Raw genomic sequence first — 56,121 nt, 5'->3', positions numbered from 1 at the left:
CGGCACCACCCCGTCGCGCCCGTGCCGGTGCCGACGAGCACGCCCGAGGATGCCTGCGACTCCGCGTCGCCACCCGGTGCGGACAGCCGGTAGCGGGCGGTCTGGTGGCCGGGCTGCCCGAGGTAGATCTCGTTCAGTGCCAGCAGCCGCTGGGTGTCGTCCGCCACCGCCTCCACCATGGTGCGCAACTCCAAGCGCCGCTCCGCGCCCGGCCCGACGGCCGCCCGCAGCAGCGGCCCGGCCTGCCCCGGACGGTGTCGCACCAGGATGCCCGGATTGCGGCCCGGCTCCGCGTCGATGCCGATCACCGGCTGCCCCGACAGGTACTTGGCGGTGTTGGCGACCAGCCCGTCCTGGCCGACCACCACCACCAGGTCCTCGGGCCCGAACAGGAACCGGTCCAGGTCCGCCCGCTCCACCCGGGTCTGCCGCCAGTCCAGCGGCACCGCCGCCGACACCTCGGCCAGCGCACTCCGGGCCAGGTCGTGCCGCTGCTCCGCCTCGTCGAGCGAGCGCCCGCGGCCGGCGAGGAAGAACTCCGCCTGGCCATGCGTCCCGTGATGGGCGATCAACTCCTGGTACTCGGTGCGCCGGTGGACCAGCACCACGCGCGGAGCGAGGCTCATCGGACCGGTCGATCCGTGTCGCCGGCCGGACCCGTCGGGGTGTGGGGCGTCGTGGCGGGCGTCGGGGTGGAGAGCCGGGTGAGCAGGCCGGTGAGCACGTCCGGGGTGAGGGTGACGCTGTCGATCCGCGGCAGGTGTTCGGCCAGCCGGATCAGGGCCAGCGCCTGCAGGATCTCCGGCCCGACCTGCTGGTGCGCCGTCAGCCACGCCGCCTCGGCGGCCGCCTTCGCCTCGCCCAACGCCCGTACCGCCTCGGCCTGTTGAGCGGCCAGCGTGCCGGCCGCCTCGGCCTCCGCCACCGCCAGCCGGGTGCGTCGGGCGGCCTCGGAGTCGGTGCGCACCGCGTCCGCCGCCGCCTTCTGCTCCGCCTCGCGGCGCGCGTTCGCGCCCTGCTGCGCCACCAACTCCTCTTCGCGGCGCGCCAGTTCGATCTGGCTGGCGAGTTCGTTCTCGGCGATGGCGCGTTCCCGCTCGACCGCGACCGCGCGACGCTCGTAGGTCGCCCGGTCCGCCTCCTGCTGGACCTGCTCCCGGGCCGGGGTGCGCAGCGCCCGCTCCAGCTCGGCCTCGGGCCGGACGGCGGTGACGCGCACCGCGAGCACCGTCAGCCCGATCTCGCCCAGCCGGGGCTCGGTGCCCAGGCCTTCGGCGATCCGCTCGCGGACTGCCGTCACACCGTCAACCAGAGTGTCCGCGAGGGGAGTTCGGGCGATCAGCTGGAGGGCGTGCTGCTGCGCGGTCTCGGTGAGCAGGGTGGCGAGCTGGGCGAGCGGCTCGGCGCGCCAGCTGCCGGTGTCGGGGTCGATGCCGAAGTCAAGGCGGGCGGCGGCGACCGTCGGATCGCTGATCCGGTAGGTGACGGTGGCCTGCACCGCGAGATCCTGGAAGTCGGCCGTGCGGGCGTGGAACATCATCGCCAACTCGCGGTCGTCGACCGGTACTTCGGATATGGCGGCGGTGAGCGGCCGGAACCAGAAGGCGAGTCCGGCGCCTTCGTGGGTGAGCTGTCCGCCCCGGAGGTGGCGGATGTGGCTGGTCGGTGCGGAGCGCAGGTGGCGGAAGCCGAAGCGGCGGGTGATGTCGGCCATGGGAGTCGCGGCGTCCTCTCTTTTCGTCTCCATGACGATAAGCGGGGGTGCCGGTTGTCGTCAATACGACGAAAAGAGGGGGTAGGCTACGTTCGAGGCGGGCTGTGGGTGGCTGTGGGCCTGGTTCTGGAGTGGTTCCGGTGGCCGTGGGCCTCAGATGGCGGCCCGGGTGCGGGAGGTGGCGGAGATCGCGGCGAGGTCGCTCTCGCCGTGGCCATGGGCGACGGCCTGCAGCAGGGAGTCGCGCAGCAGGGAGGCGAGGGGGAGGGGCACGTTGGCGCCGGCGGCGGTGTCCAGGGCGAGGTTGACGTCCTTCAGCCCGAGTGCGAGGCGGAACCCGGCCGGGTCGAAGGACCGCTCGGTGATCATCGCGCCGTAGCCGGCGTAAACCGGGCCGGGGAAAAGGGAGTTGGTGAGGACGTCGAGCAGCGCCGACGGTGCGAGACCGTTCGCCTCGGCGAGTACGGCGGCCTCCGAGAACGCCTCGATCGCCGACACCAGAAGGAAGTTGGCGCTGATCTTCGCCACGTTCGCGGCCGCCGGGTCCTCGCCGAGATGCCAGGTGCGCCGGCCCATCGCGTCGAACAGCGGTGCCACCCAGTCGAGTTCGGCCGCCGGACCCGACGCCAGGATGTTCAGGTTCCCGACCGCCGCGGCCTCCGCCCGGCCCAGCACCGGAGCCGCGATGTAACCCAGCCCGTGCTGCGCGTGCAACTCGGCGGCCCGGCGTGCCAGCCCCGGAGAGACGGTCGCCATGTTGACGTGCACGGCGGCCCGCGCGGCGGACAGCAACTCCTCGTTCAGCAACAGGCGTTCGACCACCTTGTCGTCCGCCAGCATCGAGATCGCCACCTCGGCGCCGAACGCCTCCGCGAGCGTCCCCGCCGCCGACGCCCCGTCCGCGACCAGCTCGGCCACCGGCTCCGCCGACCGGTTCCACACCCGCACCGAGTGCCCCGCATCCAGCAGCCGGCGAGCCATCGCCCGACCCATCGCACCCAGACCGACGAAACCGACGTCCATGCTCACTGCCTCCGGCGGGGTGGGTGCGAACGGTGCACGGTGCTCCGAGGGCGATGCTACGACGCCAATCCGCGAGTCGGCCGGTGCGGCGCGGCCGGGCGGCTGGGGTACGAGGGGTGTTGGCCGAGTTGCGGTGGCCGTTCGCGGGGGATGCGCGAGGCGCTGTGCCGCGAGGCCCTGTGCGGAGGGCGGCCGGGCGGTGATACTGACCGAATGGGGTTCATCGTCTTCATGACGCTGCCGGGCCTGGTGCTGCTGCTCACCGCGCTCGCGGTGGTCGACCAGGTGCTGCTGCGGGCCGGTCGCGCCGGTCTCCTGCCGTGGCGGCCCGGCAGCCGGCAGGGGCAGGTCTCGGCGACCGGATTCGAGCAACTGCACGCCCAGTTCTCGGCGGGCAAGCAGAACGAGCTGAAGGAACGCCAGTCCGCGCTGATGCTTCGCGACGAGGACGAGGACGGCGCCCCGTCGAACCGCAGCCGGATCGACCTCGCGCGCGGCTCGGCCGTGATCCGCCTGCCAAAGCCCAACTGACCGGCGCTTACGGGGCGGTTCGCCGCAAGAGCCGGTCAGTTGGGCTTCGGCAGAGCGCGGATCAGTCCGTCGGCAGGGGCTGGACGAGGGTGAACGTCGCGCCCTGGTCGTCGGACGCCACGGACATCCGGCCGTACGGTGTGTCGAACGGGGCTTGAGTGACGCGACCGCCCAGGCCGGGCACCTTGGCCGCGGTCGAGTCGACGTTCTGCACGGTGAAGATGACCATCCAGTGCGCCGGCACTTCGCGCGGAGTGTCCGCCGGCAGTTCGCCGATCCCGCCGACCGTGCCGTGCGGCAGGTCGAGGGTGGAGTACTTCATCGAACCGTCGGACACCTCGCCGTACTTGTAGCCGAACACCTCGCGGTAGAACCTGCGGTTGCCCTCGTAGTCGCGGCTCATGTTCTCGTTCCAGGCGACCGTGCCGTCCTCGTTGGCGACGCCGAAACCGGTGTGGTCGCCGGACTGCCACACGCCGAACACCGCGCCGCCGGGGTCCGCCGCGATCGCCATCCTGCCGAGGGTCATCACGTCCATCGCGGGCGACAGGACCTTCCCTCCGGCCGCGGTGATCTTCGCGACGGTGTCGTCGACGTTGTCGGTGGCCAGGTAGGTGGTCCAGGCCGTGGGCATCTCGGGCTTCATCTTCGGGCCGATGCCGGCGATGTTCGCGCCGTTCTTCAGGGCCAGGCTGTAGCCGCCGACGTCCTTGCCGCCGCGCTGGACCTGCCAGCCGAGCAGACTGCTGTAGAACGTGACGGCCTTGTCGAGGTCGTCCGCGGACAGATCGACCCAACAGGGCGTTCCAGCAGGCCATGCGGTGCTTCGGGTGACCATGTGTGCCTCCGAGTGGTCCGGGTTGCCGGATTGAGCACTGCACCGTAACCGGGCCACCGAGACTGCGCCGGGGCCCAAGGGCGGCACTTAACCCGTTCCAGGGAGGGGATTCGACTGTTTGCCGCCGCCGAACGTCTCGACCGGACAGCGCTCGGGAGGGGACCGCGCGCTGGCAGGATGAGCGGCATGAACGCCGACGAAAGCCCAGTTCTCGAAGATCTCGTCAACTGGCGTGGTGAACTCGACGACCTGGTGCGAAACGCACGCCGCGCAGGTCAATCGGCCCACGCCGTCGTGGATCGCGCCGTCGTGGATCGCGCCGTCGTGGATCGCGCCGCCCTTGAGGCCGCCCTGGCCAAGGCCACCGACGGCCTTGTGGCATCGGCCGAGCTCACCACGTGGGCCCAGGTGGTGCACCTCCACGATGGCCTGGACCTCGAGGACGGTCATGAGGACTTCGTGGCGCAGTTCCTCTTCGAGGCATCGACCCCAGAACTCTTCGAACCGATCACGCCTGAGTTCTGTCAACGCTGGCTGGACAAGATCCGCGCCTCACTCGCGATTTCGAAAGGTGTCGAACGAGGCACGGAGCGCGACCAGCGGCACTGAACGACCAACCTTGCCGGTCGCGCGGTGACCGGGGTGCCCGCTCCGGGGGGCGTGGCGCGCCGGTGGCCCCGGCAAGTGCGTTGCGCTAGCGGGGCGTTGAGGTTTTCGCGGTGGGCGGGGCCGGCTGGGGCCGGGTGTGGTGAGGCGGGCGATGATGGCGGCGGTGGTTCGGGCCTCCGCGTGGTCGAGGCGACGGGACGAGCCGCGGAGGAGATGGCGGGCCTCGATCGCGGCGAGGGCGAGCAGGCCGGGGAGTAGGTCGGTGGAGCGGGCCGCCAGCCAACGGGTGCCACGGGTGGCCATCCACCACAGGTCGGCGCCGGGGACGGGGACGGGGGTCGGCAGCTCGGCGGGTGGCGGGCCGACCGCGTGGCCGGATTCGGCGAGCAGGGTGTGGAAGCCGCGGGCGATCAACTGGTGCCCGGCGGCGCTGGGGTGGAGCCGGTCCACGCTCAGCAGGCTGCGCCGTTCCGTCCAGGGCAGGTCCGCGAGGTGCAGGTGCACCGCGTGGTGGTGCTCGGACAGTGCGTGGATCACCGCGTTGACGCCGCGCATCCGGCGCGCCAGCGGGCGGGCGAGCGGTGCGGGAAGTCCCAGCAGTCGGCCCGGGTCGGGCAGGCAGGCGGTGAGCGGGACGGTGCCGGATGACGCCAACGAGGATAGGGCAGCGCTGAATTGACGTGCCGTCAGGTCGAGTTCGAAGGAGGCTCGCAGGGTGTCGTTGCCGCCCACCAGCACTGCCGCGTACTGCGGGCGCAGGGCGAGTGCGGTGGGTAGTTGGGAGACCAGCAGGTCGCGGCTGAGGGCGCCGCTGTTGGCGAGGTTGCGGAAGTCTACGGGGCCTGGCGAGAGGCTGGGCGCGAGCAGTGCCGCCCAGCCTCGCCAGCCGCCGGGGACGGGGTCGCCGACGCCCTCGGTGAGGGAGTCGCCGAGCGCAGCGAACCGAACCGTCATCACGTCCCTCCAGTGGGGTTGGGTGGGTGTGGAATGCGGTGGGGGAGTGGGCAGTTGGGGTCTGCGCACTACGGTGCGAGGTGGTGGGCGGCGGGTGCGGGGACGGTGGCGTGGTGGGCGGCGGGTGCGGGGACGGTGGCGTGGTGGGCGGCGAGGAAGGCGGTGACGGCGGCGTCCCAGCTGAACCGTTCGGCCCGGGCGCGGGCGGCGGCCCGGCGTTCGGCCTCGGGGCGGTCCAGCAACTCCCTTATGGCGTCGGCGAATCCGGGGCCGGTGTCGGCGGCCGCGAGGCCGGCCCGGCCGACCACCCGGGGCAGTGCGGAGGAACGGCTCACCGCGACGGGGGTGCCGCAGGCCAGCGTCTCGAGTGCGGCCAGGCCGAAGGTCTCCACCGGGCCCGGCGCGATCGCGGCGTCGGCGGTCGCCAACAGGGCTGCCACGTCGGTGCGTTCGGCAAGGTGGCCGAGGAACGTCACGGGCAGCCGTAGTTCGGTGGCCTGCCGCTCCAGGCGGCGGCGCAGCGGGCCCGTTCCGGCGACGGCCAGCACCGCCGGGACGCGGTGGTGGCGGCGCAGTTCCGCCAGTGCCTGAAGCGCCCGTTCCGGACGCTTCTCGCCCGACAGCCGCGAACACATCACCAGCAGCACCTGGTGCGGATCGGCCAGTCGCGCCCGCAGCGCCGGGTCGTGGCGGGCGGGGTGCATGGTCGTCAGGTCGACACCCAGCGGTGCCTGGGCGAGGTTGTCGGCGCCGATCCGCTCGAACTCCTCGGCCGCCCACGCCGTCGTGCACAGCACCGTGTCGTAGGCCTGCGCGGTGCGGGAGTTGAGCCGGTCCGCGAGGCCGCGTGCCGCGGGCCGGGGCAGGCCCCAGGTGCCGAGGACGCCCGTGGCGCTCTCGTGCGAGACCATCATCGACCGCACTCCGTGCGCTCCGGCCCAGGCGCCCGTCCAGCGCAGCGTGGTGCGGTCCGAGACCTCCAGTCGGTCCGGCGCCAACTCCGCGAGGACGGCCGCGAGTTGACGACGGTCCCGGAGCACCCGGTAGCCGCCGCTGCCCGGCACCCGGGGCCCGGGCAGCGTGATCACCCGGCCCTGCTCGGTCCACTCGTCGCTGCGGCGCGGCCCCGGGACGACCAGCACCGGCTGGTGGCCCGCCGCCAGGTAGCCCGCACCGAGGTGCCGGAGCGCCGTCCGCAGGCCGCCGGACACCGGCGTGACGAAGTTCGCCACCCGGACGATACGCAGTTCGCTGTTCACGCCGGCTGCTCCTCGACCAACTGACCGGCCGTGCGAGCGGTGAGGTCGGAGCCGGGCTGCACGTCGGCGGGGGTGGAAGGGGAGGGCTGCGGAGGTGTCGCTGGCGGCGGGACGGTGGCCGGTGTGTCGGCGTCGGCGTCGGCGTCGGCGGAGGTCGGGGAAAGCGCTTTCCCGTTGGTGTGGGCCTGAACGGGGACCGACGGCCCGTCGTTCGGGGTGGCAGTTGGCCCGGCCGTGCTGGAAAGCGTTTTCCCGTTGGTGTGGGGGAGTGTGCCCGCAGGGCGGGTGCGGTGCTCGGCGAGGATGTCCTCGTAGTGCTGGATGAGCTGGTCGCCGACGGCCTCCCAGGTGCGGTCGGTGACGTCGGTGCGGCCGGCCGCGCCGTAGCGGGTGCGGACGTCGGGGGCGGCGGCGAGGGTGGCGACGGCGCGGGCGACGGCCCCGGGGTCGCGCGGGGCGACCAGCAGGCCGGTGCGGTGGTGGCCGACCAGGTCGAGCGGGCCGCCGACGGCCGGTGCGACCACGGGGACGCCGCTGGCCATCGCCTCCTGGATGGTCTGGCAGAAGGTCTCCAGCGGGCCGGTGTGCACGAACACGTCCAACGTGGCGAAGCAGCGGGCGAGTTCGGCGCCGGTGCGGCGGCCGAGGAACACCGCGCCGGGCATCGCGGCCTTCAATGTAGGGGCGCTCGGTCCGTCGCCGATCACCACGACCCGCACCCCGGGCAGCCGGGAGGCCTCGGCGAGCAGGTCGACCCGCTTCTCCGGGGCGAGCCGCCCGACGTAGCCGACCAGCACCTCGCCGCCGGGGGCGAGAGAGCGGTGCAGGGCCTCGTCCCGGTGGTCGGGGTGAAAGCGCGCGGAGTCGACGCCGCGCGCCCAGATCCGGACGTTGCGCACGCCGTGCGCGGTCAGGTCCTGGGCGGCGGGGGTGGACGGGGCGAGATTGCGCGCGGCGGACCGGTGCACGGATCGGATCCGTGCCCAGGCGAGCGCCGATCCCAGCCCCCGTCCCATCCGGTACGCCTGCGCGTACCCGGCCAGGTCGGTCTGGTAGACGGCCACCGTCGGCAGGTCGAGGCGCTCGGTGATCCGGGCGGCCCGCGCACCGAGCACGAACGGACTGGCGAGGTGCACCACGTCCGGCCGGTGGGCGGTCAGCGCGGCGGCCAGGCGGCGGCTGGGCAGCGCGATGCGTACCTGCGGGTAGCGGGGCAGCGGAACGGACGGAATGCGCACCACCGGCAGCGGTTCCCGGTCCGGGCCGAAGGACTGCGGCGGGCAGTGCGCGCCGCGGGCCGGCGCGGGCGTGATCACCAGTGGCTGGTGACCCCGCCGGACGAGGTGTTCGGCGGCCCGCAGCACGCTGTGGGCCACGCCGTTGACCTCGGGCGGGAAGGACTCGGTGACGATGGCGACTCGCATGCCAACGTTGTGGCCAAACAGGGCGTGCGCCCGGACAAAGGGATCTTTCCCGCAGGCGAACGTCTGCCGCCATTTCCGCACACCCAGGCGGCGCGGCTGCCGGCCCGTCGTGCGTTTCGAGCAAATGCTCTGCGCGCTATGCGCGAAGCTGCGCAGAACGCGGCTTGAACGAACGCTTGACGTCACATCGGGTTGCTGCTGCGATATGTACCGCTCAACTCGCCGGATCGGCCCCACCCCTCAACCGAACGGCCCCACAAGCGACTTGGCGCACCCCCACCCCCCTCATCCGGTTCGGCCCGGCGACGCACTTCCCACCCTCCGCCCCCCCGCGCCCGTACAGGAGGAACCAGCATGCGAACCCCACTGCCAAGGCCGGGTAGCCCGAGCCGTCGGTACACAGCGGCCACGCTCGTGCTGCTGATGCTGGCGACACTGTTCGCCGTCGTCGGCCCGGCCGCCGCCGCACGCGCCACCACCGCCGGCAACGCCACCGGCGTCACCCGCTCGGGCGACACGTTCACCGTCACCACCTCCGGCAAAGCCGCCGCCCGGATCCAGCTGGCCCGCGCCGACATCTTCCGGATCTGGCTCTCGCCGAACGGCGAGTTCACCAACGACCCGGCCGGCAGCGACCTCGCCGTCACCACCTCCTTCGGCAGCGTCGGCGCCACCCTCGCCGACGCCGGAACCTACTGGCGCATCGACACCAGCGCGATCGCCCTGCGGATCAACAAGTCCCCGCTCACCTTCGCGCTCTACCGCGCCGACAACACCACACTGCTCTGGGCCGAATCCCAGCCCACCAGTTGGACCACCAGCCAGACCACCCAGTACCTGAACCGCGGCGCGGACGAGCAGTTCTACGGCACCGGCCTGCACCTGGGGGAGTGGGCGCTGCGCGACAAGACCGTTCCGGTCGCCGTCTCCAACCAGTGGACCGAGAACAGCAACGCCAGCCCCGCCCCGTTCTACATGTCCACCAACGGCTACGGCGTGATGCGCAACACCTGGGCCCCCGGCAGCTACAACTTCGGCACACCCGCCCAACTCACCCACAACGAAAGCCGGTTCGATGCCTGGTACTTCGCCGGGAACTCACTGAAGGACGTGCTGAACGCCTACACCGACGTCACCGGCAAACCCTTCCTCGCCCCCATCTGGGGACTCGAACTCGGCAACGCCGACTGCTTCAACGCCTCCAACCCCGCCTACACGGGCGACCACAACCGGCCGCGCCACCAGACCACGCCCGACGTGGTCGGCTACGCCACCGACGCCCGCGCCGCCGACATGCCCTCCGGCTGGTTCCTGCCCAATGACGGCTACGGCTGCGGCTACACCGACCTGCCCACGGCAACCGCCGGCCTGAACGACCGCGGCTTCCACACCGGCCTGTGGACCTCCACCGGCCTGAGCAACATCAACTGGGAAGTGGGAACGGCCGGTTCGCGCGCCGTCAAGACCGACGTGGCATGGATCGGCGGCGGCTACAAGACCGCGTTCACCGGCGTCAACCAGGCCGTGGCCGGCATCGAGAACAACTCCGACGGCCGCCGCTTCGTCTGGACCGTGGACGGCTGGGCCGGCACCCAGCGCAACGCCGTCGTGTGGACCGGCGACACCCACGGCACCTGGGACGCCATGCGCTGGCACGTCCCGTCCATCGCGGGAGCGGGCCTGTCCGGCCTCAACTACGCCTCCGGGGACGTCGACGGCATCTACGACGGCAGCCCGAAGACCTACGTCCGCGACCTCCAGTGGAAAGCCTTCACCCCCGCCTTCATGACCATGTCCGGTTGGGGCGCGAGCAACCCGTCCACCGGCTACAACGACAAGCAGCCCTGGCGGTTCGCCGACCCGTACCTGTCGATCAACCGCAAGTACCTGCAGCTGAAGATGCGGCTGATGCCTTACATGTACACCATGAGCCGGATCGCCACCGACACCGGCGTGCCCGCCACCCGCGCCATGGTGCTCGAATACCCGGAAGATCCGGTCGCACGAGGGAATCTGACGAGTGGTCAGTTCATGGCGGGTGATTCGTTCCTGGTCGCCCCCGTGGTCAGCGACACCTCCGTGCGCGACGGAATCTACCTTCCCGCAGGCAACTGGACCGACTACTGGACCGGAAAGACCTACACCGGCCCGGGCTGGCTCAACGGCTACAGCGCACCGCTCGACACCCTGCCGCTGTTCGTCAAGTCCGGTGCCATCGTGCCGATGTGGCCGCAGATGAACTACACGGGCGAGAAGCCCGCCTCCACCCTGACCTACGACATCTACCCGCGCGGGAACTCCTCCTTCAGCCTTTACGAGGACGACGGCACCACCCGCGCCTACCGGAGCGGCGCCTACTCCCGCCAGCAGGTCAACGTCACTGCGCCCAGCGGAGGTTCGGGTGACGTCACGCTGGCCGTCGCCGCCGCGAACGGCAGCTACACCGGTCAACTCGCCGCCCGTGACTACGAGTTCACCGTGCACGCGGCTAGCGCGCCGAACGGCGTCACGGCGGGGGCGTCCACGCTGGCCCGGCTGAGCAGCAAGGCCGCGTACGACGCCGCAAGCACCGGTTGGTACTTCGACGACGCCGACCGTTCCGGCACGCTCTGGATCAAGGCCGGCAACCACGCCGTCACCAGCGCCTTCAGCGTCACCGCGACCGGCCTCACGCTGCCCACCGGTACCCCCGTCACCGCCAGCGGCCCCATCCCGCAGGCGAATTGGAAGGTAGTCTCCACCGACAGCCAGGAGACCGCCGCGGAGAACGGCGCCGCGACCAACGCCATCGACGGCAACAGCGGCACCCTCTGGCACACCCAGTGGTCCACCACCGCCACCCCGCTGCCGCACGAGATCCAAATCGACCTGGGCGCCCGCTACAGCGTCGACAGCCTGACCTACCTGCCCCGCCAGGACGGCGGCGTCAACGGCCGGATCGGCAACTACGAGATCTATGTCTCCGACAGCACCAGCAGTTGGGGCGCCCCCGTCGCGGCCGGGACGTTCGCCGACACCTCGGCCGCGAAACCCGTCAACTTCACTGCGAAGAGCGGGCGTTACGTACGTCTACGAGCCCTGAGCGAAGCCGGCAACCGGGGCCCGTGGACCAGCGCCGCAGAGATCACCGCCACCGGAACGCCCGTGCCGTAGCCGGGAGTCCGCCCGCCTCGTGCCTGCCCCGACCCGCCACGCGGGAAGGGGCGGGCACGAGGGCGTTCTGCGCGGGGTGCTCGGGGCGACGGTGCTCAGGGCGGCGGCGCTGAGGACGGCGACGCTCAGGGCGACGGTGCTCAGGGCGGCGGCGCTGAGGACGGCGACGCTCAGGGCGGCGGTGCTCAGGGCTTCGGATGCGGCAGCGGGCGCGCAAGCCGGCGGACCTCGTCCAGTCGGGCCGGGTCGGGCTCCTGGCGGGTGAAGAGATCGTGCCCGACCACCGTCGACTCCCACTCGTCCGGAGCCTCCGCGGAACGCGTCAGCAGCCAGGCGGCCGAGATCCACTCCGCCCCGTTCCGCTGGTACTGGCCGCTCCAGGCCGTCACCGAACCCGCGTCGCCCAGCTCGTTGTGCCAGGCCACCGCCCAGCCCACCGCCGTCCCGTGCCCGGGCTGCGCCGGTGCCACCAGGCGTCCCACCAGCGGATACGCTCCGCTCGCCAGGCCCGTCGCCGAGACGTAGGTGCCGGTCAGTGAACCCTCCGGACCCTCCACCAACCGCATGTGCGAACCCAGTTCGCTGTACCAGTCGCCGGTGATGCCCACGCTGCTCCTCCCGTCGTCGCCCCCGGCCGCACCGTGTCCGGCCCGGACACGGCAGCCACCACTGTGCCGCCCCCGCCCGCCCGGGCAACGGCGACGCGCGGACGTCCCACGACGGATGACCCGAGCTGCGGACGCCCCGGGGCCGCTCAGAACCTGCCGCCCCGGGGCCCGGATGCCCCCGGGGGCGGGTGCACCCCCGCGACCGGGGAGAATGGTGTCCGGACGGAACGATCCGAGCCCGCCGCCCCGCCCCGCAGGAGACCCCGCACCGTGACCGATCAGCAGCACCCCACCCAGACCGGCCGTCGCCTCGACCTGCTCGCCGACTGCTCCTCCTGCTTCGGGCTGTGCTGCGTCGCCCTGCCCTTCGCCAAGTCCGCCGACTTCGCGGCCAACAAGAACGCCGGCACCCCCTGCCGCAACCTCGACGCTGCCTACCGCTGCGGAATCCACGTCAAGCTGCGCGACCGCGGCTACCAGGGCTGCACCGTCTTCGACTGCCTCGGCGCCGGCCAGAAGATCTCCCAGCACACCTTCGAAGGCCGCAGCTGGCGCGAAGACCAGGACACCGCCCGACAGATGTTCGACGCCTTCCCGGTGATGCGGCAACTCCACGAACTGCTCTGGTACTTGACCGAGGCGCTGGAGCTCCCCAAGGCCCGCCCGGTGCACGCCGAACTGCGCCGCGCGAGCGATGCCATCGACGAGCTGACCCGCCGGGACGCCGCCGCCCTGATCTCCGCCGACGTCCCCGCGATCCGCGCCGAGACCAGCGAACTCCTACTGCGGGCCAGCGAGTTGACCCGCAACGCGCTGCCCGGCAAGAAGCGCAACCACCGCGGCGCGGACCTGATCGGAGCCAGGCTCAAGGGTGCCGACCTGCGTGGCGCGAACCTGCGGGGTGCCTACCTGATCGCCGCCGACCTGTCCGGCGCGGACCTGCGCAGTGCCGACCTGATCGGGGCCGACCTGCGCGACGCCGACCTGCGTGGCGCGGACCTGACCGGGGCGCTGTTCCTGACGCAGTCCCAACTGGCCGCCGCCAAGGGCGACTCCACCACCAGCATCGGCTCCGGACTGGTCCGGCCTGCGCACTGGTGACGCGCCGGTTCGCCCGGTAGGTGGGTGGGCGTGGCGCGTCGGAGGGGGCGCGAGGGGCGCGCGGGGAACCCGGAAACGGGATTAATGGACTGCGGCCGGTGCGGTGCGCGCGTATGGTCATGAACTCCCCGACGCGAGAGGAGGATCATCCGCGATGGGACTGTTCAGAGACGCCCCGCCCACTGCACATCCGGAGTTCACCAACCTACGGTTCATGGCCGCCGGTTCGCCCTCGTGGTGGAAACGCAACCGCCACAAGGTCGTTGGCATCGTCGGCCTGCTGATCGGATTCTGGCTGGCCGGACACCACGACACCGCAGCACCCGCAACACCCGCAACACCGGCAACACCGGCGGCACCCGCGGCGCCCACCGCACCCGCCGGGTCCTGCACCCCGACCGGGCACTGACCGCCGGGCACGGACCGCTGGAAAGTGACCACCGGGCGCTGAGTGGCCGACGCCGCCCGTGAGTTGGGGTTCAGCCGTCGACGACCGATGACACACGTAGGCCCTCGGTGCCACCCGTTCGGACAACGGGTGGCACCGAGGGCCGAGTTCACTCACCGCCGCTCGGCCTGGCGTCCGGATCGGACGCGGGGCGCTTCGACGGAGGTGGCTTCAGGCGTTACTTGCCGCCGTGCAGGGCGCTGAGCGTCGCCTCGAACGCGGCACCGGAGTTGCGCGGACGGTTGTACGGCAGCTTGCTCAGCATCGAGCCCATCGCGCAGGTGTTGGTGGCCGCCGAGAACGCCAGACCGAAACCGACCGCGGCCGACACCCAGCGCGCGCCCGGTACGGCCAGGTCGACCACGACGCCGGCCAGCACCAGCGAGCCCGCCACCATCCGGACCTGGCGGTCCAGGCCCCAGCGGACCTTCTCGCCCGGCACCTTGTTCAGCTGGTGGCCGCCGGCCGCCCAGGCGGCGGTCCCGCCGGAGACCAGCAGCGTCGTGATCCCGGCGGCGGACAGCTGCTCGCACGCGTTGACGGCCCGGGCGCCCGAGGCACAGGTGATCGCCAGCTCGCCGCGGGCGGCGGCGGCGCGCAGGGCGGGCAGCGCCTGCGACAGCTGGTCCAGCGGCACGTTGTGGGCGCCGGGAATGTGGCCGCCGGCGAACTCGCCGGGCGACCGCACGTCGATGACGGTCAGCTGCTGAAGCCGGGGCTGGAGCTGGTCGACGGTCAGGGGCGTGGTCATAGGTAGTGGGGCCTTTCGGGCAGGAGTGACCCGGCATGCGGTTGCCGCCGGGCGGGGGAGTGGACCGAAAGCGCAGGTGGGGCTGCGCGGTGGAGGTGGCGCGGTGCCTGGTGCGGGGCTGTGGGCCCGGCGGTCAGAGCACCGCGTCCACCAGCATCAGGGCGGCGACCGCGAGCAGGGCGCCGGCGAAGATGCGCTGCAGGGTGCGGCCGGACAGCTTGGACGCCAGCCGCTTGCCGTCCCACGCGCCGAGGATCGCAGCGGCCGCGAACGGGCCGACCACGGCCCACGGGATGTCGGCGGCACCGCCGAGGCGGGGCAGCAGTGCGGACAGCGAGTTGAGCGTGATCACCAGCAGGCTGGTGCCGATCGCGTCGGCCATCGAGAACGCCAGGAACGACACCAGCGCGGGCACGGCGAGGAACCCGCCGCCGACTCCCAGCACGCCGGTCGCCGCACCCAGCCCCGCCCCCGCCAGCGCGGACCGCCGCGCGGACGCGGGAACGGGTGAGGTGGCGGATGTGTCCGGCTGATCGGTGTGGTCGTGGCTCTCGGAAGGCAACGGGAAAGCGTTTTCCGTGTGCGGGTCCGCGACGCGCAACGTCCCGGACGCGCCGTCGGCCGTCGCCTGCGACACGCCCGTCCCGCCGTCGAGCACCCGGGCCGGTTCCGGCGCCCGGGTCTGGGCCGGAATCGACGCGTGCCCCGCGACCCGGCGGCTGCGCGGCGCGCGTCCGGCGGACAGCATCCGCCAGGCGGCCAGTGCGGCGAGCAGCGCGAACGCGGCGGTCAGCGCCGAGCCGGGCAGATGACGGGAGAGGGCGCCGCCGAGTGCCGCGAACGGGAGTCCGGCGGCACCGAACAGCAGGCCGCTGCGCCAGCGGACGCGTCCGGCCTTGGCGTGCGCGACCAGTCCGGTGAGGGAGGTCACGGCGACGATCAGCAGGCTGGCGGTGGTCGCGGTGCCGGGAGTCAGGCCGAGCAGGTAGATCAGCGCGGGGACGGCCAGCATGCTGCCGCCGCCGCCGAGTCCACCGAGGGCCAGCCCGACCACCGCGCCGGCGATCAGAGCAAGGATGACGGCGGTCATATCGCGGTGCCGCAGGAACACTCGCCCTGGTGCGACGGAAGCCCCGCCTGCAGCCAGGCGCGCATTCCGCCCACCACGTTGACCGTCCGCACGCCGCGCGCGTTCAGCAGGTCGGTGGCCACCTGCGAACGGTTCCCGGAGCGGCACAGCGCCAGCACAAGCGGTCCGTCGGCGCCCGGTACGAGGTGCCCGTCGAGGGCGCCGGGGCTGTTCAGGCTGCCGAGCGGGACGAGGACCGAATCCGGGGCGTGCACCTCGGCGTACTCCGCGGGCTCGCGGACGTCGAGCAGCAGTGCCTCGCCGGCGGCGGCCAGGCGGTGCGCCTCGGCGGCGTCGATCTGCGCGGGAGCGGGCGGCTGGTGGAACAGGGCCACGGGGTCCTCCTGGGCGGTGATGAGGGTGGGACGTGCGGGAGTGGTGCGGGGTCCTCCGGCGGTACTTCGCGGCGCTCGGCCGTCCCGAGGAAGATACCGGAGGGGGTATATCGTTGGGATCGAGCATATACCCCCACCCGTATCGCTCGGGATCCGCTACAGTCGAGAACTGCCTGCAATAATACCCATGGGGGTATCGGCGGGCTCGGGTGTCGGGCATATCGGCCCCGCACCCGTACCCACCCGCGGCTCCGCACCCGTACCGCGCCCGCACCTCCACCCTCCAGCCGTGACCGGCCGACGCAGAGATGAGGACATCCGTGTTCTTCGCCCAGTACTACCTCGAGTGCCTCTCCCAGGCCTCGTACCTGATCGCGGACGAGACCACCGGCCGCGCCGTGGTGATCGATCCGCGCCGGGACGTGGACGAGTACCTGGCGGAGGCCGAAGCGCGCGGCTTCACCGTCGAGGGCGTCATCAACACCCACTTCCACGCCGACTTCCTCTCCGGCCACCTCGAACTCGCCGACCGCACCGGCGCCTGGATCGGCTACGGGCAGCGTGCCGAGACCGAGTACCCGATCCGCAAGCTCGCCGACGGCGAGCGGATCAGCCTCGGCACCGTGGAACTGGAGATCCTCGAGACGCCCGGCCACACCCCCGAGTCGATCAGCGTCCTGGTCCGCGAGAATGCCGACGACACCGTCCCGTACGGTGTGCTCACCGGCGACGCCCTGTTCATCGGCGACGTCGGCCGCCCCGACCTGCTGGCCTCCGCCGGCGTCACCGCCGACGAGCTCGGACGGATGCTGTACGACAGCGTCCAGCGCAAGCTGATGGCGCTGCCCGACGAGGTCCGGGTCTACCCCGCGCACGGCGCCGGCTCCGCCTGCGGCAAGAACCTGTCCACCGAGCTCCAGTCCACCATCGGACAGCAGCGCGCCACCAACTACGCGTGCGCGCCGATGACCGAGGACGAGTTCGTGGCCATCGTCACCGCCGGCCAGCCCGCCGCCCCCGGCTACTTCGGCTACGACGCCGACCTCAACCGGCGCGAGCGCGACCTGCTCGACGCCGCCGCGCTCGACACCCCGCTGGACGCCGAGACCTTCCTCGCCCGCCGCGCCGAGGGCGCCGTCGTCGTCGACGCCCGCGACCCGCTCGACTTCGCCGCCGGACACCTGGCCGGCGCCATCAACGTCCCCGCCGACGGGCGCTTCGCCGAACAGTCCGGCACCGTCCTCGACCCCGCCTGGACGCTGCTGGTGGTCGCCCCCGAAGGCCGCGAACAGGAGACCGTCACCCGCCTCGCCCGGATCGGCTTCGACCGCGTCGCCGGCCACCTCGCCGACCCCGAGACCACGTTCCGCTCCGTGCCCGAGCAGATGCGCCAGGCCGCCCGCCGCACCGTCGCCGACCTGCGCACCGAACTCGCGGGCAGCGAGCCGCCGCTGGTCCTCGACGTGCGAGGCGGCGCGGAGCGCGACGGCGGACTGATCCCCGGCTCGATGCACCTCCCGCTGGCCGAACTCCCCAAGCGCCTGGCCGAGATCCCGCAGGACCGCGCCGTCGTCGTGCACTGCGCCGGGGGCCACCGCTCGTCCATCGCGGCCAGCCTGCTGCGCCACCACGGCCACCCGCAGACCTCCGACCTGCTCGGCGGCTACGGCGCGTGGGAGTCCGCAGTCTGACCGCCAACCACCGCACCACCCCGACCGGTGGGCGGGAATGCCCCGCCCACCGTCCCGGTTGATACCGGCGGGGGTATTACCGGCCCCACCCGGCACCCGCCGGGGAAGGCCCAGCACGAGGAGGAGACCCGATGCAGGTGGACGAGGCGGCCGTCGGCGCCGTACTGAACCGGCTGCGCCGCGCCCAGGGCCAACTGGCCGGCGTCATCGCCATGATCGAAGCCGGCCGCGACTGCAAGGACGTCGTCACCCAGCTCGCCGCCGTCTCCCGCGCCCTCGACCGGGCCGGCTTCAAGATCGTCGCCAGCGGCATGCGCCAGTGCATGGCCGAGGCCGAGGAAGGCGGCGCCCCCATGAGCGAGGCGGAACTCGAGAAGCTCTTCCTCACCCTTGCCTGAGCGGCGTCCCGCGCTTCTGGTGCTTTCGGTGCCTTCGGTGCCTTCGGTGCCTTCGGTGCCTTCGGTGCCTTCGGCCTTCGGTGCCTTCGGTACCTTCGGTGCCTTTGGCCGGGGCACGCCGCTTGTGAACGAACCCCGGGTGCGCTGTGGTCGCGCCCGGGGTTTCGTGCGTGTGCGGGGCGGGGCTGCCCGGATTCGATCGGATCGGTTCGGTTTGGTTCGAATCGGTTCGGATCGGTCTGAACTGGTTCGGATCTCGACCGGTTTTGCGGTGTCGGCTATGCCAGGGTGAGGAAGAGCTTCTCCAGCTCGGCCTCGGTCATCGGGGGTGTGTTCTCGTCGGCGGAGGCGAGGCATTGACGCATGCCGCTGGCGAGAATTTTGAAGCCGGCCCGGTCGAGGGCGCGCGAGACTGCGGCGAGTTGGGTCACCACGTCCTTGCAGTCGCGGCCGGCCTCGATCATCGCGATCACGCCGGTCAGTTGGCCCTGGGCTCGGCGCAGCCGGTTCAGCACCGCGCCGACGGCCTCCTCGTCCACCTGCATCGAGCACTCCTCGCCTTCTCTGAACTCGCCCGATCATACGGGAGCCGTACGGTCGTACCTGCCGCCATGGTCGTGGGCGGGCTGGTCGGTCAGTGCGCGGCGCCCGCTCGGGGCCGCAGAACGTCCTCGCGGTCGGGTACGAGGACCGGCTGCTCGGACGGGTGGGCGGACGGGTCGGCCGGCTGCTCTGATGGGTGGACCGGCCGCTCTGATGGGTCGGCCGGCCGCTCTGATGGGTGGGCCGGCCGCTCTGATGGATGGGCCGCGGTGGTCGGGGCGGTGCAGGTCGCGCAGTCGGGGACGTCGAGGTGGCGCCGCTGGTCCACCACCCGCTGGGCGGCGGCGGCCAGTTGGCGCCGGCCGGGGAACAGCGCGAGCGGCAGCTGCGGCAGGAACTCGACCTCGGCGGCCAGGCCGCGTACCGAAACCACCCGCCACAACGAAGACAGCAGCCCGTCCTCACCGACGAAGGCCGGCGCGGTACTCGGACCCGCCGCCGTGCGGTAACGCAGCACCAGTGGTTGGACGGGGACGTCGGCGCGCACCGCCGCCTCGAACAGGGCCGGGCGGAACCGTCCGCCGACGCGCCCGCACCAGGTACTGCCCTCCGGGAAGACCACCACCCGCTCGCCGCGGCGCAGCGCCGTCGCGATCTCGTCGACCGTGCCGGGCAGTGCGCGCAGCCGCTCCCGGTCGATGAAGATGGTGCCGCCCCAGGAAGTCAGCGGGCCGAGCACCGGCCAGTGGCCGACCTCGGTCTTGGCCAGCATCCGGCCCGGACGGGCGGCAGCGACCAGCAGAATGTCCAGCCACGAGATGTGGTTCGCCACCACCAGCGAACCGCCAACCTGCTTGCCCGGCACGCTGATTGGCCGCACTCGCACCCCCAGCGCGGCCAGCAGCAGCCGCGCCCAGCAGCGCACCAGGCGCTCGGTCGGCAGCCACCGCAGTGCCCGCACCGCGGGCGTTGCCACGACACCCGCGAGCAGGACCGTCACGCAGCCGGCCAGTCGCAGCACTCGGTGCGCGACCCCTGCGCGCGGTTCGGGGACCGTCACACAGGCGCCGGGCGTGCATGGCGCGGTCGGCAGCCAGGCGCTCATGCCGCGGTCGCCGTTCTGGCCGAAGTGGCGTTCGTGCTACGGGAGTTGTCGGCTTTGCTGGTGCCACTGGTGATGGTTGAGATCGGCAGGTCCGTCGCTGCGGACAGGAAGTGCCGGAGGTAGCGCGGGTCGGTGCGCTCCAGCGACAGCAGGACGTACAGGTCCGCCACGTTGAAGTCGGGGTCGAACGCGGGCTCGCCGCACACCCACGCGCCGAGGCGCAGGTAGCCGCGCAGCAGTGCCGGGATCGGGGTCCGCCCCTGCCGGGCCACCCCGTCCGCCGACCACGGACGCAGGGGGGTGACTCGATACTCCTGCGGCGCAAGGTACTTGGCGGACACCGCGTCCCACACTCCGGCGGCGGCGGTGCCACCGTCGGACAGCGGGACCGAGCAGCAGCCAGCCAGCCACGCGTTGCCGGTGGCTGTCATGTAGCGGGCGATGCCGCCCCACATCAGGTTGATGACCGCGCCGTTGCCGCGGTGCGCCTCGGCGATGCAGGACCGGCCGACCTCTACCAGGCCGTCCCGCAGACCGCCGAGCCGGCCCAGGTCGAACTCGGTGTCCGAGTACAACCTGCCCGCGCAGCGTGCCTGTTCGGGACGCAGCAGTCGGTACGTGCCGACCACCTCGCCGCTCGACTGCTCGCGCACCAGCAGGTGGTCGCAGAACTCGTCGAACGGGTCCGCGTCCAGGCCCGGCAGCGGCGACTCCAGCACCGCCCCCATCTCCTGCGCGAACACCTGGTACCGCAGCCGCTGCGCGGCACGCACGTCCTCCTCGGTCCGGGCGAATACCAGTTGGTACGACGGCTGTTGGCCCGCCACGGCGTGGGTGTTGGTCGAGGGTGACTGGGCAGGGCGGGCGGAGGTGGTGGCCATGGCTGACTCTCCGGGGTCTCGGGGCGCGATGCGGTGGCGGCGAACAGCACGGGACGACACGCGACGACACGACGCCCGCTGCCGGTCCGCCGGTCCGCCGGTCCGCCGACCCGCCGGTCGGGCGGTCGGGCGGCGCCGGTCAGAAGCGGCATGGGTATGTCTCCCCGACCCGACTGGCCCTCAGGTGGACGTCCGACGGAGATCAGATGTGCACATGCTGAATGGCCGGTTCGGCGAACGGAGTTCGCCGATTTGGGGTGCGGCGGGGCGGTGGCGGGGCGGGCCGGGGGTGGGGTGGTTCGGGGGTGGGGTGGGTCGGTGCGTGGCCGGCTCTCTCCGGACGCCCCGTGGTCATCCGCCGGACGCGGGCCGGTCGTCCGGTCGCCACACCGTTCTGTCAGCCTTCCCGGCATGCCGAACACGGGCGTGAACGCCTACCCGAGCCGGTGCCGGTGGCTCGGGCTCCTGGGTTCGCTCGCTCTGGCCGTCGGGGCCCTCAGCGCAGGCGCTCGGTCCGCCGCTGACACCGGCCCTGCGCTGCGTGCTTCTGGCGGTGCGGGTACCGTGCTGGTCTTCGCGGGGCTCGCCGTTCTTGTCGCCGCCTGGATGTTGATGGGGCGACCCGCCGACGGTCAACCGCCGCCCGATGAGCGCTGGTTGAATGTCACGCTGACCTGGTGGGTCGCCCCGCTGCTGCTCGTGCCTCCGCTGTTCAGCCGTGATGTCTACAGTTACCTTGCCCAAGGTGCCATGCTCGCCCACGGTTTGGACGTCTACACGCACGGGCCGGCCGACCTCGGCGGGCCAACAGCCGTACAGATACCGCAGGTTTGGCAGCACACTCCCGCTCCCTACGGTCCTGCCTTCCTGCTGGTGGCCCGGGCCGTCGCTCCGCTCGCCGAACACCCGTGGGTCGGAACGGTGGTGCTACGGCTGGCTGCTGTTCTCGCCGTTGCCGCGATTGCCGCCCTGCTGCCCGCGCTCGCCCGCGCGCTCGGCGTCGATCCGGCCGCCGCGTTGCGTCTGGGGGTGCTCAATCCGCTGGTGTTGGTCCACCTGATCGCCGGTGCGCACAACGATGCGCCGGCGCTCGCCCTGCTGCTCGGCGGTCTGCTTGCCGCCACTCGGCGGCGTGCTGTGCTCGCCGCCGCCCTGGTCGCCCTGGCTGCCCTGGTGAAGGCCCCGGCCGCGCTCGCTCTGCCCGTGGTGTGCCTGGTCGCTGCTGCGGATCGTACTTGGCGGGCCCAACTGTGGACGAGCGCACGGGCTTTGGGGGCGGCCGCCGGCACGGTGCTTGCCTTCACCGCCGTTGCGGGCACCGGTTACGGATGGATCTCAGCCCTCACCACTCCGGCCACCAGCTCCAGTTGGTCGCTCACCAGCAGTCTGGGCCGACTGGCCGCCGATATCGCAGGCACCGCTCCGGAGGGTGCGGTCAATGTCGCCCGGTTGCTCGGGATTGTCCTCGCGGCAGCTGCTATTGCCGTGTTGGGGTGGAGAGTTGTCGGGCGGGGGAGCGAGCCGGTGGCTGCCCTGGCGTTCGCGTTTGCCGTCCTGGTTGCCCTCGGGCCGGCCTTTCGGCCGTGGTACGCGTTGTGGGCAGTGCTTCCCGCGGCCTTCGCCGTTCGTGCACCGGGTGTCCGGAGGGTCGTCGAACTTGCCTGCGTGGTCCTGGTGTTCGTGGTGATGCCGGACGGGTTCAGCCCGGACGGTGCGGAACTGGTGCTCGCGGTCGGCGGATTGGGGATCGGGGTCGGAGTTGTGGCGGCTGCGGAGCGCGGGATCTCGTTCCGTGAACGGCAGTTGGCGTGCTGACGCGGGGAACGACCGTCGCCAGGGTCGTGGTCCTGGGGGTCGCCGTGGTCGTTACCGCCCTGGTCCTGGCGGTCATTCCTGGGCATCGCGGCTGGTTCGACATCGGGGTGTACTACGGCACGGTGCGGCACTGGTTCGAGACCGGGCAGCTCTATGACTACGTCCGCCCCGGTACGGCCTACGGGTTCACCTACCCGCCGTTCGCCGCGGTCTGCATGCTGCCGATGCGCCTGTTCGGCTGGCATCCGGCGATCGCGGTCGGTGTCGTGCTGTCCGCCGTCGCGACCGCCCTCCTGCTGTACTGGCTGGTCGATCCGATCGCGCGGCGGCGCGGCTGGTGCCGGTGGTACGCGTTCGGGCTGGCGGCCTGCCTGTGCGGTCTCAGCAACCCGGTGCGCGACACTTTCAGTTTCGGTCAGGTCAACCTGCTGCTGGTCGCCCTGGTCTTCGCGGATCGGCAACTTGCCGACAGCCGTTGGAAGTTCATGAGCGGGGTTGGCATCGGACTGGCCGCCGCGATCAAGCTCACCCCCGCACTGTTCATCGTCCACCTGCTGATCACCCGCCAGTGGCGCGCCGCCGGGACCGCCACCGTGACCGCGCTGGGCGCCACCGGGCTGGGGTTTCTGATCGGCCCCGAGGTCTCCCGGCAGTTCTGGACCGCCACCCTCTGGGACACCGACCGGGTCGGCGGCTTCGCCAACATGTCCAACCAGTCGTTGCAGGGCCTCATCGCCCGCCTCGGACCTCAACTCCCGGGCCGGGCACTGTGGGTGGCCGCCTCGCTCGCCGTCCTCGCCATCTGGGCGCACCGCCTGCACCGGGCCACCCGGGCCGGTGACACCCTCGCCGCCTACAGCCTGACCGGCCTCGCCTGCTGCCTGGTCAGCCCGATCACCTGGGTGCACCACCTGGTGTGGGTGCTGCCCGCGCTGGTGGTCCTCGCCGAGGTTGCGCTGCGCGAACGCCGCCGCGGCCTGCTCACCGTCAGCTGGCTGCTCCAACTGGTCATCTCCAGCGGCATGGTGTGGCTCTGGCACCCCGACGGGCGCACCCCCGGCACACTGTTCGGCGGCAGCGCCTACGTCCTGCTGACCTTCACGCTCCTGGTCGCCATGCCGATTCGCGACCGCCCCGACGAGCCGTTCAAGGGGCTTGCGGCCGAGACGGACGTCGCCGATCCGGTCACCGCTTCCGAACCTCGCCCGGGGCGGCCCGACAAACGCCCCGCCGCCGTCGGCTGAACCGCTCGGTCGCGTTGATGTCCTGCCGGCAGGGGCGATATGCGATGGACCACGGCGCTGCTCGCTGCCAAGGTGGGCGGCATGATCACGCCGGAGCCGCCGTTCGTGCCGGGACTCGAACTTGCCGCAGCACTGTACGAGGACGCAGTCCGACCCCTGCTGGAAAGCGCTTACCCGCGGCTGCGTTTCGCCGCTGCGCGAATCGGACCGGGCTCCGAAGTGCTCGGCTTCGACACCGCCCGCTCCGCCGACCACGACTGGGGGCCGCGCCTTCAGCTCTTCCTCACCCCCGAGGACGCCGAGCGGCACGGCCCGGCCATCACCGCACTGCTCGCCGAACGCCTGCCCCCGCAGATCCGCGGCTGGTCCACCCACTTCCGTGCCACCGGCGACCCGCGCAACCCCGTCAGCCACCTCGAACCCGCCACCGCCGGCGCCGTGGACCACCGCGTCACGGTCCACCACCTGCCCGGCTGGCTCACCACCCAGCTCGGCCCCCGGGCCACCGCCTGGGTCGACACCGATCCCACCGCCACCGACTGGCTCGCGCTCCCGCAGCAGAAACTCGCCGAACTCACCGCCGGCATCGTCCTGCGCGACGACCACGGCACCGTCACCGCTGTCCGTCGACGCTTCCGGTGGTACCCCGACCAGCTGTGGCGATACCTGATGGCCTGCCAGTGGCAGCGCATCGCGCAGGAGGAAGCGTTCGTCGGCCGCTGCGCCGAGGCCGGCGACGAACTCGGCGCCGCCGTCGTCGCCGCCCGCCTGGTCCGCGACCTGATGCGGCTCACCCTGCTGCAGCATCGTTCCTTCGCGCCGTACAGCAAGTGGTTGGGGCAGGCGTTCGCGCGCCTGCCCGCCGACCCCGTCCTCGGGCCGGCTCTGCGCGCCGTCCTCGCCGCCATCGATCACGGCACTCGCGAGGGTCATCTGTGTGACGCGTGCGAGTCCGCCGCCCGCGCCCACAACGCGCTGGCGCTCACCGAACCGTTGGACCCGACGCGGCGCCCGTACCACAGCCGCCCGTACCTGGTCCTGCACGCCGACCGCTTCGCCCGCGCCCTCCAACGCACCGTCACCGAACCGGAGTTGCGCGACCTCCCGCTGACCGGCGCCGTTGATCAGTGGGCCGACAGTACCGACCTGCTCGCCCACCCGGCGGCCGTTCATGCGGCTGTTGATGCCCTGGCCGGAGAGGTGCGCTGACCGCTCGGGCGACGGCCTCCGTCCGAGTGACCGCAGCGTCGGGACGGCCCGGCGGATTCGGTGGGCCGTTCGGGTTTCTTTCGGCGCTGGACTCAGGTTCGTCGCCCGGCGGTGGGGCTTCAGGACGGGCGGGAGGCGCGCAGTGAGTAGACCAGCGGGAGGCGGGGGCCGGGCGGCAGGAAGAAATGGCCGTGCGCGTGTTCGTGCAGGAACTCCAGGTGCAGGCCGGCCGCTGCCAGGGCGCTGACCACGTCGCCGATTCCGTGCCGCCACTGCACCGTGCGGGTCGCGGTCATCGTCGCGTCCCGGTCGGCGTAGCTGCCGGGCTCGTCCACGACGGCCGGCGCGCGGTCGAAGTAGTCCTCCACCACAGTGCGGCCGTCCTCCGCGACGAGTTCGGCGACCGGGTGGAACTCCGACAGGTACACGAAGCCGCCCGGGCTGGTCAGTGCCGCCACCGTGCGTGCCCAACGTGCAAGGTCCGGAAGCCAGTTCAGCGCTCCCATGCCCGTGTACACGATGTCGAAGGTTTCGCCGCCGAGGGCCTCCACCGCCCCGTACACATCGGAGGTGACGAAGCGCGCCGAGTCCGTCCCGATCCGCTTCGCGAGCTGTGCGGCCTCCACGAGCGCCGGCTCGGAGAAGTCCAGCCCCGTCACCAGCGCGCCGCGACGCGCCCACGAAAGGGTGTCCAGGCCGATGTGGCACTGCAGGTGCAGCAAGCGCTTTCCAGTGACGTCCCCGAGCTCCGCGAGCTCGAAGTCTCGCAGCACTTCAGCGCCGGCCACGAACGCCGGGACGTCGTAGAACGCACCGCCGACATGGACCGGCACCCGCTCGTCCCAGTTCGCGCGATTGGCCGTTGCCCAGTCCGTCCAGTCCGCGGCGGGCGTGGTCGGGGCGGGCGTGGTTGGGGCGGGCGTGGCAGGGGTGGCCGGTGCGGACTGTGGGTCGTCATGGAAAGTAGACATGACGACTTATCATTCCGGGCCGCCGACAGCAGGTCAACGGAATATCGGGCAGGTGGGAGGAGGGTTCACCCGGCCGGTCGGCGGGGCGGAACGGGTGGTCGGGGACGGTGGATCAGGACTGCGAGGCTGTCCACCGGTCCGCGAGCGTCGCCCCGGCGCGGTGCAGCCAGTGGGCCGGCTCGGCCCGGGCGGCGGATGCGGAACCGGCCAGCGAGGAGAGGGTGAGCACCTCGGCGGCAGTAGACTCGCCCGCCACCACGTTGGACGGAACGCCCGCTGCCTCGGCCAGGCGCACCACCTCGCCGACGGCCTTGCCCTGAAGACTTGTCGCGTCGTACCGGCCCTCGCCGGTGATCAGCAGATCTGCTGACGCCAACATGTCGGGCAGCCCGAGGAGTTGGGCAACCGCTGGTGCGCCCGGTTCGACCACCGCGCCCCAGCCTGCAAGCAGCCCGTAGCCCGTGCCGCCTGCCGCACCTGCACCGGGGTGTGAGGGGTCGGTGCCCATCAGCTCCGCCAGTCTCGTCAACCTGCGCTCCAGCAGCGGGAGTTCGTCCTCGCCGGCGCCCTTCTGCGGCCCGTACACCGCCGCCGCGCCGCGTTCGCCGAGCAGCGGATTGGTCACATCCGTGAGCAGCACCACCCCGCCGGGCGGGGCGAAGCGGATCCGTGAACGGTCGAAGGTGGCGGCAACCTCGAGTGCGGCATCGAGATTTGACGTTGCGTCACTCACCTCTCCGCCTTCGTCGTCCAGCAGGCGGGCGCCGAGAGCGGACAGCAGTCCGAAGCCGCCGTCGGTGGACGCCGAACCGCCGAGGCCGATCAGCAGCCGGGTCGCACCGGCGTCCAGAGCCGCGGCAATCGTCTCGCCGGTGCCCCGCGTGGTCGCGGTCAGTGGGCGCAACTCGTTTCCCAGCAACGGGAGTCCACTGGCCACCGCCAGCTCGACCACCGCCGTGCCGTTCGGCAGCAGTGCGAACTGCCCGCACACCGGCCGACCGTCCGGGCCGGTCACGTCCGGGACGTCGATCAGCCGCGCGCCCGGGCTGGCGGAGACGATGGCCGCGAGCGTCCCCTCCCCGCCGTCGGCCATTGGCGCGCACCGCACTTCGTCCGTCGGCCGGACCGAACGCCAGCCTGCGGCCAGTGCCTCGGCGGCATCCGCCGCGTCGATCGTCCCCTTGAACGAATCCGGCGCCACGACGATTCGCATCCGCCCACCTCCGCCTCTCTCGATCACGATCTCGACCCACTCGCCCGTTTCCAGCCCCCCGCGCCCGGTTTCCAGCCCCGGCGCGGCACCACTCAACCGGACCGGGCCGCGCGCTTACCACTGCGACACGACAGGGGCGGCGGACCGGCCGGTGACCCTCCGGCCCGCTCGCGCCTGCCTTGGTCAGCGGCGCACGATGTGCGTGCGGTGGCGCTCCTTCACGGTGGCGAGGGTCTGTTCGCCCGGAGTGTGCCAGACCGCCTCGTTGAACAACTCGACCTCGATCCAGCCGTCGTAGCCGGCGGCGGCCACCCGGTCGGTCAGCCAGCCGAAGTCGATGTGCCCGTCGCCGACGTGCCCGCGGCCCAGCAACGCGTCCGCGGGCAGCGGCAGCGTCCAGTCGCACACCTGGTAGGAGGCGATCCGGCCACCGGCGCCGGCCCGTGCGATCTGCTGCTCCAACTCCGGGTCCCACCAGACGTGGTAGCTGTCCACCACGACACCGACCTGCTCGGCCGGATGGGCCTCAGCCAGGTCGAGCGCCTGGCCCAGGGTGGAGACCACCGCCCGGTCCGCGCAGAACATCGGGTGCAGCGGCTCGATCGCCAGCCGGACTCCGAAGTCACCGGCGTGCGGCGCGAGTTCGGCGATCATGTCGGCCACCTGGCGGCGGGCTCCGATCAGGTCCCGGCTGCCGGCCGGGAGGCCGCCCACCACCAACACCAGGGTGTCGGTGCCGAGTTCGGCCGCCTCCTCGATCGCCGCCAGGTTGTCCGCGAACGCCGCCCGACGCGCCGCCTCGTCGCCGGCCGTCAGGAACCCGCCCCGGCACAGGCTGCTCACCGCGACACCCGCGTCCCGGGACAGTCGCGCCGCCCGGGCCAGACCCGTCTCGGCGACCTTGTCCCGCCACAGACCGATCGCCGGAACTCCGGCGTCCACGCAGCCCCTTACCGCCTCCTCCAGACTCCAGCCCTTGGTGGTGATCTGGTTCAGCGACAGCCGCTCGCACCCCTGGGCCACCTTCAGCCCCGCTGAGCTCATGCCCGCACCCCCGCCAGCGCCAGGAACTGCCGCATCCGACCGGCCGCCAACTCCGGATCGCCCAACACCCCGGCCACGTCCGCCAGTCGGAACAGCTCCACCAGGTGGCTCACCGAACGGCCGCTCTGCGCACCGGCCACCATGGTGAAGTGGTCCTGGTGCCCGCACAGCCACGCCAGGAGCACGATGCCGGTCTTGTAGTGGAATGTCGGCGCCGCGAACAGGTGTCGTGCCAGCGGCACCGTCGGGCCGAACAGCGCGTCGTAGCGCGCCAGATCATCGGCGTCGAGCGCCTGCAGAGCAGCCGCCGCGACCTCCGCGATCGGGTCGAACACGCCCAGCAGCGCGTCACTGTGCCCGACCTCGTCACCCCGCACCAGCTCCGGGTAGTTGAAGTCGTCGCCCGTGTACATCCGCACCCCGGACGGCAGTTCACGCCGCAGCGCGATCTCCCGGCCCGCATCCAGCAGCGACACCTTGATGCCGTCGATCCGTCCCGGGTGGCTGCGGATCAGTTCGAGCACCGTCTGCGCGGCCGCATCCAGATCCGCCGAGCCCCAGTAGCCGGCCAGCGCCGGATCGAACATCTCGCCCAACCAGTGCAGAATCACCGGCCGTTCGGCCTGCTCGACCAGCTTCCCGTACACCGACAGGTAGTCCTCCGGACCGCGCGCCGACGCCGCCAGCGCCCGGCTCGCCATCAGGATCGGCTGCGCACCCGCCGCCTCGACCACCGCCAGCTGCTCCTCGTACGCCGCCGACACCTCGGCCAACGAGACGTCGACGGACGTCAGTTGGTCGGTGCCCGCGCCGCATGCCAGCCGACCGCCGACGGACTTCGCCTCCGCACCCGATCGGGCGATCAGCTCCTGGGTCGCGGCCCAGTCCAGGCCCATCCCGCGCTGTGCGGTGTCCATCGCATCGGCGACGCCGAGGCCCAGCTCCCAGAGCCGGTGCCGGAACTTGAGTGTTCCCTCCCAGTCCACGGCGGCCGGCGCGCCGGGCGCGTTCCCGCCCAGCGGATCGGCCACCACGTGGGCGGCCGCGAACGCCACCCGGGACGAGGCCGGCCCCGACGGGGCGGCGAGCGCCACGGGCTCGCGCAACTGGTACCGGCCGATGCCGGGCAGATCGAGATGAGTCATGGTGTCAGGCCTTGAGGTCGGGCGATCGCGGCGATCGCGGGGATCGAGGGAGGGGTGGGGTGGGCGGAGAGGGGGGTGTCGGTGGGTGGGTGCGGAGAGCGGCCGGCCGGGTGGAGGAGATCATCTACGCGGAGATGATCCCTGCATAGATCAACTCGACCGCGTGACAGAAAATGACCGTTTGCGGCGCGCGGGCGCCAGGCGCTGGCCCGGGAGGCGCGAGGGAGAGGCGAGGGAGGGGCGGGGGAGGGGCGGGGGGAGTTGGGCGGGGCGGCGAGGGCGGACCGGACCGTGCAGCCCCGTCCGGCCGCATGGCCCCGCCTCCGCCGCCCGCCGCCCGCCGCCCGCCGCCCGGTACCGGGGGCCCGTTCCCAGCGCGCCCAGCGCCCAGCGCCCAGCGCCCGCCACGGGGCGCGAGGCGCGAGGCGCAAGGTGTCAGTGCGTCAGAGGCTGAGCTCCGGCACGTCCAGTCGCCGGCCCTCGCGGGCCGAGCGCAGGCCCAGTTCGGCCAGCTGCACGCCCTTGGCGCCCTCGAGGAGGTCCCACTGGTACGGCGCGCCGGTCACGACGTGCTTGAGGAACAGTTCCCACTGGATCTTGAAGCCGTTGTCGAACTCGGCGTTGTCCGGCACCTGCTGCCACTGCTCGCGGAACTGCTCGGTGGCCGGCAGGTCCGGGTTCCACACCGGCTTCGGGGTCGAACCGCGGTGCTGGATCCGGCAGTTGCGGAGCCCGGCGACCGCGCTGCCCTCGGTGCCGTCGACCTGGAACTCCACCAGTTCGTCCCGGTCCACCCGGACCGCCCACGAGGAGTTGACCTGGGCGACGATCCCGCCCTCCAGCTCGAAGACGCCGTACGCCGCGTCGTCGGCCGTCGCCGGGTACGGGCGGCCCTGCTCGTCGACCCGCTGCGGGATGTGCGTCGCGGCGTGCGCGTACACCGAGCGGACCGGGGCGATGATGCCGTCCAGCACGTAGCGCCAGTGCGGGAACATGTCGAGGATCATGCCGCCGCCGTCCTCGGCGCGGTAGTTCCAGGAGGGACGCTGGGCGTCCTGCCAGTCGCCCTCGAACACCCAGTAGCCGAACTCGCCGCGCACCGACAGGATGCGGCCGAAGAAGCCGCCGTCCACCAGGCGCTTGAGCTTCAGCAGGCCCGGCAGGAACAGCTTGTCCTGGACCGCGCCGTTGCAGACGCCGGCGGCCCGGGCCAGCCGCGCCAGTTCCAGCGCCGCCTCCAGCGACTCGGCGGTCGGCTTCTCGGTGTAGATGTGCTTTCCGGCCGCGATCGCCGTCTTGATCGCGGACTCGCGGGCCTGGGTGACCTGCGCGTCGAAGTAGATCTCCGCCAGCGGGTGGGCCAGTGCTTCGTCCAGCGAGGTGGTCCAGTGCGACAGGCCGTGCCGCTTCGCCAGTTCCTCCAGCTTGGCGGCGCTGCGCCCGACCAGGATCGGCTCCGGCCACAGCACCTGGCCGTCGCCCAGCGGCAGACCGCCCTGTTCGCGGATGGCCAGGATCGAGCGCACCAGGTGCTGGCGGTAACCCATCCGGCCGGTGACGCCGTTCATGACGATGCCGATGACCCTGCGGGACATGGGTGGGGTCCTTTCCGTGGGCGGAGATGGTGGAGGCTCCGGCGATCGGACGGCGGGAGGGCCGGAAAGCGCTTACCGCGATGGCCGCGGCGGGACCACGAGCGGTCGCGGGAAAGCGCTTTCCAACTCCCTGCGGTCGCTCGGCAGGTCGCCTGGTCGAGAGTCGGAGCGGGGTGGTGCAGAAGCGTTGTGCGGGCTACTGGAAAGCGCTTTCCACGCCGGCCGTCGAAGACCCTTGGAAAGCGCTTTCCATGCGCCGAGGCTAAGCGGCCCGCCCGCCCCGGTCAAGGCGTTGTGGTCGGCTCGGTCAACCGAGCGGGGCTGGGCGGTAACCTGTCCCTCGATCATCGGCGAGCAGGGCGCGGGGAAAGCGGGGAGTATCGGGTGGCTGTCACTCTCGGGGATGTGGCGCGGCACGCTGGTGTCTCGCTGGCCACCGCCTCCCGGGCCCTGAACGGCTCGGCGCGGTCGGTGACGGAGGAGCTGTCGGCGAAGGTCCGGGCGAGTGCCGAGGCGCTCGGCTACCTCCCCAACGCGCCGGCGCAGGCACTGGCCAGGTCGTCCGGCGCGACGATCGGGGTGCTGCTGCACGACGTGGCCGACCCGTACTTCGGCGGGATCGCCCGCGGGGTCGGCGACGCCGCCGCCCGGGCGGGCCTGCTGTCGCTGGTGACCAGCACGGACGGCGACCCCCGGCGCGAGCTGGAGGCGATCCGGATGCTGCACGCGCACCGGGTCCGGGCGATCATTCTGGCCGGGTCGGCGTACAACGACACCGCGGTGATCCAGCAGCTGGACGAGGCGCTGGCCGCGTACCAGGAGCAGGGCGGCCGGGTGGCGGCGATCACCGACCACGGTCCGCTGTACGACACCGTCGAGGTGGACAACAAGGCGGGCGCCGCCGCGCTCACCCGCGCACTGGCCCAACTCGGCCACCGCCGCTTCGCGGTGATCACCGGCCCCGAGCGGATGCGGGTCGCCGAGGACCGCCTCGACGGCGTCCTGGACGCGCTGCACGAGCTCGGGCTGGAGGCGGGCGAAGGGATGGTCCGGCGCGCGGAGTTCACCCGGGAGGGCGGTCGGGCCGCGATGGCGCGGATCCTGGACGTCGCCCAGGAGAGTGGAACTCCGCTGCCCACCGCCGTGATTGCCCTCTCCGACATCTGCGCCGCGGGCGTCCTCGCCGAACTGCGCGACCGCGGCATCTCCGTCCCCGGCGACGTATCCGTGGCCGGCTTCGACGACATCCCGTTGGCGACCGACCTGGCTCCGGCCCTGAGCACCGTTCGCCTGCCGCTCGCCACGATGGGCGAGTTCGCGGTCCGGCTGGCCCTTCGCGAGGGTCGCGAGACCGACACCAGCACGGCCTCCGCGGAGGTGGTGCTGCGGGACAGCACGGCCGCGCCGAGGGCCGACTGACGGTGGATCTGGTGGCCGGCTGACGTCCGGGTCCACGTCCGGAGGTCCGTTGAGCGGTGAGGCCGGAAGGATCAGCGGCGGTCAAGGCGCTTTCGCGGTAACGGAATTGGCGTTGCCGCCGGGTTGGGCGCGCGCGAGGCCGGGAGTGACGCCTTCGTCGACAACCGCGCGTCCAACAAGGTGTCCCGGGCGCTGGGTTACGAACCGAACGGCACCACGTGGGACGCCCGCCGCGGCGAGGCCGCGCCGATCCAGCGCCGGCGGCTGACGCGCGAGATGTGGGAGCGAACCCGCCGCGAGGACATCGAACTGGTCGGCGTGAAGGAGTGCCTCCCGGCGCTGGGGCTCGGCTGACAGTCTCCGAGCGATCCTGATGAATTCGCCTGTGAGGCTGGATGGTTGGGGTGGTTAGGGGCGGCGGGCGGTCAGGCGAGGAGGTCGGCCGCTGCCCGGTGGATCTTGGTGAGGGCGCTCAGCAGGTGTTCGCGTTCGGCGGGGGTGAGGTCGGCCATGACCTGTTCCTCCATGGCGCGGCGTTCGGCCTCGATCGGTTCCTGAAGGGCGCGGCCCGCGTCCGTGAGCCGGAGGCGGACCAGGCGGTTGTCGTGGTCGTCGCGGTGGCGGGTGAGGAGTCCGGCGGTGGCCATCCGGGTGGCCATCTTGACCACGGTGGGCGTGGTGACGTTGAGCGCGGCGGCGATCTCGCCGGGGGTGCGGCCGTCGCGTTCCCACAGGGCGGCGAGCAGGTGGTTCTGTCCGAGGTGGAGGCCGTGGCGTCGCATGGCGCCGTCGGCGAGGGCCCGGAGCGCCTTCGAGGTCTTGCCGTGCAGGTCCAGGAACTCGGGCATCGCGGCCTCCGGTGGGGTGTCGGTACGCGCAACAGGGCGATGCGACAGATCGATTGACGGCTAATCAGTTCCTGGCTAACGTTTTCGCCGGATCGCTAGACGGCTAACGTCTCCAGGGGGATTGATGATACTGATCACCGGCGCGACCGGAAACATCGGACGGGAGCTGGTCCACGCCCTCGACGCGGCGGGCGCCGAGCTGCGCCTGCTGGTCCGCGACCCGGACCGGGCCGCCGCGCTGCCCGCGCGCGCCGAGCGTTTCGTCGGGGACCTGGGCGAACCGTCCGCGCTGGCGGCCGCGTTGAGAGGTGTTGAGGGGATGTTCCTGCTCACACCGGGCATCGGTACCGCGCACACCGCGTACGCCGTTGCCGCTGCCGAGGCGGCGGGGGTGCGTCGCCTGGTGCACCTCTCGTCCGCGAACGTGCTGGGTGATCCGATGCCCGCCATGGGCCGCTGGCACCACGAGCGGGAGGAGATCGTGCGCGGCAGCGGCATACCGGCGACGATCCTGCGGCCCGGCGGATTCATGACCAACGCCCTGGAGTGGGTGGAGACGATCCGCGCGGAGGGTTACGTGCTGGACCCGGTCGGCCCGGGCCGCTTCGCGCCGGTCGATCCCGCTGACATCGCCGCCGTCGCCGCCCTGGTCCTCACCGAGGACGGCCACGACGGCGCGGAGTACGTGCTGACCGGTGGTGAGTGCCTGACGGTGGCCGAGCAGGTCCGGATTCTTGCCGGGGTGACCGGACGTCGGATCGAGGTCCGGGCGGCGAAGACGCCCGCCGAGGCGGTCCGGGCCCGCTTCCCCGGCGGGGTGCCGCAGGCGCTGGCCGATGCCATCGTGGAGGGGTTCACGCTGATGCGCGCCGACACCGTCGGGCTGCGAACCGACACGGTGGAGCGGCTGCTGGGGCGTGGGCCGGGGAGGTTCGCGGCCTGGTGTGCGCGCAACGCGGACGCGTTCCGCTGAGCGGATCCGGTCGGCGTCGAAGTGCCGCGGCTCCGGTCGGCGTCGAAGTGCCGCGGCGCCGACCGGAGTTGGTTGACGACGGAGTCAGGAATGCCCGGCGGCGAGGTACTGCTCCAGGTGCTGCTGGTTGACGACCAGACGCAGGCACAGGTGCCGGAACTGGGCGAGTTCCTCGGGGGTGAAGCCGCGGAAGACGGCGGACATGGCGCGCTGGGTGGGCAGGCGGAAGGCGTCGAGCCAGTCGCGGCCGGCGGGGGTGATGGTGACGCGGACGGAGCGCCGGTCCTCGGGGTGCTGGACGCGGCGGGCGAGGGTTTCGCGTTCCAGGGTGTCGACCAGGCCGGTGACGTTGCGGGAGCTGACGCCTGCCGCGCGGGCGAGTTCGCCGATGGTGAGGCCGTCCGGGTCGGCGTTGCCGAGCCGGGTGAGCAGGTCGAGGGCCCCGGAGCTGAGGCCGCGGCCGCCGGCGCCGTGGGCGCGCAGGCGGTCGATGGACTGGGAGGCGGAGCGGACGGCGGTGGCGGCCTCCAGCGCGAGGGTGTCGTCGTCCAGGGCGAACGCGCGCATCGAGCTGCGTACGCCGGGGTCGTAGAGGTGGCCGTCGGAGTCCTCGGTGAGGGTGGGCTCGGGGGCGGGTGAGTTATGTACGTCCTTCAACATGAAGCAGTACCTTAATTGCTGTCACCAGTTCGGTCCAGGCCTGGTCGGGCCTGATGTCCGTTCAATCCGGCCGCAGCGAGCGCGCGTTGCCCGCTCGACCGTTCGGCGCAGCGACGCGCCGCCGACGGCGCAGTTGGGCGCGCGGGGTGGTGGAGGCGCTCGTTAGCGTCCGAGGGCAGGAGGGTGTCAGGGGCTGGATGCCGGACGCCCGATCGACCATCGGATCGAGTCGAGCGCTAGGAGAGTGCGCGTGGCCGCGACACCGCCGCCCCCCGAGGGACCGGTCGGGGGAACGGGGGGCAGTTCGGCCGGGGGGACACGGGGCGCGGGGGGAGCCGGCGGTGCAGGCCGTACCGGGGGCGAGCCGCCGCCGTACCGAGGGGGCTCCGCGCGGGCGGACGACGTGCGGCCGGTCGGGCTCGAGCCGGCCGGCCGGGCGTCGATGGTGGCGGGGGCGGCGAGCGTGCTGCTGATCGCGGCGATCCTGCTGGGCAGCCGGGAGTTGCGGGACTTCGACTCGGCGCTGGTGCCGTACGCGGTGGCGTCGGTGTTCCTGACCTTCGGCGTGGTGTACCGGTACATGATGTGGATCTCCGCCCCGGCCGCCCGCCGGCTGTTCCGGGAGGGCTGGAGCGTCGCCCTGTCCTGGGAGAACCTGAAGCGCTCGCCGACCGCGCTGCCGAAGATGGCGGCCACCTACCTGGGCTTCCAGAAGTTCCTCGGCGCCCGCTCGCACGCCCGTTGGGTGGCGCACCAACTCATGTTCTGGGGATGCCTGTTGGCGGCATTCATCACCTTCCCGCTGACCTGGGGCTGGTTCACCTTCACCTCCTCCGGCGCGGCCGGGCCGGGCTACGAGATGCGGCTGTGGGGGGTGAAGCTGTTCGGCTTCGACTCGGGCAGCTTCTTCGGCTGGGTGCTGTACCACGGGCTGGACCTGGCGGCGGTGATGGTGATCAGCGGTGTCGGCTACTTCCTGTGGCGGCGGGTGCGGGACCGGGCGGCGACCACCGGCCAGCGGTTCGGCTACGACTTCGTCCCGCTGCTGGCGCTGCTCACCATCTCGGTGACCGGCCTGCTGCTGACCTTCTCCGAGATGTTCCTGCACGGCGGCGGCTACGAGTTCCTGGCGATCCTGCACATGGCATCGGTGGTGCTCACCCTGGTGTACCTGCCGTTCGGGAAGTTCTTCCACATCGTGCAGCGGCCCGCCGCGGTCGGCATGCAGCTGTTCAAGTACACGGCGCGGCGCAAGGGTTCGGACGCCGAGGAGCTGCGGGCGTGCCGCCGCTGCGGGCAGTCGATCGACACCGTCGCCGCCGTCGACAACCTGCGCGCCACGATGCGCGACCTGCAGCTCGGCTTCGACGAGTGGGCCGAGTACTGCCCGCGCTGCAAGCGGGTGCTGCGCGGCACCGCCTACCTGTCGACCGTCAAGCGAGGCTTCAAGTGAGCGCCGGCATCGAGCGAGGGTTCAAGTGACCGCCGGCATCGAGCGAGGCTTCAAGTGACCGCCGGCATCGAGCGAGGCTTCGAGTGAGCGCCGGCATCGAGCGAGGGTTCAAGTGAGCGCCGACGTCATGGGAGGGTTCAAGTGACCGCCGAGCACGTCCCGTTGGACCCGAGTGTCGCCCCGCTCGGGACGCGCAACTTCCGTGACGCGGGCGGCCTGCCCGCCGCCGCGTGGCGGGCCGACCAGGGTGAGCAGACCCTCGTTCCCACGCACTGCTGCTTCTGCGGCGTGCAGTGCGGGATGTACCTGCGGGTGGACGGGAACGGCAAGGTGTTCGGGGTGGAGCCGCGCAACCACGACATCAACCGAATGCGCCTGTGCCCCAAGGGAATCAACGCCTACCAGCAGGTCAACCACCCGGACCGGCTGACCGCCCCGCTGCTCCGCCGGGACCGCAACCAGCCGCTGCGGGAGGTGAGTTGGGACGAGGCGCTGGACTTCACGGTGGAGCAGATCAACCGGATCCAGCGCGAGCACGGCCGGGACGCCTTCGGGATGCTCGGCGGGGCCAGCCTGTTCTCCGAAAAGACCTACCTGGTGGGCAAGTTCGCGCGGGTCGCGCTGAAGACCCGGCACGTGGACTACAACGGCCGGCTGTGCATGGTGAGCGCCGCGGGCGCCAACAAGCTGGCGTTCGGCATCGACCGGGCGGCCAACCCGTTCGCCGACATCCTGCAGACCGAGTGCCTGCTGCTGGTCGGGGCGAACGTCGGCGAGTGCTTCCCGGTGCTGACCCAGTACGTGTGGGGCGCCCGCGACCGCGGTGCGACGCTGATCGTGGTCGACCCGCGGGAGACCGCCGTCGCCCGCACCGCCGACATTCACGTGGCGCTCAAGTCCGGTACGGACGCGGCCTTTTTCAACGCGGTGCTGCACGTGATCGTCGAGGAGGGGCTGACCGACGAGGCGTTCCTGGCGGCGAACACCACCGGCTGGGAGGAGGTCAAGGCCACCGTCAAGGAGTACCCGCCGAGCCGGGCCGCCGAGATCTGCGGCGTCCCCGCCGAGCAAGTCGTCCAGGTGGCAAGGGCGTTCGGCCGGGCGCGGCGGGCGATGGGCTGGCACGCGCGCGGCATCGAGCACCACACCCAGGGCGTGGAGAACTGCCTGACCGTCATCAACCTGTGCACCGCGACCGGCAACCTGGGCCGCCCGGGCGCCGGTTACGGCACCCTGACCGGTCAGGGCAACGGGCAGGGCGGCCGCGAGCACGGCCAGAAGTCCGACCTGCTGCCCGGCGGCCGTTCCATCAACGACCCGGCGCACCGCCGGCAGATCGCCGCGATCTGGGGCATCGAGGAGTCCGAACTCCCGCTCGCCGGAACGTCGATGATGGAAATGGTCTGGCAGATGCAGCGCCAGGAGATCCGAGGCCTGATCGGCGTCTGCAACAACCCGTTCGTCTCGCTGCCCAACTACGCGGTGGTGAAGGACGGTTACGACAAGCTCGAGTTCCACGCCCAGTTCGACTTCTTCCTGTCCGAGACCGCCGCCAACGCGCACGTGGTCTTCCCCGTCACCAGTTGGGCCGAGGACGAGGGCGTGATGGCCAACGCCGAGGCCCGCGTCGTCAAGCACAACAAGGCCCAGGAGCCCCCCGAGGGCGTGCGCACCGACACCTGGGTGATGCGCGAACTCGCCCGACGCCTGGGCGTGGGAAGCAAGTTCGCCTTCGAGGACTCGCGCGAGGTCTTCGACGAGCTGCGCCGCGCCTCGGCCGGCACGGTGATCGACTACTACGGCATCACCTACGACCGGCTGGAGCGGACCGGCGGCCTGGTGTGGCCCTGCCCGGGCATCGAACACCCGGGAACGCCAAGGCTGTTCGAGGACGGCAAGAGCTACCACCCGGACGGGAGGATCCACCTCCAGGTGGTCGAGTGGCACCCGCCCGCCGACCCGTACGACGACGACTTCCCGATGACGCTGACCACCGGCCGCACCGTCGCGCACTACCTGTCGGGCAACCAGACCCGGCGGCTGGGCGCGCTGGTCGAGCAGACGCCGAGGCCGTGGGTGGAGGTGCACCCGTCGCAGGGATTCCGCAACGGCGAGCCGGTGCGGGTGATCACCCGGCGCGGCAGCTCGGTGCTGCCGGCCCTGGTCACCGAGGCGATCCGGCCCGACCACGTGTTCGTGCCGTACCACTGGCCGTACCCGGTGGCCGCCAACCAGCTGACCATCGACGCCCTCGACCCGCGGTCGAAGATCCCCGAGTACAAGGTGTGCGCGGTACGGATCGAACGCGCCCGCACCGTCGAGCCGGTGCCCGCGCCGCCCACCCCGCCGGGCCGCGAGGCGTACCCGGAGGCCCAGGTGTCGCGCACCGACCCGCTCCCGCCGACCTCGCCGCAGGGCCGCGGCACCGGAGAGAGGGGCTGAACCACCATGCTGGGACGCACCATCTTCATCGACCCCGGCCGCTGCATCGGCTGCCAGGCCTGCGTGTCGGCCTGCCGCGAATGCGACTCGCACCGCGGCAAGACGATGATCCACCTCGACTACACCGACGAGGGCCACACCGTCGCCTCGCTGCCCACCGTCTGCATGCACTGCGAGGACCCGGTCGCCCCCTGCGCCGAGGTCTGCCCCGCCGAGGCGATCCTGATCACCGCGGACGGAGTCGTCCACGAAGCCGACCCGACCCGGTGCATCGGCTGCGCGAACTGCGTCAACGCCTGCCCGTTCGGTGTGCCCAAGATCGACCTGGCGGCGAAGCTCCAGATGAAGTGCAACCTGTGCTACGACCGCACCTCGTACGGCCTGGCCCCGATGTGCGCCACCGTCTGCCCGACCGGCGCGCTGTTCTACGGCACCGCCGAGGAGTTGCAGGCGGAACGGCCCGGCGTGGAGGTCTCCACCGAGTTCGTGTTCGGCGCCACCACCGTCTCCACCGGCGTCGCCATGGTCGTCCCGCCGGAGCGCCGGGCACCCGTCCCCGGCGGGACGCTGAACCTGATCGAGGTCAACGGGCGGCCCACGCCCGGGAACGGAGCGATGGCGTGACCAGCCCCGTCGACCCGTCCGGGCCGGGCGGACCCGAGGACGCCCACCAGGCCGAGCAGGACGCGCTGCGCGAGCGGATCAGCGCCGACTCGCTCACCACCCGCCGCGACTACCTGCGGATCGTCGCCACCGTCTCCGGCGGCCTGGTGGTCGGCTCCGCCGCCGTCTCGGCCGGCGTGCTGCACCGGCACGGCGACGGCATCGCCGCCCCGCTGAAGGTCGCCGACCGGCTCGAACGCGGGCAGGCGGTCAGCTTCGAGTACCCCGGCGAGGACGACCGGGCGATGGCGATCCGACTGCCCGACGGCACCGTCGTCGGCTACTCCACCATCTGCACCCACCTCGCCTGCGGCGTCCTCTGGCGACGCGACCAGGGCACCGACGGAGACCTCTACTGCCCGTGCCACGAAGGGAAGTTCGACGCCCGCACCGGCGCGGTGACGGCCGGCCCGCCACCCCGGCCGCTGCCCAAGGTGGTCATGGTCGAGGACGCCCAGGGCGCGGTGTGGGCGATCGGCACCGCCCGCTCCGGCGAGGACGAGCAGGCGGGCCTGTGCCGGGGCCTGCGCGACCGCAACCCGGCACTGGCCGACGCCGCCGGGTGCCCGGGCAGGGAGAGCGGCAAATGACCTTGAACGAGAGAGAGTTGACGATGTATCAGGTCGAAGCAGGGGGCGCGTGGTGAGCGAGGGCCACTTCCCGGAGGGCTACCACCCCGGCAGTGACGAGCCGCGCCTCAACCGGCCCGTCCACGAACGCTATCCGCAGATCCGGCCGACCTCCGGCTACGCCGACGCCCGGGTCACCGCCACCGGACCCGGCCCCGGCGCGGGCACCGACCAGCAACCGGAACGCTCCGCGATTCTCTCCGCCCGCGTCGCCCTCGGCATCACCGTCGTCATCGGCCAACTGTGGGCACTCACCGTCGCCACCAACGCTTGGATGCGCGGCGAGGTCGCCACCGCCTGGTGGTCCGCCGGCTTCAGCGCCGCGTCCTTCCTGGTGGTCCTTCTCGCTTGGCGGATCTCGCCGGGCGACCGCTGAGCGCACCCGGCGGCGGAGCGCTGACATGCGGCGCCCGGAATGTGGTGATACCTCTCGAAAGGACCTGTGGAAGGGAGCCCACGATGGACAATTACCCGGCGCTCAACCTGTTCTGGACGATGTTGTGGCTGTTCCTCTGGATCCTCTGGCTCTTCCTGCTGTTCAAGGTGATCACCGACATCTTCCTCAGCCACGACATGGGCGGCTGGGGCAAGGCCGGATGGACCGCCTTCGTCATCCTGCTGCCCTACATCGGTGTGCTGGTCTACCTGATCGCCCGCGGCAAATCCATGGGCAACCGCGACCGGGCACTCGCCGCGCAGGCGGAGGGCAACTTCCAGAACTACATCCGCAAAGCCGCCGGCACCGAGGACCAGCAGGCCGCGTCCCGGCACGTGGACGAACTCGCCCGGCTCGCCGACCTGAAGAACAGCGGCGCCATCTCCGAGGACGAATTCCGCGCGGCGAAAGCCAAGTTGCTCGCCTGAGTGCCGCAGACCCCGCAAGCCAGAGACCCCGCCGGCAGGCGGGCGGGAGGAGGCCGGCGCGGTGCCGGACACGCCACTGACACCCGAGGTGTTCGACCGCGCCATCGTGGCGATCGCGCTGACCGCGGGGACCGACCACCGACTGGTGTACGTCAACGACGCGTTCCGCGACCTGTTCGGCGACCGGCAGCTCGGCGACCCGGCCCGCGAGGTGTTCACGGAGCCGGGCGCCGAACGCTTCGTCGCCACCCTCGACGCCGTCCTCAGCGACGGCACCGCCCGGCAGGTCACCGCGCCGCGCACCCTCGCCTGCCCGGACGGCGGGACCGTCCACCGGCACTTCGTCTACTCCTGCTCACCCGCCGGCACCCCGTACGGCCCCGGCATCCTCACCGCCGCCATCGACACCACCGCCGAACTGCACTCCGCCCTGGAGACCGAACGCCTCTCCGTCGAACGGCTGCAGGCACTGCGGCGCTACGAGGCACTGATGGCCGCCACCTCCCAGATGGTGTGGCTGGTGCACGCCGACGGCACCGCCGACGAACTCGTCCCCGGCTGGGAGGCCCTCACCGGCCGGCCCTTCCCCGAAACGGCCGGCAACCGCTGGCTGGACGTCGTCCACCCCCAGGACCGCGACCGGCTCGCCACCCACTGGGCCGCCGCAGCCCGCGAACTGCCCACCGCCTTCGAACACGTCTTCCGGGTACGCGGCGCCGACGGCGGCTACCGGCACGTCCGGGCCCGCGCCGTCCCCATCGTCCGCGACGACGGACCCGCCGAATGGATCGGTACCACCAGCGACATCGAGGACCAGTGGCGCAACCGGCTGCGCGAACGGCTGCTCGCCCGGGCCGGCGCCGTCACCGAGGCCGAACGCGCCGACGACGCCTTCGCCGCGCTCGCCGCCACCCTCGTCCCCGAACTCACCGACGTGTGCGCCGTCTACCTGCTGCGCGAACCCGACGCCGCCGGCGGAGACGTCGTCGCCACCCGGATCGCCTCCGTCGCCCGCCCCGGACTGCCCCCGCTGCCACCCATCAACCGGCAGACCTACACCCTCGGCGCCCGCGCCCGGAAAGCGGTTTCCGACCGCACCCCCATCGTGCTCGAATTCGCCGACGGCAACGTCCCCCGCGGCAGCATCCCCGAGATCTCCGCCCGCTGGCTGGAACGCGCCCACGCCACCAGCCTCACCCTGCTGCCCATCGTCGTCGACGGCGCCGTCGTCGCCCTCGCCGCCACCGCCGAGTGCGAAGGTGCACCCCCGCCCGGACCCGCCGACATCGACCTCCAGCGGGAAGTCCTGCAACGCGCCCAGGCCCCGCTGCGCCAGGCCCTCGCCCTGCAACGCGCCCGGCACACCGCCGTCGTCCTGCAACGCGCCATGCTCACCACCCCGCCCACCGTCGGCGGCGCCGCCCTCGCCGGCCGCTACCGCCCCGGCAGCCGCAACGCCGAAGTCGGCGGCGACTGGTACGACGCGTTCACCCTCCCCGACGGCGCACTCGCCATGACCATCGGCGACGTCGCCGGCCACGACCTCGCCGCCGCCACCATCATGGGCCAACTCCGCGCCATGCTGCGCTCCATCGCCTTCACCCGCCCGCACGGCCACACCCCCGCCGACACGCTGCGCGAACTCGACACCGCCGCCGAAGGGCTGGGCGTCGGCAGCTTCGTCACCGCCGTGCACGCCCGCCTCACCCGGCACGGCGCCGACGGCGCCTGGGAGGTCGAGTGGACCAACGCCGGGCACCCGCCGCCCGTCCTGATCCCCGTCACCGGCCCGCCCCGGCTGCTGACCGGCGAGGACGCCGACCTCCCGCTGTGCGTCGACCCGCGCCGCCCCCGGGTCACCCACCGCGACCCGCTGGGCCCCGGCGAGACCCTGCTGTTCTACACCGACGGCCTGGTCGAAGTCCCCGGCGAAGACCTCGGTGACGGCATCGCCCGCCTCTGCAGGGCCGCCGCCGACGCCCGCCACCGCCCGCTCGACGACCTGTGCGCGTACCTGGCCGGACGGGTCGCCGACGTCCGCGACGACATCGCCCTGATCGCCTTCCGGCCCACCCCGCTCGCCGGCCCCGCGGACCGGCCACGATGAGCGCGGCGGGCCGGGGCGGCAGGGACAGCCGCGACCCGGAGAGGAGGGACGTCATGGACAGCACCGGCGAGAGCGAGGACGCGGCACTGCTCGACGCCCTGTTCCGGCAGGCCCCGGTCGGGCTCTACCTGCTCGACCAGGACCTGCGGCTGGTACGCCGCAACGCCGCCGCCCACAACGCCGCCCACGGCGCAGCCACCCGCCCCGACCCCGGCAACGGCGGCCGCTGGGTCGGCGACCTCGGGCCCGGCTTCGACGACGCCGAACTCGAAACACTCGCCCGCCAGGCCCTCCAGGACGGCGACTGGATCCGCGAACACCTGGTCCGCGGCCGCACCCCCGACGAACCCCGCCGCGACATCGTCGGCGCCGTCTCGTTCTTCCCGATCGAATCCGACACCGGCCGCCGCTACCTGGTCGCCGCCATCCAGGACGTCACCGAACGCCAGACCGCCCTCGACCGCCTCGACATCCTGCACACCGCACACCGCCAACTCGGCGCCTCCCTGGACGCCATCGGCTCCGCCGAGGAACTCGCCGACGTCGCCGTACCCCGCCTCGCCGACATCGCCACCGTCGACCTGCTCGACGAACCCCTGCGCGGCCTGCCGACCCGCGCCGGACCCGTCGACCCCGCCGCCCCGCTGCGCCGCGCCGCCTACCGGGCCGTCCACACGCCCGGCGAGCTGGGCCCGATCCCGCACGGCGAACTGTCCACCTACGGCGCGCCCACGCCCTACAGCCAGGCGCTGGACGACGGGCGGGCGCGACTGGTGCGCGGACTGAGCGGCGACGAGGACTGGCTGTCGGCCGACCCCGCGCGCGGACGCCGGCTGACCGGCCTCGGCGTGCACTCGATGATCGTCGCGCCGCTGATGGCGCACGACACCGTGCTCGGCCTGCTCGCCCTGTACCGGAACCGGCGGCCCGCCCCCTTCGAACAGGCCGACCTGGACCTCGCCGTCGAACTCGCCTCCCGCGGCGCCCTGTCCATCGACAAGGCCCGCAGCTACGCCCGCGAACGCACCATCGCCACCACCCTGCAACGCCAACTCCTGCCCAGGGAACCGGCCGAACTGAGCGCCGTGGAGACCGCGCAGGTCTACCTCCCGGGAACGGTCGGCCCCGGCGGCGACTGGTACGACATCATCCCGCTGTCCGCCGCCCGGGTCGGGCTGGCGATCGGCAGCATCACCGGAACCGGCATCGAGGCAGCCGCCCTGATGGGCCAACTCCGCACCGCACTACGCACCTTGGCCGTGCAGGACCTGGCGCCGGACGAGCTGCTGGTACGCCTGGACGAAGTCGCGCGGGTGCTGACCGACGAGCAGCGCGGCAGCCTGCCGCCCGGCGCGGACCGGCTGCCCGACGGCCTCGCGTCCTGCCTGTACCTGGTGTACGACCCGATCGCCCGGACCTGCACCGCCGCCTCCGCCGGCCACCCCGCGCCGGTGCTGGTCGGCCCCGACGGCGCCCCGCTGCCGTTCGAGGTCGAACCCGGGCCGCCGCTGGGCTGGGGCGACTGCTGCTACGAGACGACCACCACCGAGCTGGACGAGGGCTGCGTACTGGCCCTCTACACCGAGGGGTTGATGTCCGGCCGGGCCCGGAGCGCGGACGAGGACGGCACACCGGGGGGCGAACCGGGCACACGGCGGGCGGTGCTGGAGCGGGTGCTGGCGCGGCCCGGCGAGGAACAACTGCACGACCTGTGCGACCGGGTGGTGTACGCGCTGCTGCCCGAACGGCAGCGCGAGGATGCCGTGCTGCTGCTGGCCCGCACCCGGGCGCTGCCGGACGAGCGGGTCGCGGTGTGGACGCTGCCGGGCGACCCGGCGGTGGTGCGCACCGCCCGGCGGCTGGCCGAACACCAGCTCGCCGCCTGGGAGTTGGGGGAGCTGGAGTTCGCCACCGACCTGATCGTCAGCGAGCTGGTGACCAACGCGATCCGCTACGGGGAGCCGCCGATCCGGCTGCGGCTGATCCACGACCGGGGCCTGATCTGCGAGGTGTCGGACAGCGCGGCCAGCACCCCGCACATGCGGCGGGCGAAGAGCACCGACGAGGGCGGTCGCGGACTGTTCATCATCGGTCATCTGGCGCAGCGTTGGGGCACCAGGATCGGCCGGCGCGGCAAGACCATCTGGGCGCAGCAGGAACTTACGTCAACAGGCGGGTCACCTAAGGAGGTTGACGTAGGCGATTCGCTCGAGCCGTAGTGGGTGGGGGAGTTGACGGGCCCGGGCCGGTGCCGCGGATCGGTGGTGCGGGCGCCGGCCCGGGCGTGGCGTCAGGGGCGGGCCTTGGGGGCGTTCTCGGCGGTCTTCGCGGGGTCGAACTGGGCGACGGGGGCGAGGATTTCGTCCATCCGGGCGAGCAGTTCCGGCTCCAGCTTCACGCCGGCGGCCTTGACGTTCTCGGTGACCTGCTCGGGCCGGGAGGCGCCGATGATCGCCGCGGACACGTTGGGGTTCTGCAGCACCCAGGCGACGGCCAGCTGGGCGAGCGACAGCCCCGCCTGGTCGGCGAGCGGGCGCAGCAGCTGGACGCGCTCCAGGACGTCGTCGCGCAGCCAGCGGGCGACGAAGTTCGCGCCGCCCTTCTCGTCGGTGGCGCGGGAGCCGGCCGGCGGGGCGGCGCCCGGCTGGTACTTGCCGGTGAGGACGCCCTGCGCGATCGGCGACCAGACCACCTGGCCGAGGCCCAACTCTTCGGACACCGGGACGACTTCACCCTCGATGACCCGCCACAGCGCGCTGTACTGGGGCTGGTTGGAGACGAACGGGATGCGCAGCTCGCGGGCCAGCGCGTGCCCGGCCCGGATCTGGTCGGCCGTCCACTCGGAGACGCCGATGTACAGGGCCTTGCCGGAGCGGACCACGTCGGCGAACGCCTCCATGGTCTCCTCGAGCGGCGTGGACGGGTCGAAGCGGTGCGCCTGGTACACGTCCACGTAGTCGGTCTGCAGGCGGCGCAGCGAGCCGTTGATCGACTCCATGATGTGCTTGCGGCCGAGCCCGCTGTCGTTGCGGCCGGGCCCGGTCGGCCAGAACACCTTGGTGAGGATCTCCAGCCCTTCGCGGCGCTCGCCCTTGAGGGCGCGGCCCATGACCGCCTCGGCGCGGGTCTCCGCGTACACGTCGGCGGTGTCGAAGGTGGTGATGCCCGCGTCGAGGGCGGCGCGGATGCACGCGGCCGCGGTGTCCTCCTCGACCTGCGAGCCGTGGGTGAGCCAGTTGCCGTAGGCGATTTCACTGACGATCAGGCCGCTGCGGCCCAGGTGACGGAATTCCATGATCTGTACCGTACGTCAGCTGACGGTTCCGGTGGGTACCATCGCGGTGCCGCAGGAACCGGGAGCGGGCCGGGGCGGGCGGGGCGTGTCGGTGCCGATTTCCGGGGCCGGCGCGGGTGTGACGACCTGGACGTGGACGAGAGTGTGTCTGAGGCGGTGTTGCCGGCGGGGGCGGGCGGACTGTCCCGACCGGAGAAGAGGAACCGTGACCCACCCGCAAGCGAGACCCGTCGTGCGGCAGCGGTCCGCAGGCCCGGCGCCGGAGCCGGCCCCGTGGAACCGGCAGCGGCTGCGCAGCAACAACGAGTGGCTGCTGCTGGAGCTGCTGCGCACCGGCGGCCCGTCCTCGCGGGCGCAACTCGCCCGCGACACCGGCCTGTCGAAGCCGACCGTGTCGGCCGCGCTGGGTTCGCTGGAGACGGCCGGGCTGGTCCGGGAGGCGGGCACCCTGGCGCCCGACCGGGGCCGCACCGCCGTCCTGTACCGGGCCGACGCCGGCGCCGGGTACGTGCTCGGGATGGACGTCGGCCGAGCCCGCCTCCGGGTGGCCGTCGCCGACCTGTCGGGCCGGGTGGTGGCCCGCCGGGACGTCCCCAACCGCGGCCGTTCCGGCCCCGCCGTCGCGGACGCGCTGGTCGCCACCGCTCAGGAGACGCTCTCCGATGCGGGGCTGGCGGACGGTGCCGGCGGCGCTGTGGGCTGTCCGGCGGACGGAGTGGTGCGCGCGGTGATCGGCAGTCCCGGTGTGTGGGACGAGCGGCTGCGGATGATGCGGCACGCCCCGCACCTGCCCGGCTGGGCGCGGCCGGGATTGGTCGACCGGATCGCGGACGGCCTCGGCATGCATGTGCACGTCGCCAACGACGCCAACCTCGCCGCGCTCGGCGAGTACACCTACGGTGCGGGGGCGGGCAGTTCGGTCTTCGCCTACCTGCTGGTCGGGGCGGGCGTCGGCGTCGGCCTGGTGCGCGACGGCGAACTGTGGACCGGTGCGCACGGCGCGGCCGGTGAGATCGGCATGCTGCAAATGCCTTGCGTGTCGGATGAATTGACGGGACGTCAGGATGTCCGGCTGGAGGAGGTGGTGGCGGCGGACGCCGTGGTCGGCGAGGCGTGGCGGCTCGGGCTGACCAGTGCGAGCACCGCCGAGGAGGTGTGCGAGGCGGCCCGGTCCGGCGATCCGGCCGCGCGGGCGGCGATCGACCGGCAGGCGCAGCAACTCGCCTTCGCGGTCGCCGTGGTGGCCGCCGTCGCCGATCCGGAACTGGTCGTGCTGGGCGGCGGTGTCGGCCGCAGCGCGGACCTGCTGCTGCCGCCACTGGAGGAGGCGCTGCACCGCAGCTGCGCGCTGAGACCCCGGGTGGTGGCGAGCACGCTCGGCGAGGACGCGGTGCTGATGGGCGCGGTGGCGACGGCGCTGGAGTCGGCGCGGCTGGAGGTGTTCGTGCGGCGTACCGCGTCCGCGTGAGTTCCGGTTCGGGGGTCTCGGCCGTTTCGGTCGTCTCGGTCGTCTCGGTCGGCTCGGGAGGTCTCGGCCGTCTCGGCCGGGGAGAAGGGACGGACGTCGTCCGGAGGGGGCCTTTGGGCCCTACCGGCGCGGCCGATCCGAGGCGCACGCTCAGGATAAAGAGGCACGTGGAACGCGACGAGGATGCGGCGAGGAGTGATCCGCGATGGTCGAGTCGACGATTGGCACGAGGGGCGGTCCCGGGGCGGCACTGAGCGTGCAGGAACTCCGGGTGCTGGTGGCGGCGGCCGGAGCCGCGCCTTCGTTGCACAACTCCCAGCCCTGGCAGTTCCGGCCCGCCGACGACGGCCACGGAGTCCTGGTCTTCGCCGACCTGGACCGGGCCGTCCCGGTGGCGGACCCCGACGGCCGCGGCATGTTGCTGTCCGTCGGCGCGGCCCTGTTCAACCTGCGGGTCGCGGCCGCCCGGCAGGGTCTGCCCGTGGACGAGCTGGAACTGATGCCCGGCCCGTTCGGGGCCGACTCCCCGGTCGCGGTGGTGCACTTCGGCCCGCGCGGAGTCCCCGACGAGACGGCGGAGTTGGCGGAGGCGATCGCGCTGCGGCACTCCAGCCGTGAACCGTTCAACAACCGCGACGTCCCCGAGACGGTGATCGGTGAACTGATCGCGGCCGCCGCCGCCGAGGACACCGTCCTCGACGCGCTGGAGGAGTCCGAGGCGCGCCGGGTCCTGGCACTCACCGCCGAGGCCGAGGCCCGGATCGTCGCCGACGCCGCCCGCCTTGCCGAGACCGGGAGCTGGCTGCGCGACGAACCTTCGGCGGACGGCATCCCGGTCTCTGCGCTCGGCCCGCAGGACCACGAAGCGCACGTCCCCGTGCGGGACTTCACCGGACGCCCCACCCGCTCGCAACGCTTCGAGGCGCTCCCGCAGTTGGTCACCATCGCCACCCGCGGCGACACGGCAGCCGACTGGCTGCGGGCCGGCCAGGCCATGGAACGCGTCTGGCTGGTGGCCACCGCGCACGGCGTCCGGGTCTCCGTCCTCCACCAGGCCGTCGAACTCCCCGAGACCCGCTGGCGGCTGCGCAACCCCGAAGCCGGCATCGGCACCGTCCAGGTACTCCTCCGCATCGGCTACGGCCCCCGGGGCGCGGCCACCCCGCGCCGCGAGATCGACGAACTCCTCGGCGGCGCCGTTCCCGCGAGCTGAGCGGTCTGTCAGCGCTCGGCGGGATGATCCTGCGCAGCATCCCCCGAGCGGACGGAACGGCCGAATGGTGATTCGAAACGAGCAGGTGGCGGGCCAAGAGTTCCTGCGCGATATGGCCGGGGACCCGTACTACCCCGCCCACCTGGTCGAACGCGGCCGCGCGGTGCTGCGCACACTGTGCGAACGGATCGAGTCCGAACGCCCGTCCGGCCTACCGGAGTTGTACGCGCTGACGCATGCCGCGACGGAGGAGTTCAACCGCCTCGGCGAGGCGATGGAGGACGCCGGCAGCGAGATCGAGACGGTCGCCCGGGAGGCGATCGGCGCGGATTTCGCGTTCGTGGCGGCGGCGTACGGCTTCGCCGGTGCGGACCGGGAGGAACTGGTCGCGCCGCGCGATTGGTGAGCGGCGCGGGCTCAGCGGCCGCCGGGCGGTGCTGGGTCGGCGTGGTGGCACAGCAGGACGCGGTCGTGTTCGTCGAGGACGATCGCTCGGGCTGAGTGGCGTGGTTGTGCTGGGGCGTCGGTGGGTGTTCCGTGGCGGCGTCAGCGGGTGGCCGTGGCGAGGAGGGCCGCGTGGGGGAGGGCGAGGGTGCCGTCCGGGGTGCGGAAGGCGTCGGCGAGGCGGTGGTAGTGGCGGTGGGCCTCGGACTGGGTTTCGGGGGTTTGGGCGAGCAGGGTGAGGCCGATGGTGGCGACGCCGGAGGCCGGGCCGGCCCACCAGTCGTCGGCGGTGGTGCGGTGGTCCCACGTGAGGGTGCGGCAGGTGGCGTGCTGGAGGCCGGCGGTGGTGAGGAGCGCGGCCAGGCCGTCCGGGGTGCGGGGGAAGTCGTCGGCCGGGTCGAGCGGGCCCAGGTGCGGTGGCCGGACGGCGCCGGCGGCCTGGAGGGCCTGCGGGATCAGCGTCTGGCCCGGGCCCGGTGACCCGGACCAGATGGTCAGGGCGAGGCGGCCGCCGGGTCGCAGGACGCGACGGAGTTCGGCCAGGGCGAGCAGCGGCCGGCCGACGTGGTTGAGTACGAAGTTGGCCACCACCGCGTCGAATTCGGCGTCCAGGTAGGGGAGTTCGGGCAGCGTGGCAAGCTCGAGGCGCGCGGACGGCGCGTTGCGGCGGGCGAGTTCGAGCATGCTCGGCTCGGCGTCCACGGCGGTCACCTCCGCACCCCGGGCGCAGGCGGCTGCGGCGACGGTCCCTGGCCCGGTGCCCACGTCCAACAGCCGGGTGCCGGTGGACACTTCGGCGGCGTCCAGGAGCTTCGGCGCGGTGTGCGCACAGAGCCGGCCGAAGGTCGCGGCGTAGGCGTCGGCCCGTCCGGCCCAGGCGGTGCGCTCGTTGGCGTCGAAGCTCGTGGCCGCTGCGGTTGGCGACGGCATGGTTCCCCTTGGCCGGTCGGGTGGTTGACGGACGATCATAGCTAGGCGTGGGGGGTGCGGTTGGGGGCCGGAGCTGATGCGGACTCACCGCCCCGGGCCCAGTCGACGAGGCAAGCCAAGCATTGACGTGAGTTCTGGCCTCGGAACAGCCCTTGGTGTTCGTGGTGGGCGCGAAGCCCCCGATGAGCGGCGGATCGACGCGCGGTGATCGGTTGGGCAAGACCGACAGGTGGTCGCCGACGCCGATGTCGAGCGGCTTGCTACTGCCTCGGGCGGCGTCGAGCACGCGCCAGAACGCTTCGGTGTCCGTGACGGGCAGCCTGCCAAGGGGTAAACAACAGATCGGAACCAGGATTAGGACAGGCTGGCCTACCTGAGGTTAGGCTAACCTAATGATGAATTTGCTGCTGGCCGCCAAGACGGCCGAATACGCCACGCCCGAAATCTGGCGGGTCCTCACCAAAACCGGCTACTTCGTCGGCCTGAGCGGCGCGATCGGCAGCGTTGTCACCTACGTCGCCGCCGTTCGCCCGGCGCTCAGGGCCGAGAGCACCGTGCCTGCGGACGCTGCCGCGCTGCGCAGGCGGTCGGCCGGGTACTTGGCGTGGGCGGGCGTTGTTCTGTTGGTTGCCGGGTACTTCCAGTTGGTGGCGCGCGTCGCTCGGGCCGGGAAGGGGATGCCCTTTGGTGACGCCATGGCTCCCGGCCGGATCGCGGACTTCCTCAATGCTCCTGCTGCCAAGGGGGCTTGGATCGCGCAGGGCACGATCTACGTGCTGCAGAACGTCGTGCTCGTCGCCACCGCCGTCGCGCTGATCTCGCTGTTCGTCCCGGCGGTGCGCCGCCACCTCGACCGCCTTGCCCTCGCTGCTCTGCCGGCCGCCCTCGCGGTCACCCTGATCGCGGGCATACCGGCGACCGTGCCCGCGGAACTCGACCGCTGGCTCGACCCGGTGTTCTCGCAGCTCCATATCGTTTCCGGGGTCGTGTGGCTCGGCGGCCTGGCGCTGCTGGTGGCCCTCGCGGGCGTTCGCGGTCGGCTCGGTGAGGGTGCGGGCCTGCTGTGGGCCGACATCTGGCGGCGGTTCAGTCTGGTGGCGATGGTGTGCGTCGGGGTGGTCACCATTTCCGGGCTGTGGATCACCTGGAAGCACGTCGGCGCCGTCTCCCAGCTGTGGACCACCGGCTACGGCATCGCCCTGCTGGTCAAGATCTTCCTGGTGCTGGGGCTGGTCACGGCCGGCGCGTTCAACCAGTTCTGGCTGATGCCGCGGATCGAGCGGGCCCGGCGTGCGGACGACTCCACCTCGCTGTTCCACCTGACGCTGCGGCACTTCCCGAAGGTGGTCTGGGGCGAGGTCGTTCTCGGTGTCGCGGTGCTGGTGGTGCTGCCGTTCATCGCCGGGTCCGCCCGCAGTGAGGCCGGCGGTGCGAAGGCGGTCTCCGACGGCAGCATCTTCGCTGCCGGCGCCGCGCTGGTGGTGGCCCTCGGGGTCTCGCTGTACGCCACCGCGAAGGTGTCGGACGCCCTGGCGCGCCGTCCTGCTGCGGTTGGTGAGCCCGCGGCGACCTGACGGCGGTACCTCGCGCAGCTTGGGCTCCCGGCATGACGCCGGGGGCCCTTTCTGCTGTGCGGGGCGCACCGACAAATTTTTTTGTCTTGACAGGTTTCCTGTTCGGCGGGAACCTGGAGTCACTCCCGGGGGACACCGGGAGCCCGGGAACGGAGGGTGGAGAGGTGCTGGACGTTGCTGTGATCGAAGAGCCCGGCGCGGCCGAGTCGTCCTTGGACCCGATACGGTCCCGGATTCTCGCCGCTCTGGCGGAGCCCGGTTCGGCGGCCATGCTGGCGGGGCGGTTGGGGTTGCCCAGGCAGAAGGTCAACTACCACCTGAAGGAGCTGGAGCGGCACGGGCTGGTCGAACTGGCGGAGGAACGGCGCAAGGGCAATGTCACCGAGCGGGTGTTCCGCGCGACGGCCGCCTCGTACGTGATCTCGCCCAGTGCGCTGGCGGCGGTCAGCCCGGATCCCTCGCGGTCGCCCGATCAGCTTTCCGCCCGGTGGCTGTTGGCGCTGGGGGCCCGGCTGGTGCAGGAGGTCGGGTCGTTGCTGACGGGTGCGGCGCGGGCGAAGCAGCGGGTGGCGAGCTTCGGGATCGATGCCGAGGTGCGGTTCGCGTCCGCGGCCGATCGGGCGGCGTTCGCCGAGGAGCTGGCCCAGAGCGTGGCCGGGCTGGTCAGCCGCTACCACGACGAATCGGCGCCGCAGGGGCGGAGGCACCGGGTGGTCGTCGGCCTGCATCAGATTCCCGACCCGATTCCAGCCGAAAGTCAACAGCCCGACGCACCGCAGGAGGACCCCCGATGACGCACCCCTTCGAGATCGAGCGGGAGATCGTCCTGCCCGCAGACCCGGAACAGGTCTGGGAAGCGATCGCCACCGGTCCCGGCATCGAGTCGTGGTTCATGGGCCGGAACGAGGTCGAAGCGCGCGAAGGCGGCGCCGCCGTCATGGACGTGGGCGGCCACCGGGAGGAGGCCGTGGTCACCGCGTACGAGCCCGGCAAACGGTTCGCGACCCGGACGGCCACCAACGACGACGGCCGGTTCATGGCCTTCGAATACCTCATCGAGGGCCGCGAGGGCGGCAGCACCGTGCTGCGCGTCGTCCACAGCGGCATGCTCGGCGACGACTGGCAGGACGAGTACGACGCGCTGCGCCGCGGCTGGCCGTTCCACCTGCACACGCTCCGCGAGTACCTGGCGCACTTCCCCGGCCGCACGGGCCGTCCGGTCTTCGCCATGGCGCAGACCGGCGAACGGCCGGTGCGGGAGGTCCGGGCCGCGCTCGCCGGTGGGCTTTCGCTGCCGGACGTCGTCGCCCTCGGGGCGCCGGTGCAGGCCGAGCCCGCCGGGCTGCCCGCGCTGGTCGGGGAGGTGACGTGGTCCGACGAGGAGCGTTTCGAGGTCCGCACCGCCGACGGGCTCTACACCTTCCACCACAGCCCCGGAGTGGTGCTGATGTTCCACCACCTCTTCGGAGCGGACACCGACACGGCCGAGGCCGGGTGGCAGCAGTGGCTGGCCGGCGTCCTGGCCGAGCGACCCTGAGTACGCGAACAACGCGGTGAGCACCACGTACGGAAGACAGTCACACCTGAGGAGAGCACCATCATGCGCACCCTGATCAGCACGGCCTTTGTCTCGCTCGACGGCGTCGTGGAGGGCCCGGGCGGTGAGCCCGGCTACCGGAACTCCGGGTGGACGTTCAAGGACATCGAGTTCATCCCCGAGGCGTTCGAGATCAAGTCGCGGGAGCAGGAGGAGTCCACCGCGATGCTGATGGGCCGGGTCAGCTACGAGGCGTTCAGCCCGGTCTGGCCGGACATGGCGGAGTTCGCCCGCTACCGGACGCTGCCGAAGTACGTCGTCTCCCGCACCCTCGGCGAGGACCAACTGGTCGACAACTGGGGCGAGATCAGCATCCTGCGTTCGCTGGACGAGGTCGCCGCGCTCAAGGAGACCGAGGGCGGTCCGATCATCGTCCACGGCAGCGCCACGCTGGGCCAGGCCCTGTCCGACGCCGGGCTGATCGACCGGTACCACCTGCTGGTGTTCCCGCTGCTGCTCGGCGCGGGCAAGCGGCTGTTCAGCGCCACCGACAAGGACGCGCAGAAGCTGGCGCTGGTCGAGCACGAGGTGTACCGCAACGGCGTGCAGAAGCAGGTCTTCGACGTCGTCCGCTGAGGAGCGGGCCGGCACGCACGCCGCCCGCCGTTGACGAGGTTTGTCAACGGCGGGCGGTGTGCGTGCGGCGGAACGAGTCCGTCAGCGGCGGGCGGCGCGCGTGCGGCGGAACTCGAGGGCGAGCGGGAGGAGGGAGAGGGCGATGATCACCGCGATGGCGGGGAGCAGGTAGCGGTCGACGTTCGGGATGGTGGAGCCGAGCGCGTAGCCGCCGAGGACCAGGCCGACGGTCCAGACCAGGCCGCCGACGGCCTGCCAGAGGGCGAAGGTGCGGGTGGGGACGCCGAGGGCGCCGGCCAGCGGGTTGAGGACGGTGCGGACCACGGGGACGAAGCGGGCCAGCGTGATGGCCTTGGCGTGGCCGTAGCGGGCGAGGAGTTCCTCGGCCCGCTCGGCGCCCTCGTGCAGGCGGCGGTTGCGGGAACGTTCCAGCAGAGCGCGGCCGCCCTTGCGGCCGAGCAGGTGGCCGACCTGGGCGCCGGCCAGGGCGCCGACGACGGCGGCGACGAGGACCTGCGCGAGGTTCAGGTGCGGGCCGGAGTGCAGGCCGGGGGTGCAGAGCAGGCCGGCCGTGAACAGCAGGGAGTCGCCGGGCAGGAAGAAGCCGACCAGCAGCCCGGTCTCGGCGAACAGGATGGCGGCGATGCCGAGCGCGCCGAATGCCGCGAGCAGGGAGGAAGCGTCGAGCGGGTTGACCGCCAGCAGGGCGGAGTGGGCGTACACGGCGTGGCCTCCGGGGCGCTCTGCGTCTACAGGGAAGTAGACCGTCTACGCGACTGTAGACGATGGAGGTGGGGGAGGCGCAACCGCGGCCGGGAACGGCGGAAGGGCGCGACCGTGGTGGTCGCGCCCTTCCGGGTGGTGCTGGGCGGCTGTCAGCCGGCCTTGACCTGGGTGGTGAGCTGGGGCAGGACGGCGAACAGGTCGCCGACGACGCCGTAGTCGACGAGTTCGAAGATCGGGGCCTCGGGGTCCTTGTTGACCGCGACGATGGTCTTCGAGGTCTGCATGCCGGCGCGGTGCTGGATCGCGCCGGAGATGCCCGCCGCGACGTACAGCTGCGGGGAGACCTGCTTGCCGGTCTGGCCGACCTGGTTGGTGTGCGGGTACCAGCCGGCGTCGACCGCGGCGCGGGAGGCGCCGACGGCCGCGCCGAGCGCGTCCGCGAGGTCCTCGACCACGGAGAAGCCCTCCGCCGCGCCGACGCCGCGGCCGCCGGAGACGACGATCGCGGCCTCGGTCAGCTCGGGGCGGCCGGTGGAGACCCGCGGGGTGCGGGAGGTGACGGTCGCGGCGTTGCCGCCGAACTCGACCGTGACGGCCTCGACGGTGCCGGCGGCCGGCGCGGCCTCCGGGGCGGCGCTGTTCGGCTTCACCGTGATCACCGGCACGCCGGTGGTGACGGCCGACTTCACCTGGAACGACGCCGCGAACACCGACTGCGTCGCCACCGGACCGCTCTCGCCGGCCTCCAGGTCGACCGCGTCGGTGATCAGACCCGAACCCAGCCGCAGCGCGGTGCGGGCGGCGATCTCCTTGCCCTCGCCGCTGGAGGTGACCAGCACGGCGGCGGCATTGGTGGTCTTGGCGATCTGGGTGAGGGCGTCGACCTTGGGGACGACGAGGAGGGTGGTGAACTCGTCGGCGTCGGCGGTGTAGACCTTCGCGGCGCCGTACTCGGCGGCCTTGGCGGCGATGCCCGCGGCGTTGTCGCCGGCGCCGAGGACCACGGCGGAGGGGGTGCCCAGGCGGCGGGCCAGGGTCAGCAGTTCCAGGGCGGGCTTGCGCACCGCGCCGTCGGCGTGGTCGACCAGGACCAGGATCTCACTCATGACTAACTCCGTATCCTTCGATGGTTCCTGGCGGCCCGTCAGATGAACTTCTGCTCGGCGAGGTAGGTGGCGAGCTTCGTGCCGCCGTCGCCCTCGTCGGTCACGATGACGCCCTTGCTCCGCGCGGGACGGGCGGTGATGTCCGCGACCTTCGTCCACGCGCCCGCGAGACCCACCGCGTCGGCGTCGATGCCCAGGTCGTCCAGGTCGAAGGAGGTCACCGGCTTCTTCTTCGCGGCCATGATGCCCTTGAACGACGGGTAACGGGCCTCGCCGGACTGGTCGGTCACCGACACCACCGCCGGCACCGCCGCCTGCACCGTCTCCGTCGCCGCGTCGCCGTCCCGGCGACCGGTCACCGTGCCACCCGAGACCGAGACCTCCGACAGCAGGGTGGCCTGCG

The 56,121-nt window shown here is 72.3% G+C and carries 52 protein-coding genes and 1 pseudogene (1 of these 53 only partly in view); 27 read left to right on the top strand and 26 right to left on the bottom strand.

Annotated features, from left to right (window positions below; translation table 11 throughout):
- The 3 genes from ACFYS8_RS00265 to ACFYS8_RS00255 form a co-directional block, all read right to left on the bottom strand.
- On the bottom strand, window positions 1–626 hold the 5' portion of the coding sequence (locus ACFYS8_RS00265) for a hypothetical protein (protein WP_387633705.1). Its footprint begins 274 nt before the window's first position; only the first 626 of its 900 coding nucleotides appear in the window; it begins with the start codon at window positions 624–626; its stop codon lies beyond the left edge, outside the window.
- Window positions 623–1,714 (bottom strand): SPFH domain-containing protein, encoded by a 1,092-nt coding sequence (locus tag ACFYS8_RS00260; protein ID WP_387633704.1) that lies wholly within the window; start codon window positions 1,712–1,714, stop codon window positions 623–625. Before ACFYS8_RS00260 ends, ACFYS8_RS00265 begins: the two co-directional genes overlap by 4 nt.
- Window positions 1,715–1,867: 153 nt before the next feature.
- Complete coding sequence (locus tag ACFYS8_RS00255) at window positions 1,868–2,737, bottom strand: NAD(P)-dependent oxidoreductase (RefSeq protein WP_387633702.1); 870 nt, start codon at window positions 2,735–2,737, stop codon at window positions 1,868–1,870.
- A 213-nt stretch (window positions 2,738–2,950) separates the two neighbouring features.
- Between ACFYS8_RS00255 and ACFYS8_RS00250 the strand changes: the two genes are divergently transcribed.
- On the top strand, window positions 2,951–3,268 hold the full coding sequence (locus tag ACFYS8_RS00250; protein WP_387633700.1) for a DUF6191 domain-containing protein: 318 nt from the start codon (window positions 2,951–2,953) through the stop codon (window positions 3,266–3,268).
- Between the two features lie 61 nt (window positions 3,269–3,329).
- On the opposite strand, the gene ACFYS8_RS00245 is transcribed toward ACFYS8_RS00250, so the two are convergent.
- Window positions 3,330–4,106, bottom strand: coding sequence for a VOC family protein (locus ACFYS8_RS00245; protein ID WP_387633698.1), 777 nt, complete (start codon window positions 4,104–4,106; stop codon window positions 3,330–3,332).
- 186 nt (window positions 4,107–4,292) lie between these two features.
- Between ACFYS8_RS00245 and ACFYS8_RS00240 the strand changes: the two genes are divergently transcribed.
- A complete protein-coding gene (locus tag ACFYS8_RS00240; protein WP_387633696.1) occupies window positions 4,293–4,715 on the top strand; it encodes a hypothetical protein in 423 nt (140 codons plus the stop codon).
- Here the strand turns inward: ACFYS8_RS00240 and ACFYS8_RS00235 are convergent.
- The 3 genes and pseudogenes from ACFYS8_RS00235 to ACFYS8_RS00225 all read right to left on the bottom strand — a co-directional run.
- Window positions 4,659–5,669: an SGNH/GDSL hydrolase family protein gene (locus tag ACFYS8_RS00235; RefSeq protein WP_387633694.1), complete on the bottom strand. Its 1,011-nt coding sequence runs from the start codon at window positions 5,667–5,669 to the stop codon at window positions 4,659–4,661. The genes ACFYS8_RS00240 and ACFYS8_RS00235 overlap by 57 nt on opposite strands.
- Window positions 5,670–5,737: 68 nt before the next feature.
- Window positions 5,738–6,928, bottom strand: coding sequence for a glycosyltransferase (locus ACFYS8_RS00230; RefSeq protein ID WP_387633692.1), 1,191 nt, complete (start codon window positions 6,926–6,928; stop codon window positions 5,738–5,740).
- Window positions 6,929–7,215: 287 nt separating this feature from the next.
- Window positions 7,216–8,352 (bottom strand): annotated as a pseudogene (locus ACFYS8_RS00225) (glycosyltransferase family 4 protein); the annotation flags it as partial.
- Between the two features lie 423 nt (window positions 8,353–8,775).
- On the opposite strand from ACFYS8_RS00225, the gene ACFYS8_RS00220 reads away from it, so the two are divergent.
- On the top strand, window positions 8,776–11,505 hold the full coding sequence (locus tag ACFYS8_RS00220) for a TIM-barrel domain-containing protein (protein WP_387633690.1): 2,730 nt from the start codon (window positions 8,776–8,778) through the stop codon (window positions 11,503–11,505).
- 185 nt (window positions 11,506–11,690) lie between these two features.
- Here the strand turns inward: ACFYS8_RS00220 and ACFYS8_RS00215 are convergent, their stop codons facing one another.
- Window positions 11,691–12,113, bottom strand: a complete 423-nt coding sequence (locus tag ACFYS8_RS00215; protein ID WP_387633688.1) for an avidin/streptavidin family protein — start codon at window positions 12,111–12,113, stop codon at window positions 11,691–11,693.
- Between the two features lie 270 nt (window positions 12,114–12,383).
- Here ACFYS8_RS00215 and ACFYS8_RS00210 point away from each other — a divergent pair, with 270 nt between their 5' ends.
- On the top strand, window positions 12,384–13,214 hold the full coding sequence (locus tag ACFYS8_RS00210) for a pentapeptide repeat-containing protein (protein WP_387633686.1): 831 nt from the start codon (window positions 12,384–12,386) through the stop codon (window positions 13,212–13,214).
- Between the two features lie 626 nt (window positions 13,215–13,840).
- Here the strand turns inward: ACFYS8_RS00210 and ACFYS8_RS00205 are convergent.
- From ACFYS8_RS00205 to ACFYS8_RS00195, 3 genes are all read right to left on the bottom strand, one after another.
- A complete protein-coding gene (locus ACFYS8_RS00205) occupies window positions 13,841–14,413 on the bottom strand; it encodes a rhodanese-like domain-containing protein (RefSeq protein WP_387633684.1) in 573 nt (190 codons plus the stop codon).
- A gap of 133 nt (window positions 14,414–14,546) precedes the next feature.
- Window positions 14,547–15,503, bottom strand: a complete 957-nt coding sequence (locus tag ACFYS8_RS00200; protein WP_387633682.1) for a sulfite exporter TauE/SafE family protein — start codon at window positions 15,501–15,503, stop codon at window positions 14,547–14,549.
- Window positions 15,500–15,877, bottom strand: a complete 378-nt coding sequence (locus tag ACFYS8_RS00195; protein ID WP_387633680.1) for a rhodanese-like domain-containing protein — start codon at window positions 15,875–15,877, stop codon at window positions 15,500–15,502. Before ACFYS8_RS00195 ends, ACFYS8_RS00200 begins: the two co-directional genes overlap by 4 nt.
- A gap of 320 nt (window positions 15,878–16,197) precedes the next feature.
- Here ACFYS8_RS00195 and ACFYS8_RS00190 point away from each other — a divergent pair, with 320 nt between their 5' ends.
- Window positions 16,198–17,568: a rhodanese-like domain-containing protein gene (locus tag ACFYS8_RS00190; protein WP_387633678.1), complete on the top strand. Its 1,371-nt coding sequence runs from the start codon at window positions 16,198–16,200 to the stop codon at window positions 17,566–17,568.
- A 131-nt stretch (window positions 17,569–17,699) separates the two neighbouring features.
- Entirely contained in the window at window positions 17,700–17,966 is a 267-nt protein-coding gene (locus ACFYS8_RS00185) for a metal-sensitive transcriptional regulator (RefSeq protein ID WP_043911727.1), read from the top strand.
- Window positions 17,967–18,244: 278 nt separating this feature from the next.
- Here ACFYS8_RS00185 and ACFYS8_RS00180 read toward each other — a convergent pair whose 3' ends face one another.
- From ACFYS8_RS00180 to ACFYS8_RS00170, 3 genes are all read right to left on the bottom strand, one after another.
- A complete protein-coding gene (locus ACFYS8_RS00180; RefSeq protein ID WP_043911730.1) occupies window positions 18,245–18,511 on the bottom strand; it encodes a metal-sensitive transcriptional regulator in 267 nt (88 codons plus the stop codon).
- Window positions 18,512–18,600: 89 nt separating this feature from the next.
- Window positions 18,601–19,614, bottom strand: coding sequence for a lysophospholipid acyltransferase family protein (locus ACFYS8_RS00175; protein ID WP_387633676.1), 1,014 nt, complete (start codon window positions 19,612–19,614; stop codon window positions 18,601–18,603).
- Window positions 19,611–20,495, bottom strand: coding sequence for a GNAT family N-acetyltransferase (locus ACFYS8_RS00170; RefSeq protein ID WP_387633674.1), 885 nt, complete (start codon window positions 20,493–20,495; stop codon window positions 19,611–19,613). The genes ACFYS8_RS00175 and ACFYS8_RS00170 overlap by 4 nt, the downstream gene beginning before the upstream one ends.
- A gap of 411 nt (window positions 20,496–20,906) precedes the next feature.
- On the opposite strand from ACFYS8_RS00170, the gene mptB reads away from it, so the two are divergent.
- From mptB to ACFYS8_RS00155, 3 genes are all read left to right on the top strand, one after another.
- Window positions 20,907–22,310 carry a polyprenol phosphomannose-dependent alpha 1,6 mannosyltransferase MptB gene (gene mptB, locus ACFYS8_RS00165; protein ID WP_387633672.1) on the top strand — a complete coding sequence of 468 codons (1,404 nt, stop codon included), beginning with the start codon at window positions 20,907–20,909 and terminating at the stop codon, window positions 22,308–22,310.
- 26 nt (window positions 22,311–22,336) lie between these two features.
- Window positions 22,337–23,554 carry a glycosyltransferase 87 family protein gene (locus tag ACFYS8_RS00160; RefSeq protein ID WP_387633670.1) on the top strand — a complete coding sequence of 406 codons (1,218 nt, stop codon included), beginning with the start codon at window positions 22,337–22,339 and terminating at the stop codon, window positions 23,552–23,554.
- Window positions 23,555–23,635: 81 nt separating this feature from the next.
- Window positions 23,636–24,763 (top strand): DUF4037 domain-containing protein, encoded by a 1,128-nt coding sequence (locus ACFYS8_RS00155; protein ID WP_387636755.1) that lies wholly within the window; start codon window positions 23,636–23,638, stop codon window positions 24,761–24,763.
- Between the two features lie 119 nt (window positions 24,764–24,882).
- Here ACFYS8_RS00155 and ACFYS8_RS00150 read toward each other — a convergent pair whose 3' ends face one another.
- The 5 genes from ACFYS8_RS00150 to ACFYS8_RS00130 all read right to left on the bottom strand — a co-directional run bounded on the left by ACFYS8_RS00150 (window position 24,883) and on the right by ACFYS8_RS00130 (window position 30,731).
- Window positions 24,883–25,734, bottom strand: coding sequence for a class I SAM-dependent methyltransferase (locus ACFYS8_RS00150; RefSeq protein WP_387633668.1), 852 nt, complete (start codon window positions 25,732–25,734; stop codon window positions 24,883–24,885).
- 112 nt (window positions 25,735–25,846) lie between these two features.
- A complete protein-coding gene (locus ACFYS8_RS00145) occupies window positions 25,847–26,947 on the bottom strand; it encodes a glycerate kinase (protein ID WP_387633666.1) in 1,101 nt (366 codons plus the stop codon).
- A gap of 183 nt (window positions 26,948–27,130) precedes the next feature.
- Window positions 27,131–27,991 carry a sugar phosphate isomerase/epimerase family protein gene (locus tag ACFYS8_RS00140; RefSeq protein WP_387633665.1) on the bottom strand — a complete coding sequence of 287 codons (861 nt, stop codon included), beginning with the start codon at window positions 27,989–27,991 and terminating at the stop codon, window positions 27,131–27,133.
- Window positions 27,988–29,136, bottom strand: coding sequence for a dihydrodipicolinate synthase family protein (locus tag ACFYS8_RS00135; protein WP_387633663.1), 1,149 nt, complete (start codon window positions 29,134–29,136; stop codon window positions 27,988–27,990). Before ACFYS8_RS00135 ends, ACFYS8_RS00140 begins: the two co-directional genes overlap by 4 nt.
- A 443-nt stretch (window positions 29,137–29,579) precedes the next feature.
- Window positions 29,580–30,731, bottom strand: coding sequence for a Gfo/Idh/MocA family protein (locus ACFYS8_RS00130; RefSeq protein WP_387633661.1), 1,152 nt, complete (start codon window positions 30,729–30,731; stop codon window positions 29,580–29,582).
- A 384-nt stretch (window positions 30,732–31,115) separates the two neighbouring features.
- On the opposite strand from ACFYS8_RS00130, the gene ACFYS8_RS00125 reads away from it, so the two are divergent.
- Window positions 31,116–32,150, top strand: coding sequence for a LacI family DNA-binding transcriptional regulator (locus tag ACFYS8_RS00125; RefSeq protein WP_387633659.1), 1,035 nt, complete (start codon window positions 31,116–31,118; stop codon window positions 32,148–32,150).
- A gap of 123 nt (window positions 32,151–32,273) precedes the next feature.
- Complete coding sequence (locus ACFYS8_RS00120) at window positions 32,274–32,504, top strand: hypothetical protein (protein ID WP_387633657.1); 231 nt, start codon at window positions 32,274–32,276, stop codon at window positions 32,502–32,504.
- Window positions 32,505–32,575: 71 nt separating this feature from the next.
- Here ACFYS8_RS00120 and ACFYS8_RS00115 read toward each other — a convergent pair whose 3' ends face one another.
- Complete coding sequence (locus tag ACFYS8_RS00115) at window positions 32,576–32,998, bottom strand: MarR family winged helix-turn-helix transcriptional regulator (protein WP_387633655.1); 423 nt, start codon at window positions 32,996–32,998, stop codon at window positions 32,576–32,578.
- A 124-nt stretch (window positions 32,999–33,122) separates the two neighbouring features.
- Between ACFYS8_RS00115 and ACFYS8_RS00110 the strand changes: the two genes are divergently transcribed.
- The gene (locus ACFYS8_RS00110) at window positions 33,123–33,971 is read left to right on the top strand and encodes an NAD(P)H-binding protein (protein WP_387633653.1); all 849 of its coding nucleotides are present in this window, start codon (window positions 33,123–33,125) and stop codon (window positions 33,969–33,971) included.
- A gap of 84 nt (window positions 33,972–34,055) precedes the next feature.
- Here the strand turns inward: ACFYS8_RS00110 and ACFYS8_RS00105 are convergent, their stop codons facing one another.
- Window positions 34,056–34,631: a MarR family winged helix-turn-helix transcriptional regulator gene (locus tag ACFYS8_RS00105; RefSeq protein WP_387633652.1), complete on the bottom strand. Its 576-nt coding sequence runs from the start codon at window positions 34,629–34,631 to the stop codon at window positions 34,056–34,058.
- Window positions 34,632–35,034: 403 nt separating this feature from the next.
- Here ACFYS8_RS00105 and ACFYS8_RS00100 point away from each other — a divergent pair, with 403 nt between their 5' ends.
- The 8 genes from ACFYS8_RS00100 (at window position 35,035) to ACFYS8_RS00065 (ending at window position 45,008) form a co-directional block, all read left to right on the top strand.
- Window positions 35,035–36,084, top strand: coding sequence for an MFS transporter (locus ACFYS8_RS00100; protein WP_387633651.1), 1,050 nt, complete (start codon window positions 35,035–35,037; stop codon window positions 36,082–36,084).
- A gap of 141 nt (window positions 36,085–36,225) precedes the next feature.
- Window positions 36,226–38,526: a molybdopterin oxidoreductase family protein gene (locus ACFYS8_RS00095; protein WP_387633650.1), complete on the top strand. Its 2,301-nt coding sequence runs from the start codon at window positions 36,226–36,228 to the stop codon at window positions 38,524–38,526.
- 6 nt (window positions 38,527–38,532) lie between these two features.
- The gene (locus tag ACFYS8_RS00090) at window positions 38,533–39,150 is read left to right on the top strand and encodes a 4Fe-4S dicluster domain-containing protein (RefSeq protein WP_387633649.1); all 618 of its coding nucleotides are present in this window, start codon (window positions 38,533–38,535) and stop codon (window positions 39,148–39,150) included.
- Window positions 39,147–39,779 carry a ubiquinol-cytochrome c reductase iron-sulfur subunit gene (locus tag ACFYS8_RS00085; RefSeq protein WP_387633648.1) on the top strand — a complete coding sequence of 211 codons (633 nt, stop codon included), beginning with the start codon at window positions 39,147–39,149 and terminating at the stop codon, window positions 39,777–39,779. The genes ACFYS8_RS00090 and ACFYS8_RS00085 overlap by 4 nt, the downstream gene beginning before the upstream one ends.
- Window positions 39,780–39,831: 52 nt before the next feature.
- Window positions 39,832–40,194: a hypothetical protein gene (locus ACFYS8_RS00080; RefSeq protein ID WP_387633647.1), complete on the top strand. Its 363-nt coding sequence runs from the start codon at window positions 39,832–39,834 to the stop codon at window positions 40,192–40,194.
- 83 nt (window positions 40,195–40,277) lie between these two features.
- On the top strand, window positions 40,278–40,682 hold the full coding sequence (locus tag ACFYS8_RS00075) for an SHOCT domain-containing protein (protein WP_387633646.1): 405 nt from the start codon (window positions 40,278–40,280) through the stop codon (window positions 40,680–40,682).
- Between the two features lie 61 nt (window positions 40,683–40,743).
- Entirely contained in the window at window positions 40,744–42,789 is a 2,046-nt protein-coding gene (locus ACFYS8_RS00070; RefSeq protein ID WP_387633645.1) for a SpoIIE family protein phosphatase, read from the top strand.
- Between the two features lie 53 nt (window positions 42,790–42,842).
- Window positions 42,843–45,008, top strand: a complete 2,166-nt coding sequence (locus ACFYS8_RS00065; protein WP_387633644.1) for a SpoIIE family protein phosphatase — start codon at window positions 42,843–42,845, stop codon at window positions 45,006–45,008.
- Between the two features lie 71 nt (window positions 45,009–45,079).
- On the opposite strand, the gene ACFYS8_RS00060 is transcribed toward ACFYS8_RS00065, so the two are convergent.
- Window positions 45,080–46,084: an aldo/keto reductase family protein gene (locus ACFYS8_RS00060; protein WP_387633643.1), complete on the bottom strand. Its 1,005-nt coding sequence runs from the start codon at window positions 46,082–46,084 to the stop codon at window positions 45,080–45,082.
- Window positions 46,085–46,316: 232 nt separating this feature from the next.
- Between ACFYS8_RS00060 and ACFYS8_RS00055 the strand changes: the two genes are divergently transcribed.
- From ACFYS8_RS00055 to ACFYS8_RS00045, 3 genes are all read left to right on the top strand, one after another.
- Window positions 46,317–47,552: an ROK family transcriptional regulator gene (locus ACFYS8_RS00055; protein ID WP_387636753.1), complete on the top strand. Its 1,236-nt coding sequence runs from the start codon at window positions 46,317–46,319 to the stop codon at window positions 47,550–47,552.
- 205 nt (window positions 47,553–47,757) lie between these two features.
- The gene (locus tag ACFYS8_RS00050) at window positions 47,758–48,765 is read left to right on the top strand and encodes an Acg family FMN-binding oxidoreductase (RefSeq protein WP_387633642.1); all 1,008 of its coding nucleotides are present in this window, start codon (window positions 47,758–47,760) and stop codon (window positions 48,763–48,765) included.
- Between the two features lie 64 nt (window positions 48,766–48,829).
- A complete protein-coding gene (locus ACFYS8_RS00045) occupies window positions 48,830–49,171 on the top strand; it encodes a DUF5713 family protein (protein WP_387633641.1) in 342 nt (113 codons plus the stop codon).
- A 140-nt stretch (window positions 49,172–49,311) separates the two neighbouring features.
- On the opposite strand, the gene ACFYS8_RS00040 is transcribed toward ACFYS8_RS00045, so the two are convergent.
- Window positions 49,312–50,139 (bottom strand): class I SAM-dependent methyltransferase, encoded by an 828-nt coding sequence (locus ACFYS8_RS00040; protein ID WP_387633640.1) that lies wholly within the window; start codon window positions 50,137–50,139, stop codon window positions 49,312–49,314.
- A 392-nt stretch (window positions 50,140–50,531) separates the two neighbouring features.
- On the opposite strand from ACFYS8_RS00040, the gene ACFYS8_RS00035 reads away from it, so the two are divergent.
- The 4 genes from ACFYS8_RS00035 (at window position 50,532) to ACFYS8_RS00020 (ending at window position 53,886) form a co-directional block, all read left to right on the top strand.
- A complete protein-coding gene (locus ACFYS8_RS00035) occupies window positions 50,532–51,713 on the top strand; it encodes a CopD family protein (protein ID WP_387633639.1) in 1,182 nt (393 codons plus the stop codon).
- Between the two features lie 164 nt (window positions 51,714–51,877).
- The gene (locus ACFYS8_RS00030) at window positions 51,878–52,507 is read left to right on the top strand and encodes an ArsR/SmtB family transcription factor (protein ID WP_387636750.1); all 630 of its coding nucleotides are present in this window, start codon (window positions 51,878–51,880) and stop codon (window positions 52,505–52,507) included.
- Window positions 52,504–53,250 carry an SRPBCC domain-containing protein gene (locus ACFYS8_RS00025; RefSeq protein ID WP_387633638.1) on the top strand — a complete coding sequence of 249 codons (747 nt, stop codon included), beginning with the start codon at window positions 52,504–52,506 and terminating at the stop codon, window positions 53,248–53,250. The genes ACFYS8_RS00030 and ACFYS8_RS00025 overlap by 4 nt, the downstream gene beginning before the upstream one ends.
- A 63-nt stretch (window positions 53,251–53,313) precedes the next feature.
- Window positions 53,314–53,886 (top strand): dihydrofolate reductase family protein, encoded by a 573-nt coding sequence (locus tag ACFYS8_RS00020; protein WP_387633637.1) that lies wholly within the window; start codon window positions 53,314–53,316, stop codon window positions 53,884–53,886.
- 81 nt (window positions 53,887–53,967) lie between these two features.
- On the opposite strand, the gene ACFYS8_RS00015 is transcribed toward ACFYS8_RS00020, so the two are convergent.
- The 3 genes from ACFYS8_RS00015 to ACFYS8_RS00005 form a co-directional block, all read right to left on the bottom strand.
- A complete protein-coding gene (locus tag ACFYS8_RS00015; protein WP_387633636.1) occupies window positions 53,968–54,609 on the bottom strand; it encodes a DedA family protein in 642 nt (213 codons plus the stop codon).
- A gap of 152 nt (window positions 54,610–54,761) precedes the next feature.
- Entirely contained in the window at window positions 54,762–55,718 is a 957-nt protein-coding gene (locus ACFYS8_RS00010; RefSeq protein WP_387633635.1) for an electron transfer flavoprotein subunit alpha/FixB family protein, read from the bottom strand.
- A gap of 38 nt (window positions 55,719–55,756) precedes the next feature.
- Window positions 55,757–56,121: electron transfer flavoprotein subunit beta/FixA family protein (locus ACFYS8_RS00005; RefSeq protein WP_387633634.1), on the bottom strand; the 365-nt coding region annotated here is incomplete at its 5' end.

It is taken from the genome of Kitasatospora sp. NPDC004615 (genome assembly GCF_042873545.1).
Classification (GTDB): Bacteria; Actinomycetota; Actinomycetes; order Streptomycetales; family Streptomycetaceae; genus Kitasatospora.
Note: the sequence above shows the minus strand (reverse complement) of the source record. Positions and strands in the feature narration are given on the sequence as shown.

Bases quoted from the DNA above. Each gene is read 5' to 3' on its own strand.
- ACFYS8_RS00135 (WP_387633663.1), bottom strand. From the start codon at position 29,136: ATGACTCATCTCGATCTGCCCGGCATCGGCCGGTACCAGTTGCGCGAG.
- ACFYS8_RS00110 (WP_387633653.1), top strand. From the start codon at position 33,123: ATGATACTGATCACCGGCGCGACCGGAAACATCGGACGGGAGCTGGTC.
- ACFYS8_RS00175 (WP_387633676.1), bottom strand. From the start codon at position 19,614: ATGAGCGCCTGGCTGCCGACCGCGCCATGCACGCCCGGCGCCTGTGTG.
- ACFYS8_RS00025 (WP_387633638.1), top strand. From the start codon at position 52,504: ATGACGCACCCCTTCGAGATCGAGCGGGAGATCGTCCTGCCCGCAGAC.
- ACFYS8_RS00090 (WP_387633649.1), top strand. From the start codon at position 38,533: ATGCTGGGACGCACCATCTTCATCGACCCCGGCCGCTGCATCGGCTGC.
- ACFYS8_RS00185 (WP_043911727.1), top strand. From the start codon at position 17,700: ATGCAGGTGGACGAGGCGGCCGTCGGCGCCGTACTGAACCGGCTGCGC.
- ACFYS8_RS00250 (WP_387633700.1), top strand. From the start codon at position 2,951: ATGGGGTTCATCGTCTTCATGACGCTGCCGGGCCTGGTGCTGCTGCTC.
- ACFYS8_RS00245 (WP_387633698.1), bottom strand. From the start codon at position 4,106: ATGGTCACCCGAAGCACCGCATGGCCTGCTGGAACGCCCTGTTGGGTC.
- ACFYS8_RS00205 (WP_387633684.1), bottom strand. From the start codon at position 14,413: ATGACCACGCCCCTGACCGTCGACCAGCTCCAGCCCCGGCTTCAGCAG.
- ACFYS8_RS00145 (WP_387633666.1), bottom strand. From the start codon at position 26,947: ATGCGAATCGTCGTGGCGCCGGATTCGTTCAAGGGGACGATCGACGCG.
- ACFYS8_RS00130 (WP_387633661.1), bottom strand. From the start codon at position 30,731: ATGTCCCGCAGGGTCATCGGCATCGTCATGAACGGCGTCACCGGCCGG.
- ACFYS8_RS00115 (WP_387633655.1), bottom strand. From the start codon at position 32,998: ATGCCCGAGTTCCTGGACCTGCACGGCAAGACCTCGAAGGCGCTCCGG.
- ACFYS8_RS00240 (WP_387633696.1), top strand. From the start codon at position 4,293: ATGAACGCCGACGAAAGCCCAGTTCTCGAAGATCTCGTCAACTGGCGT.
- ACFYS8_RS00170 (WP_387633674.1), bottom strand. From the start codon at position 20,495: ATGGCCACCACCTCCGCCCGCCCTGCCCAGTCACCCTCGACCAACACC.
- ACFYS8_RS00200 (WP_387633682.1), bottom strand. From the start codon at position 15,503: ATGACCGCCGTCATCCTTGCTCTGATCGCCGGCGCGGTGGTCGGGCTG.
- ACFYS8_RS00140 (WP_387633665.1), bottom strand. From the start codon at position 27,991: ATGAGCTCAGCGGGGCTGAAGGTGGCCCAGGGGTGCGAGCGGCTGTCG.
- ACFYS8_RS00235 (WP_387633694.1), bottom strand. From the start codon at position 5,669: ATGACGGTTCGGTTCGCTGCGCTCGGCGACTCCCTCACCGAGGGCGTC.
- ACFYS8_RS00010 (WP_387633635.1), bottom strand. From the start codon at position 55,718: ATGAGTGAGATCCTGGTCCTGGTCGACCACGCCGACGGCGCGGTGCGC.
- ACFYS8_RS00155 (WP_387636755.1), top strand. From the start codon at position 23,636: ATGATCACGCCGGAGCCGCCGTTCGTGCCGGGACTCGAACTTGCCGCA.
- ACFYS8_RS00255 (WP_387633702.1), bottom strand. From the start codon at position 2,737: ATGGACGTCGGTTTCGTCGGTCTGGGTGCGATGGGTCGGGCGATGGCT.
- ACFYS8_RS00045 (WP_387633641.1), top strand. From the start codon at position 48,830: ATGGTGATTCGAAACGAGCAGGTGGCGGGCCAAGAGTTCCTGCGCGAT.
- ACFYS8_RS00105 (WP_387633652.1), bottom strand. From the start codon at position 34,631: ATGTTGAAGGACGTACATAACTCACCCGCCCCCGAGCCCACCCTCACC.
- ACFYS8_RS00065 (WP_387633644.1), top strand. From the start codon at position 42,843: ATGGACAGCACCGGCGAGAGCGAGGACGCGGCACTGCTCGACGCCCTG.
- ACFYS8_RS00060 (WP_387633643.1), bottom strand. From the start codon at position 46,084: ATGGAATTCCGTCACCTGGGCCGCAGCGGCCTGATCGTCAGTGAAATC.
- ACFYS8_RS00150 (WP_387633668.1), bottom strand. From the start codon at position 25,734: ATGTCTACTTTCCATGACGACCCACAGTCCGCACCGGCCACCCCTGCC.
- ACFYS8_RS00220 (WP_387633690.1), top strand. From the start codon at position 8,776: ATGCTGGCGACACTGTTCGCCGTCGTCGGCCCGGCCGCCGCCGCACGC.
- mptB (WP_387633672.1), top strand. From the start codon at position 20,907: ATGCCGAACACGGGCGTGAACGCCTACCCGAGCCGGTGCCGGTGGCTC.
- ACFYS8_RS00260 (WP_387633704.1), bottom strand. From the start codon at position 1,714: ATGGCCGACATCACCCGCCGCTTCGGCTTCCGCCACCTGCGCTCCGCA.
- ACFYS8_RS00050 (WP_387633642.1), top strand. From the start codon at position 47,758: ATGGTCGAGTCGACGATTGGCACGAGGGGCGGTCCCGGGGCGGCACTG.
- ACFYS8_RS00035 (WP_387633639.1), top strand. From the start codon at position 50,532: ATGATGAATTTGCTGCTGGCCGCCAAGACGGCCGAATACGCCACGCCC.
- ACFYS8_RS00020 (WP_387633637.1), top strand. From the start codon at position 53,314: ATGCGCACCCTGATCAGCACGGCCTTTGTCTCGCTCGACGGCGTCGTG.
- ACFYS8_RS00180 (WP_043911730.1), bottom strand. From the start codon at position 18,511: ATGCAGGTGGACGAGGAGGCCGTCGGCGCGGTGCTGAACCGGCTGCGC.
- ACFYS8_RS00040 (WP_387633640.1), bottom strand. From the start codon at position 50,139: ATGCCGTCGCCAACCGCAGCGGCCACGAGCTTCGACGCCAACGAGCGC.
- ACFYS8_RS00075 (WP_387633646.1), top strand. From the start codon at position 40,278: ATGGACAATTACCCGGCGCTCAACCTGTTCTGGACGATGTTGTGGCTG.